Genomic DNA, 57,671 nt, shown 5'->3' on the forward strand with positions numbered 1-57,671 from the left:
GGGCCCAACCGAGAGCAAGCACCCTTGGTTACTTGGGGTGCTTTTCCAAGTAACTCGCCGAAGGCGAAACAGTCTGCCCCCAGGCAGACGCCCTTGATCTTCTCTCAGCCGCACCGCGCACTCCGGGGACAGATTAATTTACGGTGAAGCGCTGTAAATAAATCAGTCCCCTCCAAACCGATGCCGCGCCGGGTTCTTCAGCCACAGTTGCAGTTCGGCCTCGGCCTGTTCCAGCGCGGTGCGGTTGAGCAGGCGGCGGAGCAGGGCGACGTTGACGGCGCGGGCGCGGAGGTTGAAGGCGGTGCTGCGCTCACCCGCCGCATCGGGCTGATAGACGCCGAGCTTTTCGTACAGCTGCTGCAGCCGGTTCTGCACGCTGCGCAGCGACAGGTTGCGGCGGGTGGCGATGGTGCGGTCGGTCAGGCCGAGGGCGATGTCCTGCAGCACCTCGTATTCGCCATCACTCAGCCCGGACAACTGATCGTGGGCCTTGAGCTGCACGCCGCGAATCTCGCGGTCGATCACGCACTGCTGCTCGATGAACAATCCCCGCAACGCCAGACGCAAGCGTTCTTCCGAAGCGGTCTTGAGGATGTAACCGTAGGCCGCCCCCTGGGGCACGATTCGGGCGATCCCGCGCACGTAGGCCTCGTCGGAGTAATTCGACCAGAACAGAATCGACGTGTCCGGCTGCTGCCGCCAAATGGTCTTGGCCGCTTCGACGCCGGTGCGGCAGGGCATCTGCAGGTCCATCACCACCGCGTCCACCGGGCTCTGACTAAACATTTGCTCGCCGATCCGGCCGTCTTCGGCCTCCAGCAAGCGCGTGCATTCCGGCAGGGCCACTTCGATCACTTCGCGCAGGAACGCCCGGTGCACCGGGTCGTCTTCAATCAGCAGGACTTGCATGGCGTCTCCGTTAAAAACGCAGGCGCGCAAACAGCTGCCGCCTCATCAACGATGGCGAGATCAGCCAGCGGCAGGCACACCCTTACCCGGGTGCCTCGCCCGTCGGGCCCGCGTTCGATAAACAACTGCGCCGCCATCAGTTGCGCGCGCACCTGCATGTTCTGAATGCCGCCGCTTTTGAAACCACTGCCCACGTCCAACCCAAGGCCGTCATCGTCAATCGTCAGTTGCAACAGGCTGCCTGTGTGGCTGATGTGGATGACGATACTGCCCGGCATCGCGTGCCTGATCGCGTTATTCACCGCTTCCTGAATGATGCGGAACACCGCGACTTTCACCGACTCCGGCAAGCGGTCGCCCATGCCGTCGGTGCTGTCCTGCAGGCGCGTTTCGATGCTCAGGCCGCTGTCGCGCACGCTGCGCCGCAACAGGTCTTCAACGCCTTCTTCAAAGCCGAACAGCTGCAGCACCGTCGGCTTGACCGCATCAATGAGCTGTCGCAGCTCCTGCATGCTGTCCTTGAGGGCCCGGGCAATCCCGCGCAAGTCCTCGCCCGGCACGCTGGGCAGGGTTTGCAGGCGGGCGATGCGCCGGTGCAGGCGGGTCATGTCGGCGAGGGTCTGGTCATGCAAGTCCATGCCCACCCGCTGCCGTTCGCGCTCCAGCTCTTCGGTCAGACGCAGCGCGCCCTGGCGCAGACCTTCCTCCCGCGCACGCACTTGGGCTTCGGCGATTGCCAGTTGCTTGGCCTGCTCGGTCTGGCGCAGGGCGTACACGTAGGAGGCCAGGAGATCGGCGACGTGCTGGGTGTGGCGCACGTCGTCCAGGGTGTAGAAATGCTCGGTGTGTTTCGAGCAGCTCAGCGCGCCGATGATTTCGCCCCGCGCGCGCAGAGGCACGTGCAAGCGGCTGCGCAGGCGGGCGTCGAAAATCGGGTGGTTGACGGCGCCGGGGAAGGCGAAGCGTGCGTCGTTCATGGCGTCGTGGGTCAACAGAAACGCCTGCTCGCCCAACAGCACGGCGCGGATCGGACTGGTGTGCACGGGCATCGGCTGGGCGACATCGCCCCATAGCGTGTGCACGCCGCTTTCATAGGTGATGTGCTCGCGGCCATTGAGCACGAACAGGCACACGTCGAGGTGGTCGTGGGGCAGAATCGGGCTGATTTCCCGAGAGACGGCGTCGATCATCGACTGGAAATCCAGCTGACCGGCGAGGGCGCGGGAAATACCGAGAAAATGATGCAGCACGTCTTCGGCAAGGGTGTGCGGTCGCTGTGCCATGGGCTCCAACCTGTTTTTATTGTCTGGATAGAACACTTTTTGTAAACGAACAGGGATGCAGTCCGGGCATTATGGCCCCTGTGCAGCAAAAAGAACGCTGGATCCTGCAGGTCGCTTGCGGGATCCCGCATCAGGTCTGCACGATTGACCACTGACGCTCTTCACCGGCCAGTGCAGACTCGCCGCGTACTGTTCGTAATAAGGTGCGACCGACGCCGTCGGCCACCCTGCAGCCCCCATAAAAATAACAAGGGTTCAACTATGAAAAGTCGTCGTCATCCGCTACGCCGTTCATTGCTGTGTGCCGCACTGGCTGTGGCGCCCCTGATGGCTCTGCCCGTCGCCTCCCACGCCGATACGGCCGACAAGAAGATCGCGCTCTCCAACAACTACGCCGGCAACTCCTGGCGCCAACTGATGCTCGCCAGCTGGCAGCAGACCACCGACAAAGCCGTCAAGGATGGCCTGATCGCGTCGGCTGACAGTTTCACCACGGCGGAAAACCAGGCCACCGAGCAGGCCGCGCAAATCCAGAACCTGATCCTTCAGGGTTATGACGCCATCGTCATCAATGCCTCGTCGCCAACGGCCCTCAACGGCGCGGTGAAGCAGGCCTGTGACGCCGGGATCATTGTCGTGTCCTTCGACGGCACCGTTTCCGAACCCTGCGCGTACCGCATCTCCATGGACTTCAAGCAGACCGGCATCGAGCAGATGGACTACCTCGCCGGGCGCTTCCCCCAGGGCGCCAATGTGCTGGAAGTGCGCGGGCTGGCCGGCGTGTCGGTGGACGAGCGCATTCACTCCGGCATCACCGCCGGCGCGCAGAAACACCCGAACCTGAGAGTGGTCGGCGAGGTGAACGGCAACTGGTCACCGACCGTGGCGCAGAAAGCCGTTTCCGGCGTGCTGCCCAGCCTGCCGAAAGTCGACGCCGTGGTGACCCAGGGCGGCGAAGGCGTCGGCATTGCCCAGGCCTTTGTCGCGGCAGGCCGTCCGTTGCCGGCGATCATCTTTGGCAACCGCGAAGAAGAGCTGAGCTGGTGGAAAAAGCAAAGCGACACCCAGGGCTATCAGAGCTTCTCCATCAGCAGCGGACCGAGTATTTCCAGCCTGGCGTTCTATGTCGCGCAGCAGTTGCTCGACGGCAAGCAGATGCCCCATGACCTGTTGTCGCCTGCGGTCACCGTCACCCAGCAGACCCTCGACGCCAGCCTGAAGGACCTGCCCAAGGGCGGGATCGTCAGCGAGACCTACAGCGTCGACGACGTCGCCAGGCTCAAGCCCGCCGCGTCCCAGTGAGCTTTCCCCTGTGAGCCTGTCCATGTAAGCAAAGCAGGCCGCGCTGCCTGCGGCCCGCCAAGGAATTCCGACCATGAACGCAAATGGACCTGTGCGGGTGGCCTTCGCGGGCGCCGGCAAATCGTTCGGCGCCGTGCGCGCCCTGAGTGACGTCGACCTGAGCGTGCGCGCCGGCGAATGCCTGGGCCTGATCGGCCATAACGGCGCGGGCAAGTCGACCCTGATGCAAGTGCTCGCCGGTACCCTGGCCGCCGACTGCGGCCAACTGTTAATCGAAGGCCGCGACCTGCGCGAAGGCTATTCGGTGCAAGTGGCGCGGCAGCACGGCATTCGCTGCGTGTTTCAGGAGCTGTCGCTGTGCCCGAACCTCAACGTGGCTGAGAACACCCGGCTGATGTCACCGGCCCTGCGCGGCTTCGGCTGGCGGCGTCGGGCCGGTGCGCTGATCGAAGCCATGCTGGAGCAGATTTTCCCCGGCCACGGCATCGAAGCCGATGACATCGTCGCTGACCTGTCCATCGGCAAGCGGCAGATGGTGGAGATCGCCCGGGCGTTCATCAATGTCGATGAGCGCCTGGATCTGATCATCCTCGACGAACCCACCTCATCCCTCGACGCCCGTGTCGCCGAGCAGCTGTTGCGCCATGTGCGGCGGTTCGTCGAGGGCGGCGGCAGCATCGTGCTGATCAGTCACATCCTCGGCGAAATGCTCGGCACCTGTGACCGCATCGCGGTGATGCGTGACGGCAGAATCGTCGAAACCCGTGCGGCCCGAGACTTCACCCATGATTCGCTGGTGGAAGTCATGGGCGGCACGGCCCGCGAACAGCAGCAGGCAGTACAAGCTTTCGCCTCCCGACGTGAGCAGGGCATTCCCCGCGTGCAACAGCGCCCGGCGCGTCAGGCCGATGGCCGCTCGGTGCAGGCGTTTGCCGGCGAGATCGTCGGCCTGTCCGGGCTGGCCGGGCATGGCCAGAGCCAGTTACTGACCCAGGTGCTGCGCGACTGCGTCAAGCACGGTACCGGCGCCAGTTTCGTCGCCGGCGACCGCCAGACCGACGGCGTGTTTGCGCTGTGGTCCATCGGCGAAAACATCACCATCGGCTCACTCAACCAGCTCAAGCGCGGCGTGCTGCTGGACCCCGATGCCGAGCAAACCATGGCCGACGACTGGATGAAGCGCATGGGCATCCGCACCCCTGACATGCGCAATCCGATCCTGTCGCTGTCCGGCGGTAACCAGCAAAAAGCGTTGTTTGCCCGGGCCCTGGCGTCCGACAGCCAGATCATCCTGATGGACGACCCCATGCGCGGCGTCGACGTCGGCACCAAGCGCGAGGTGTATTCGATTCTGATGGAGGAGGCGGCCCGCGGCCGTTCGTTCATTTGGTACACCACCGAGCTGGAAGAGCTGACCTATTGCGACCACGTGTATGTCTTCCGCGACGGCCAGGCCGTGCTCGACATGCCGCGCAGTGAATTGAGCGAGGAGCGCATCCTGCGCAGCTCCTTCGCCGAGGAAACCCCATGAATGCCCCATTGAATTCCGTTGCCCGCGCCCCCGTCGCGACGCGCAACAACGCCGCGCGCCGTGCCCGCATGCTCCGCGCCGCCTTGCCGGCGGTGTCGCTGGTGGTGTTGCTGGCGACCATCTTCATCATGCAGCCCCGGGCCATGAGCTACATGGGCCTGAACCTGATGCTCAACCTGGCGGTGCCGATCGCCCTGGCAACCATCGCGCAGATGCTGATCATCAGCGTCAACGACCTCGACCTGTCCATGGGCAGTTTCATCAGCTTCGTCGCCTGCGTGGCGGTGACGCTACTCGATCAGCACCCGTTCCTCGGCTGGCTGGCGCTGGCCGGGTGCGTGGGCGTGTACGCCTTGCTCGGCGCGCTGATCCACAGCCGCAACCTGCCGTCGATTGTCGTCACCCTGGGCATGTCGTTCATCTGGGTCGGCGGCGCGATTCTGCTGCTGCCGTCGCCCGGCGGCACGGCGCCGCAATGGCTGCAGGCGCTGGTGCGGATCAAGCCGCCGCTGATTCCGCTGGCGATCATCGTCTGCATTGTGCTCGGGCTGGCGATGCACTTTTTCCTGATGCGCTCCACGGTCGGCGTGGTGCTGCGCGGCGCCGGCGGCAATCCGCTGGCGATCGCCAAGGCCGGCTGGTCGCTGCTTCGCATCAAAGTGGCGATGTACGCCATGGCCGGTGGCTTCGGCGTGCTCTCGGGGCTGTTTCTGGTGGGGCTGACCACCTCGGCCGACGCCAACGTCGCCCTGCGTTACACCCTGTTGTCCATCGCCGGAGTGATTCTTGGCGGCGGCGAATTCGTTGGCGGGCGCGTGTCACCCATGGGCGCTGTGCTCGGCGCGCTGACCCTGGTGCTGGCCGGTTCGCTGCTGTCGTTCATCCGCATCTCGCCTGACTGGCAGATCGGCGCCCAGGGCGCGATTCTGATTTTCGTGCTGGCGCTGCGTGCGGCGGTCAATCGTCTGGAGGTACGTCCGCTATGAGCACTTCATCCCTTGCAGCGCTGCGCGGCAAGCCGTGGCTCTGGTCATTTCTCGCGGCGTTATTGATCTGGGTGGCGACCCTGGTGTTCACCGGCGGGCAGGGCGCAGGCGCTTTGCTGTCTGGCGCGCTAGCGTTCTCGACGTTCTTCGCAATTGTCGGCATCGGCCAGATGTTCGTCATCAGCACCGGGCCGGGCAACATCGACCTGTCGATCCCGGCCAACATCGCCCTCAGCGGCGCGCTGGGCATGAAACTGATGGACGGCCAGGACGCCAACATCTGGCTGGGCGTGATCGGCGTGCTGGGCATCGGCGTGCTGGTGGGTTGTGGCAATTTCGCGTTGATCCGCCTGCTGCGCATTCCGCCGATCATCGCGACCCTGTCGGCGAGTTTCATCTTGCAGTCCCTGGCCATTGCCTATGGGCGCAGCGTGCGGGTGCCGCCGCCGGAAGGGTTCTACACCTTCGCCACGGGCCGCGTGTTCGGCGTGCCGTATCTCGCCATTGTGGTGATCGCCGTGGCGGTGCTCATGGGGTACGTGCTGACCCGCACCCGTTACGGCCGTTCGGTGCTGGCCATCGGGCAGAACGCCCGCGCCGCTGAACTGGCGGGGATTCGGGTCGGCCGCATGCGCTTCGCCACCTACGTGCTCTGCGCGGTGTTCGGCAGCTTGTGCGGCCTGACCCTGGCCGGGTTTTCCGGGGGCGCGTCGCTGGGCATGGGCGAGGAATACCTGCTGGCGTCCATCGCCGTGGTGGTGATCGGCGGGACCTCGGTGGCCGGCGGGTTTTCCAACGTGCCGGGCATCTGGGGCGCGTCGCTGTTTCTCTACCTGCTGGTGAGCATGCTCAACACCTTCGGCGCCAGTGCCGGGGTGCGGCTGATCCTCACCGGCCTGATCATCATTGCGGTGATTACCGCTGTCAGCGGACGCAAAAATGCCCGCGCCTGAATTAAGGATCGACCCCGTGTCCGACGACCTCTACGAATGCCATGACAAGCGTTTCCATCGCCTGATTCTGCCCAACACCCAGCTCGAACGCCTGTACGAACAATGCCGCTGGGCCGAAGGGCCGGTCTGGTTCAACGACGGCGGGTACTTGCTGTGGAGCGACATCCCCAACCAGCGCATGCTGCGCTGGACCCCGGAGCAGGGGGTGTCGACCTTCCGCACCCCGTCGAACTTTGCCAACGGCAACACCCGCGACCTGCTGGGCCGGCTGATTACCTGCGAGCACGGCACCCGCAGCGTCACCCGCACCGAACCGGACGGGTCGATCACGGTGCTGGCCGAGCGATTCGAAGGTAAGCGTCTGAACTCGCCGAATGACGTGGTGGTGCATCGCGATGGCGCGGTGTGGTTCACCGATCCCAGCTACGGCATCCTCACCGATTACGAGGGCTATCAGGCCGAAGAGGAGCAGCCGGGCCGCCATGTGTATCGCATCGACCCGGACAGCGGCGAGATCGCCTGCATGGCCAATGATTTCGTGCAGCCCAACGGCCTGGCCTTCTCCCCGGATGGGCAGACCCTGTACATCGCCGATTCCGGTCGCTCCCACGACCCCGATGGCCCCCACCACATCCGCGCGTTCGAGGTGATCAATGGGCGCGAGCTGGGGCAGTCGAGGGTTTTTGCGGTGATTGAGCCGGGCGTGCCGGACGGCATGCGCGTGGATGTGCAGGGCAATGTCTGGACCAGTGCCGGCGACGGCGTTCAGTGCTTCGCCGCCGACGGGACATTACTGGGCAAGATCCGCCTGCCGGAGAAGGTCGCCAACCTGACCTTCGGCGGCCCGCGCCGTAACCGCCTGTTCATCACCGCCAATACGTCGTTGTATTCGGTGTACGTAGCGGTGGCGGGGGCCCAGATGCCTTGAGCGATGACAGGGCAAGGCGCGCGGGATTTCCGCCGCGCCCCCAGTTCTCAGAGCTTGAAACGGCCAACCACGGTACGCAGTTCGCCGGCCAGCAGCGACAGTTCGTCCGCCGTTACCGCGTTGTCCTCGATGCCTTCCATCAACACGAAAGTGCCGTTGCGGATCTCGGTGACGTTGCGGTTGATGTCTTCGGACACGGCGTGCTGCTGCACCGCAGCGCTGGCAATCTGGGTGTTCATGCCGACGATCGACTCAACGCCTTCGTTGATCGCGTTCAGGCTTGAGGACGTCTGATCGGCCGAGCTCAGGCAATCCTGCGCCCGGTCCTTGCCCGCTTTCATCTGGTCCACGGCCGCGTTGGTCGCCAGTTGCAGCTGCTGGATGATCCGCTGGATTTCCGCGGTGGAGTTCTGAGTGCGTGAAGCCAGGGTTCTCACTTCATCCGCGACCACGGCAAAGCCACGGCCCTGCTCACCTGCGCGGGCGGCTTCGATGGCGGCGTTGAGGGCAAGCAGGTTGGTCTGGTCGGCAATGTTGCGGATCACTTCAATGACCCCGCCGATCTCCTGGCTGTGCAGCGCGAGGGCCGCGACCTTTTGCGCACTGAGGTCGACTTCGCCGGCCAGTGCTTCGATGGTCTGGCGGGTCTGCTGCATGACGCCCAGGCCTTTGCCGGATGCCTGGCTGGCCTGTTCCGCTGCACGCGCCGCGCCTTCGGTGTTCTGGGCGACGTCGGCGACACTGGCGGTCATTTCGTTGATGGCGGTGGCAACCTGCTCGGTTTCGCCTTGCTGGGCGTTCATCGACACTTTGGCGCGGTCGATGGACGCACTCAGGCGGGTCGCGGCGTCGGATACCGAGCGCGAACTGCGCTCGACCTGGGCGAGGGATTCACCAAACGCCTGGACCATGTGATTCAAGCCGGTGCCGATGTCGGCCATTTCGTCTTTGCCCGCCACGTTGACACGGGCGGTGAGGTCGCCTTGGGCGATACGACGGGTGGCGCTCAACATGGCTTCCATGGCTTGGCGCATCGCGCTATAGATACCGCTGAACGCATAAATCAGCAGCAGACCGGCGATGGCGAACATCGCCAGCATGGCGGTGCGTTCGGCCGACTTGTCGTGAACCCGTTGTTCCAGCACCGCCGACAGCGCTGCCTGCAAGGCGTCCTGCGCCTTATACAGCTCGGCCACCACGGCGTTGCCTTTGGTCGGCAGGCCCTGCATCCCGGTGATGGTGTTCTGTGGTGAGGTGATCAAGGTTTGCAGGTCACTGCGAAAGCTGTCCAGGCTGGACAGCCCGCTGCTGACGGGGGACTGGATGCGATCGGCGAGGGCTGTTTCCTTACGGCGCAGCAGGTTGAGGCTCTGCAGCAGCTCCTGGCGAATCTGGGTTTCTTGCTTGAGCAGCGATTTGATCGTGCCACGGGTGGCGTCGGTCAGCGGTTGCCCTTCATGCAGACCACTGGCCAGACCGCGCAACTGGCCGACGACGTTGATCTGGCGTGGCAGTCGCAGGGTGCTCTGATCGATCAGGAACAGCGAGGCGTAGTCTTCGTCCAGCACCATCCCGGAGGTGGCGGAGATGAAGTAGATGAAGTTCAGCGTCTGGGTCATCTGATCGCTCCATGCATCGAACAGGGTCGCTTGATCGGCACCGGCTTTAGTCTGGCTGATCAGCCCTTCTGCGCCGGAGCGCAGGCGCTGCACGCGGTCGGCTGTTTCCAGCTCGACGGTGAACTGGCGGTCCGTGGCTTCCAGCTTGGTGTAGGCATCCAGGAGTTTGGTCTGATTGGCGGAGAGGTCAGCCTGGGCTGTCTCATCCCCGCTGAGCAGGCGGTTGGTCAATGCCCGCTGCAGCATCGACAGGCGCAGTACGGGGGTGACGTCCATCAGGTAACGCTGGCCGACTTCTTCGGAGTGGATGTTATCAATGCTGGCGTTGAGCTGATGCAGCAGGCGCGCGCCCAACAGCCCCAGGGGGAGCAAAACGATGATGGCGAGCAGCGCGAATTTGGCCGGAAAGCGCAGTCGGTTGGTCAGGTACACGGCAGGGGAAAGAATATTCATACTGTTCTCAAAGCCCCGAAGCGGGGCGATTGGGTTGTTGTCGGTGAGAACGGTCCTTTTTCTCGGGTCGGAGTGCGGTGACGACGTCTCTGGGAGGAGAAGGCGCTATGGTTGATTGCGCCTCGCTCCAGTCCATCTGTCGGCCGGTATCGTATTAACTTTATAAAAACTTATACAACAATATATATTTGTACAGCTTTGGAACTGAACCGATTAAGTGATGTCTTTGTGATATCAGTCTTTCTCAGCTCAGCCGAATTCTGTTCTGCCCCTGATCGTCGGTAATTGACCACCCGTCATGATCCTGAGCGGGCAATGATGGCCATGAGATATCATCTAACCCGTATTTTTAGAACGGAGGGCGCACGCCATGAACTGTTCGCTGGAAATTGAGCAGAAGCGCCTGTCCGCGGTTCACGCTTTGCAATGGCTCGAAACCGCTCACAGCGAGGATTTCGACCGCCTGTGCCGCTTGGCTGCCGCGCACTTTCGCGTGCCGACGGTGCTGGTGTCCCTGGTGGAAAAAGATCGGCAGTGGTTTCCGGGCCGTGTGGGGTTTGACGCGAGTCAGACGCCCATAGAGCAGTCATTCTGCCGCTACACCATCCAGAACGCCGAAGTCATGGTGGTCAATGACGCTCGCCTGGATCCGCGCTTTGTCGACAACGCGCTGGTCACCCAGCCTGATGGCATCCGTTTCTACGCCGGTGCCCCGTTGTGCAATCACCACGGTGATGTGCTCGGCAGCTTTTGCCTGATCGACACTGTCCCTCGCACGCTTCAGCCCGACGAAGTGGCTGTCCTCGAAGATTTTGCGCAGCTGGTCATGGGCCAAGTCGAACAATGCCAGGCGATGCGCTACCGCCACCCGGTCAGCCGCCTGCCGAATTTGCAGCAGTTCTTGCTGGACACCCAGGACGTTGCGGTCACCGGGAGTCAGGTGCGGCTGATGGTGGTGATCCGCACCCAGCCGATGGCGAGCGCTGCGGATGTCAGCGTGAACAGCAATCTGGATGCACAACAGACGCGCCGCGATATGGCCAACTGCCTGCGTCGCCGTCTGGATGGGATTGCTGAGCTGTATCACGTCAGCGACCTGGATTTCTGCCTGCAGATGAGCTGCGAGCGCTCTCGCCGGGATGACCTGGTTCGCATGCTGTTGGCGGTGATCACCGAGCCTTTCACCCATCAGCAGGTGGCCGTGGGGCTGGCGTGCTGTGACGATGGTCAGAACTCCGCCGCTGCGCTCATGGGCAAAGCGACCCACGCGGCGGGCAGGGCCGTCTATCGGCAGGTGCCGTGGGCGGCGTATGACGAGGCGGAGGATTGCGCCCAGCGTCGCGCCTTGACCCTGCTCAATGAACTCGCCGACGCGCTGGTCAGTGGCGACATCTTTCTGGAGTACCAGCCACGTTTCAGCTTGCAGGATGGCCGCCTGCTCAGCGTCGAGGCGCTGATTCGCTGGACCCATCCGATGCTCGGCAAGATCGGGCCGGATGAGTTCATTCCGTTGATCGAGGGCGCCGGCAGGATCAGCACCGTGACCCGCTGGGTCATCGACCGGGCGCTGACCGACCTCAGCGGCTGGATCGACGATGAAGTGCGGCTGTCGCTCAACCTGTCGCCGCTGGACTTCTCCGACCTGGACATCGCCCTAACGTTGCAGAGCGCCTGCGAAAAACACGGCGTTGCACCCGCACGGCTGGAAGTCGAGATCACCGAAGGCGAGTGGATTCGTGCCGACAAACGCGTCATCGCGCAGCTCACCCGCATTCGAGAGCTGGGCGTTGACGTGGCCATCGACGATTTCGGCGCGGGCTACAGCAACTTTGCCTATCTGCACGAGATCCCGGCCAATATCCTCAAGCTGGACAAATCCCTGGTGACGGACCTGGAGAGCAACCCGCGCAACCGCATCATCGCCCGGTCCGTGCTGCACCTGGCCAGTGAACTGGGTTATCGCACCGTCGCGGAAGGCGTCGAAACCTTTCGCTGCATGAGCCTGGTCCGTGATTTCGGCTGCGAAGAAGCCCAGGGCTATTTCCTGAGCCGGCCGCTGAAGCTGCAACAGCTTAAGCAGCAGTGCCAGAACATTGCGCTGACGTTTACCCCTGAACCGTCGAACGCGCAGATTTATGCGGATCTGGGTGATACGGATCAGGTGATAGAAGCGGCGTGACGCTGGCCGGGTTTCCATTGCAGGACCGGTTTTAGCCGGGAAGAGGCCAGCGTGAACACCCACAATTTTGCAGCGTGACGCCTCATGCTTTCCCGGCTAAAGCCGGTCCTACGGTCGAGGTCGCAGCCAGTCTTGCCGGATGCACGCGATGCTTTTAGTGGGACCGGCTTCAGCCGGGAAGAGGCCAGCGTGAACACCCACAATTTTGCGGTGTGACGCCTTACGCCTTCCCGGCTAATGCCGGTCCTACGGTCGGCGTCAACGCCTGTCCCGCGGTCGGGTCAATGCCTGTCCTGTCCCTATCAAGGCCGGTCCCACTGATCGAGCGTGATTACTCGCCCGTTACCGGCGTTGGCTGGATGATTTCGACCCAGTAGCCATCCGGGTCCTTGATGAAGGCCAGGCTTTTCATGCGGCCGTCGGTCAGGCGTTTCTGAAAGTCCACGCCCAGTTCTTCGAAGCGCGCACAGGCGGCGTGTATGTCCGGCACCGAGATGCAGATATGACCGAAGCCGCGCGGGTCGGTGTTGCCGTTGTGATAGGAAAACTCAGGGTCTTTCTCGGTGCCGTGGTTGTGGGTCAGCTCGAGGACACCGGGAATGCCTTTCATCCAGACGTTACGCTCGGCGTCGTCCTGCGGGATCTGTGCTTTGTCGACCAGCGCCAGGAAGTAAAGGCTGAATTCGGCTTCCGCGAAGTGGCGCTTTTCCACCAGGCTGAAGCCCAGCACGCGGGTATAGAAGTCTAGGGAAGCGGTGGCGTCCTTGACCCGCAACATGGTGTGGTTGAACACGAATTGTGCGGTCGAGGCGTCCGGGGTGGCCGTGACGCCGGGGAAAGTGTTCAGGTCGTGCAGACTCATGGTTGTCTCCGGTTAACGCTAAAATGTTGCGTAATGATACGGGCTCATGGCTGACGCGCCAAACCGAAGGCGCATAAAGCGCGGTTTCCGGCTTGTAGACACTGCATGACCGGCTCACACTTTGCGGCTCGACCTTCAGGTACCGCGCATGCATCTCTTATTGCGCCCATGCGCCCGCGTTGCTTTCTGTTTCGTGCTGATGATTCCGGGCGTCGCGTCTTCAGCTGACGCCATGATCATCTGGCCCGAAGGCTGGGACGTTGAAGCCTTGCCCCAGCCGTCGGCGAGCGAAGGCCAGCCCGCCGTGCAACTACGACAGCGTGCGGTCAAAAACGATCAGAACGGTGATCCGGCCATGGTCGTGGAGCTGACCCAGACGCAGCTGCAGCCCGGCCATTCGGTCAACGTGCAGGGCGTGCTGCTGGCCATGCGCAAGGCGGTTCAGGTCAATTTCGCCCGCGGCGGTTTTCAGAGCGTCTGCACGCGGATGAAGGACAGCACGCTGAGCGACATTCCAGCCATGGAAACCACGTGCACCATCACCCAGAACGGCAATCACGTCATGACCCAGACGCTGGTGGCGGCGGCCAATCCCGATTTGGCGTGGTCGTTGTCGTATGCCGGCTCGGCGGAAGGCTACGCGGCCCATAAAGAGGAGGTGTTGCAGATCAGGAATGGTCTGCGCCTGGGAGCGGCGCCGTAGATCAAGGCGGGGTCTGGACAAATCGCAGGCATAAAGAAGCCCGCCGAAGCGGGCATTGGGGCGCTAATCCTTTAGCAGCCTCTATCCTCTACAAACCGGTGTGAAAAAAATGTGAAGCTCACGAGCCATTCAGCTGCAGAGGGAAAATTCATCTGTGGCTGTATGAAGGCTCATGGCCAGCTTTAACACTCACTCAGTGCTGTTTGACGGGATTAATAACGCTTAAGAGACTCAACGGTTGAGCATGCTATAAGCCTGCCGAGTATTGAAAGCGATATATGTCATTAATACGAATCTGTTCAGCTAATTGTCAGGTTCAATATTCAACACCCGTCCCGCACTCGCACGCATTATTTAAAATACGCAGGGCGCGGGTCGCGATCATTTGCGTTTTAAGCACTTGTTTCATGGGCCTGTCTCTGCACTTGCAGAGAAGCCCCGCGAGCAGAGCTTCCTCTCGATGTTGCAGATCAATCTTGCAGGCCAATGTTCTAGGGAGCAGGGGATTAGCGGCCGCGCAACCAGGAGTCAACGGATTCAGCGCCGTATTGTAATTTCCAGTTTTTCAAACCGCGATGGTTGCCGCCCTTGGTCTCGATGACTTCGCCGGTGTGGGGATTCTGATAGACCTTGACCACCCGCGGACGACGGCGTTTCGGGGCCGCTGGCGTGGCATTGGACGCGCCAGTGTGAGGGTCGAGAATGGCGATGATGTCCCGCAAGGTCTTGTCGTACGTGCTCATCAGGGCCTGGAGCTGCTGCTCGAACTCGATTTCCTTCTTCAATCCGACGTCGTTCTTCAGATACTCCAGCTGGGCCAGCTGCTCCTGTAGGGCTTTTTCTGCTGCGCGAAATTCGGCAAGTCTGGACAAAATGATACTCCGGCAATTAATGGCTGTTGTCAGCTCAATGCAAGCAACAATGCAAGCAGCACGACGCGCATCCGGGTCTGCTGCTTTAGTTTTCACCACTTTCTACCGTGTCCCTGGCATCAGGATCAGCCGTCGACATTAACTTCATGGGAATGAACGTTGGTCTCGCGACGGGGTAGTTCAGTTGTGGCGCGAGTAAATAATGCACGTTTTTTACGCGTTGTAAAATAGCGGATGACTGATTGTTAAGTGAAACATCCGGGCGACGATAAGCGGGTCTGACAAAAAAACAATAATGGGCGCTAAACGTTGTAAGTAATTTCTTATACTTTAGCGCCATTGGAAACTGTGCCATCTCAAACGCGGCGGCAAACAGCCGCGTACCTGCACAGAGCAACCCACGTCAGCCAGTGAGGCCTCGGGCTACGCCGGCCCGCCCCAGCGTTGAATGATCTGCTCGGCCAGGCCGCCCAAGTCGGGGGCCATCAGGTCGGGAAGCGGCATTTCGTCTATCAGGAGCGGTGCGTTGTACGGCCGGGTCAGCAGGGCGCCGAGGCAGCCTGCCGCCTGGGCGCCCGCCGTGTCCCAAAAATGACACGCCACCACAAGCAGGTCAGCCAGTTCGACATTCAGCTCCCGGGAAACCATCTGGTAGGTCTGCGCAGCAGGCTTGAATTTTTTAACGGTCTCTACGCTGAAACTGCGCTCGAAGAATGTCGCTAACCCGGCGCGCTCAAGGGCCGAAGGGGATGCACCGCTGGCCGAGTTACTCAGCGTCACCAGCCGAAAGCCGGCGTCACGCAAGCCGTTGAGTGCCGGCAGCACATCAGGGTGTGCAGGCATGTTACCCATCCGTGCCTGCAAGTCATCGATATCACTGGCGGCCAGGGCGACCTGATGGACAGACGCGAGCATGCGCAGCGTGCCTGCGGCCAGTTTGCCAAACGGGGTGTAACGGCCGCACAGGTTCATCGTTTGCGAATAGAGGATCAGGTTGGCGAACCACTCGCGCAACAGGGCTCGATCACCGAACACCCGCTCAAACAGAGGCTCAAGGGTGGTGATGTCGAGTAAGGTTTCGTTCACGTCGAAAACGATGATCGGCGTTGGTTTCTGCACTGCCATGATGGGGATTCTCTTCTGAGTAGTGCACGCGGCTGCAAGCACGCGTTCGTCGCTTGAAGCCCTGACGTGCCGGATCACGGACAAGGTTAACCCGATCAAGCCGGCGCGACGCACTCATCAATATGAATCGTTTCCTGGATGGGATGGACAGCGTACTTCCGCCTGTCGGGGGCGCGTAATGAGGTGCTAAAGCCCCTGCTGCAGGGCAGGATCATCGGCGTTGAGCTGCTCCAGTTCAGCCAGCAGCACCTGCACTTTCTGTAGCTGCCCGGCCTCCGTCCAGTAACGAATCAGCAGAATCCTCGCGCGGCGATCGGCGGGTGCGCGCTGCAGAATGTCTTCCAGCTGCCGCTGCGCCGCTTCGAGCTGATCAAGATCGTGAAGCGCCACGGCGAGGTCATAACGGTAACCGGTGTTGTCCGGTTCCAGCTCAATGGCCCGGGTCAGCGGAAGCAGCGCGTACTCATTCTGTTTATGCCGCAGCAGCCATTGGCCGAGTGCGTGTTGCGCCAGGGCCGACTGGGGCTGTTTTTCCAGCCACTGGGCGAGCAACTGGCGTGAACGATCGGCCTGACCCTGACGGTCGAGCACCTGCACCAGTGCCAGCCCCGCCTCCAGGTTGTCCGGTTCCAGCTTTGCGGCCAGTTCCAGCGCATCGATCGCCTTTTGCGGGGTGCCGTTGTTGAGGTACAGCTGGGCGAGCGCGAGCTGACGTTGCCCGCTTGGCGGTTCGGCGCTCAGTGCCTGCTCATACTGTTGAGCGGCTTCCTGCAGCGCGCCGTAATACAGGCCCAGCTCATCCGGGCTCAGCGGTAGCAAGGCGCGCACCGCGCTGAAGCGCACCTGATCATCGGCATCGTCCAGCAGGGGGCCGATCAGCGTGGTGCGTTGATCTTCCGGCAGCATGGCGGTCACGGTCTGAATGGCCGCCTGTTGAACCAGTGCAGCGGGGCGCTTGAGATCGCCGCGCAGAATTTTCATTGCCTGGGTGCTGGGGTAATTCACCAGTTCGGCGAGCAGGCCGGCGCGGCGAATGTCCGACAGGTCGGTGCGGGTGAATTGCTGATACAGCACGCGCGCGGCGCCGGGCTTGCCGCCGTGGGCCTGCTCCAGTGCTTCGGCGTAGCTGTGATTGACCTGGGGTGCGGCCGGCGGCGCGTGCCAGTTTCGCACCAGCATCGCCATGGCGATGATCAGCAGCAACAGCGCCAGCGCAATTGCCACCTGCCAGCGACGTCGAGCCTTGAGCTGGGCAGGTGTGCGCCGGGAAGACGACTCAGACATATCGGTTTCCGTGTGTGCGTGTGCAGCAGCTTCGGGGAGAGACCGCCGAGTGTCAAACCCTGTAGGGAAGGGTGCCTTCCTCGCGCGCTCGTGCGGTGTTTATCCACGGTCCAGAAAAAAGCCCCGAACCTGGTGGGTCCGGGGCCTTCGAGAGCGGCAGATCAGCGCTGCAGATCTGCTGCCGGTTGAGCGATCCCGCCGTTCATCCCGTGACCTCAGGCGTTCGGCTGCCAGCCACCGCCGAGAGCCTTGTAGATGGCCACGATGCCGCGATACAGATCGATTTCGGCCAGGGCCTGGCTGTCTTCGGCGGCCAGACGCTCGCGTTCGGCGTCCAGCAGGACGAGGAAGTCAGCCGTGCCTTCCCGGTACTGGATGTTCGCCAGATTGGCCGCCGATCGGCTGGCTTCACTCTGCCGCACCAGCGACACCAGACGCTGCTGACGCTTGTCGTAGTCGCTGAACGCGTTTTCGGTTTCTTCCAGGGCCAGCAGCACTTGCTGCTCGTAATTGGCCAGCGCGCCTTCGGCATCGGCATTGGCGCCGCGAATCCGCGCCCTCACGCTGCCCAAGTCAAACGCCGCCCAAGTGATGCTTGGGCCAAGGCCCCACGCTTGTGCTGCGCCGGAACCAATCTGCGAACCGCGGCTGGCCGTGAAGCCGAGGAAACCGCTGAGGCTGACCCGTGGGAACAGGTCGGCGGTCTGTACGCCGATCCGCGCGGTTTGCGCCGCCAGTTGCCGTTCGGCACTGCGCACGTCCGGACGGTTTTCCAGCAGTTTGGTCGGGTCACCGATCGGCAGCGCCTTGGAGATCGCGGGCAGTTTGGCCGGGGCCAGCGTCACGGTCATGGCGTCCGGCCGTTCGCCGAGGAGGGTGGCGATGCGGTTGCGTTCGCGCACCTGTTCCGCCTGAAGCTGCGGAATGGTCGCTTCCACTGCCGCCAGACGCGCGTCGGAACGCACCACGTCGAGCTCGTTGCCCACGCCTTCATCTCGCAGTTGGGCAGTCACCCGGCGGGATTCCTGCTGGTTTTTCAGGTTGTCCCGGGCGATGTTCTCGCGCAATTGCGCGCCACGCAGTTGGCCGTAGGCGTCGACCAGCTCGGCAATCATCGTCACCTGCAGCTGGTAGAGGTTCGCTTCGGCAGCCTGTTGGTCGGCATCGCTGGCTTCCAGTTCGCGCTGGATACGGCCGAACAGGTCCAGTTCCCAGGCCATGTCCAGGCCCAGGTCGTAACGTTCCTGATTGATGCGCTGTTCAGTCTGCCCGGGCACCTGACCGCGGCCGACCTGGCTGCTCGCGCGGCTGGTCACCACCGGCATGGCGTCGTTGCTGATGTCGTCACGAATCGCACGGGACGCCTTCAGACGGGCGAAGGCGACGCGCAACTCGCGGTTGCCCTGCAGCGATTCGGCGACCAGCTTGTTCAGGGTCGGGTCGTCGAACTGCTGCCACCAGATGGTCTCGATGTGGCTGCGGTCATAGGCCCGCTGGGTGGCGGCCTGGATGTTGGCCGCCGCGGTTTCCGGCTTCTTGTAGTCCGGGCCGACGGCGCAGGCCGCCAGCGCCAGCACCAACAGGCTCGGCAGGAAGAGTTTTGCAGCCTTCATCAATGAGCCTCCGGGGCGGTGGTCTGAATGCGTTGTGCCTTGGCCGCCTTGCGCGCCTCTTTGCGTCCAACGTAGTTACGGATCAGTACATAGAAGACCGGCGTCAGCAGCAGACCGAAGAAGGTCACACCGAGCATCCCGGAGAACACCGCCACGCCCATGGCATGACGCATTTCGGCACCGGCGCCGCTGGACAGCACCAGCGGCACCACACCCATGATGAACGCGAAGGAGGTCATCAGGATCGGCCGCAGACGCAGGCGGCAGGCTTCAAGCACAGCCTCCAGCGGGGTCTTGCCCTTGTCCTGCTCATCCTTGGCGAACTCGACGATCAGAATCGCGTTCTTGCACGCCAGGCCCACCAGTACGATCAGGCCGATTTGGGTGAAGATGTTGTTGTCGCTCCCGGCGATGATCACGCCGGCAATGGCCGACAGCAGGGTCATCGGGACGATCAGGATCACCGCCAGCGGCAGGCTCCAGCTTTCATACAGCGCGGCCAGTACCAGGAACGCCAGCAGCACGCAGAGCGGGAAGACCAGCAACGCGGTGTTGCCCGACAGGATCTGTTGGTAGGTCAGGTCGGTCCACTCGTAGGTCATGCCGTTGGGCAGTTCTTCCTTGAGCAGTTTTTCCATCGCCACCTGCGCCTGACCCGAGCTGAAACCCGGACCGGCTGCGCCGTTGATCTCGGCGGTGATGAAGCCGTTGTAGTGCATGACGCGGTCCGGGCCCGAGGTGTTGGTGACTTTCAGCAGTGTCGCCAACGGGATCATTTCGCCACGGTTGTTGCGCACTTTCAGTTGACCGATCTGTTCAGCGTCCTGACGGAACTGCTGCTCAGCCTGCACGTTGACCTGATAGGTCCGGCCGAAACGGTTGAAGTCGTTGGCGTACAGCGAGCCCAGGTAGACCTGCAGGGTGTCGAAGATGTCGCTGATCGGCACGCCGAGGGTCTTGGCCTTCTCGCGGTCGATGGCGGCATCGACCTGGGGCACGTTCACCGTGTAGCTGGTGAACAGCGCCGCCAGTTCCGGCACGCTGCGGCTCTTGCCGATGATGTTCATCGTCTCTTTGTACAGCTCGTCGTAACCCAGGTTGCCACGGTCTTCGATCTGCAGGCGGAAACCGCCGATCGTGCCCAGGCCTTGTACCGGCGGCGGCGGGAAGATCGCCATGTAGGCTTCCTGAATCCCCGCATATTTGCCGTTGAGGGCGCCCGCGATGGCACCGGCCGACTGGTCGGCTGCCGTGCGATCTTCGAACGGTTTGAGCGTGACGAACACGATGCCGGAGTTCGGGCTGTTGGTGAAACCGTTGATGGACAAGCCCGGGAAGGCCACGGCGCTTTCAACGCCCGGTTGCTTCAGCGCGATGTCGGACATGCGCTTGATCACGTCTTCGGTGCGGTCCAGGCTCGCGGCGTCCGGCAATTGCGCGAACGCCACCAGGTACTGTTTATCCTGCGCCGGCACGAAACCGGTTGGCGTGGTGGAGAAACCCAGCCAGGTCATGACGATCAGGCCGGCGTACACCACCAGCGCCACACCGCTGACGCGGATCACCCGACCCACCGTGCTCACATAACCGTTACTGGCCTTGACGAAGAATCGGTTGAATGGCCGGAACAGCCAGGCGCCGAACAGCTTGTCGAGGAAGCGCGAGAAGCCATCCTTCGGTGCATCGTGAGCGCGCAGCAGCACGGCCGCCAGGGCAGGTGACAGAGTCAGGGAGTTGAAGGCCGAGATCACCGTCGAGATGGCAATCGTCAGCGCAAACTGTTTATAGAATTGCCCGGTCAGCCCGGAGATGAACGCCGCCGGAATGAACACCGCACACAGCACCAGGGCCGTGGCGATGATCGGGCCGGTCACTTCACGCATGGCGATCTGTGTGGCCTCCATCGGTTCATGACCCAGCTCGATGTTCCGCTCGACGTTCTCCACCACCACGATGGCGTCGTCCACGACGATACCGATCGCCAGTACCAGCCCGAACAGCGACAGCGCGTTGAGGGAGAAGCCGAACAGGTGCATGACCGCGAAGGTACCGATCAGCGACACCGGTACGGCGGCCAGCGGGATGATCGAAGCGCGCCAGGTCTGCAGGAACAGAATCACCACGAGTACGACGAGGATCAGCGCTTCGAAGAGCGTGTGAACCACCGCCTCGATGGAGCCGCGCACGAAGATCGTAGGGTCATAGACGATGCTGTAGTCCATGCCTTCCGGGAAGTTTTTCTTCAGCTGTTCCATCTCGCCGCGCACTTCGTTGGAAATGTCGATAGCGTTGGAGCCCGGGCGCTGGAAGATCGGGATCGCCACCGCCGGCTGGTTGTTCAGCAACGAGCGCAAGGCGTACTGGCTGGAGCCCAGCTCGACGCGAGCGATGTCTTTGACCCGGGTGATTTCGCCGTTGTCGCCGGCGCGCACGATGATGTTCTCGAACTCTTCCTCAGAGACCAGACGGCCCTGGGTGTTGATCGACATCTGGAAGCTGGTGGCGCTCGGGGAGGGCGGTGCGCCCAGTTGACCGGCGGCCACCTGGCGGTTCTGCTCGCGGATGGCGTTAACCACATCGGTCGCGGTGATATTGCGCGAAGCGGTTTTGTTCGGGTCGAGCCAGACACGCAGCGAGTAGTCGCCCATGCCGAACAGCTGCACGTCGCCGACACCGTTCAGGCGCGCCAGCTCGTCCTTGATGTTGAGGACCGCGTAGTTGGACAGGTACAGCATGTCGTAACGCTGATCCGGCGAGGTCAAGTGGACCACCATCGTCAGGTCAGGCGAGGCCTTGTCGACCGTAATACCGATGCGTGTCACTTCTTCCGGCAGCTTCGGCTCGGTCCGGGTGACCCGGTTCTGCACCTGCACTTGCGCGGTGTCGAGGTTGGTCCCCAGCGCAAAGGTGATGGTCAGGGTCAGCTTGCCGTCGGCCGTGGCCTGGGAGGACATGTAAAGCATGTTCTCGACGCCGGTGATCGCCTGTTCCAGTGGCGCGGCGACGGTTTCGCCGATCACTTTCGGGTTGGCGCCGGGGAAGTTGGCGCGCACGACAACGGTCGGCGGCACGACTTCCGGGTATTCACTGATCGGCAGCTGGAACAGCGAGATCGCGCCGGCGATCAGGATCAGCAGCGAGAGCACCGCTGCGAAGATCGGCCGCGTGATAAAGAACTTGGAGAAATTCATCGTGTGTGTTCCTTAACCGCGTGGCGTGGCGGAAGCAGCCACCTTGGCGTCCAGCTTGGGCTGGGCCTTGGGTGCGTTGCTGGCTTCGAGCGCCTGGCGTTGTTGTTGCAGTGCAGTGAGTGTTTCGTCGCTGGCCATCGGCGTGTCCTGGGGGTCAACCGGTGAACCCGGACGCACGCGCTGCAGGCCGGTGACGACGATGCGGTCGTCTTTGCTCAGACCGCTGCGCACGATGCGCAAGCCTTCAAGCTTCGGCCCCAGATCAACGCTGCGGTAGATCGCCTTGTTGTCCTTGTCGACCACCAGCACGAATTTCTTGCCCAGGTCGGTGCCGACCGCTTCGTCCTTGATCAGCATGGCCGAATAGGTGCCGCTGCCGACCAGCTTCAGGCGTGCGTAAAGCCCCGGGGTGTATTCGCCCTTGCTGTTGTCGAACACGGCCCGGCCACGGATGGTGCCGGTGCGCGGATTGACCTGGTTGTCGACGAAGTTCATCTGACCCAGGTGCGGGTTTTCCGCTTCGTTGGACAGGCCCATGTACACCGGCGTCGTTGCGCCGCGCTTGCCGTCGCGGGCCAGCTGGTTGTATTTGAGGAACACGCGCTCGTCGGCGTCGAAGTAGGCGTAGACCTTGTCGGTCGAGACCAGGCTGGTGAGGATGGTCTGATCGGCGGTCACGATGTTGCCGGCGGTGATTTCCGCACGGCTGACGCGGCCGGTGATGGGTGCCGTAACGCGGGTGAAACTCAGGTTCAGGCGCGCCAGATCAAGCTGTGCCTGGATGGCGGCAACGGCGGCTTTGGATTCCTGGGCGGTGGTGGTGCGTGAGTCGGCGAGTTCGGCGGAGATCGCATTGTTGGTGCGCAGACGTTCGCCACGCTGGGCTTCATTGGTACTGCGCTGGGCAGCGGCCTTGGACTGCTGCAGTTGCGCTTCCAGACGATGCACTTCCGCTTCGAACGGGCGGGGGTCGATCTGGAACAGCAGGTCGCCTTTCTTCACCAACGCGCCATCAGTGAAGGCAACCGAATCGATCTGGCCGGAAACACGCGGACGAACCTGAACGGTCTCCGGCGATTCCAGGCGGGCGGTGACTTCGTCCCACTCGTTGACCGGTTGCTCGATCACCTTGGCCACGTTGACTTTCGCCGCCGCCGGCGCAACCGTCGCTTCAGGCGTCCGGCCGCACGCGCTGATGACCACAAGGGTCAACGCGGCGAGGGGATAGCGCAAAGGAGTTAAAGACTGAAGCATGGGAGAATCCGCCGATGTTATTGAGATGGGCGGATAATGTTCTCGGGGGTGTTATTGCACGAATCGAATGACACGAAGGTAACTATCAGTGGTAATGATGTTCGGCGTCATAAAAGGTCTGCAATTGATAGGCTGCACCGCCCTGCAGCGTCTTTCTATACCTCCATTATTTGAGGGCTTATTGCGTTGATCCACCCTAAGCCCCAATGAAATTCCAAGCCGGTCGTACCGGGATGCCACGGTGCCTTTAGTGGGATCGGCTTCAGCCGGGAAGAGGCCGGCATCAACACCACACATTTGCAGCGTGACCACTGATGCATTCCCGGCTAAAGCCGGTCCTACTGAATGCACGCGGGATCTGAGCGGGACCGAGTTTGCTATCGCTGCTCACATGAGGCCTGGCAACGTTGCAAAAACCGCAATGGTGAGTTGAGTTTTCTGGTGATTCACGACGGTCACTGCCGGCAATAGGCTTCAGCATGAATCCACTCATGCAGGTCTCCCAATGACTACCATCGATCCGGCCACCTCGTCGAACATCAAGCCTGGCATCAGTCGCCGCGGCATCTTGCAAGAGTCCGCGATGGGAGCAGCGTCCGCGGCCGCTGCTTCATTCGTGGGCGCTGCATCCGCCAGCTCACTCCCATCCGCTCAGCAGGGCAGCATTGAGGTCGATGATGCATTCGATGTCAGGTTCCACACGCAAAAGGTCGGCGACGTCGAGGTGTTCTACCGCGAAGTCGGTGCCAAAGACGCTCCTGTGCTTTTGCTGCTCCACGGCTTCCCGAGCGCAAGCCACATGTTCCGCACCTTGATGCCATTGCTGGCCAGCCAGTACCGCCTGATCGCGCCGGATTTGCCCGGTTTCGGCAACACCCAAGCCCCGCCGCGGGGCCAGTTCGATTACACCTTCGACAACCTCTACAAGGTGGTCGAAGGGTTCACCGAGGCGCTGGGGCTGACTCAATACGCGCTGTATCTGTTCGACTACGGGGCGCCCACCGGCCTGCGCCTCGCCGCCGCCAACCCGGAAAAGGTGACGGCCATCATCAGCCAGAACGGTAACGCCTACCTTGAAGGCTTCAGCGATCAGTGGGATCCGTGGCAAGCCTATTGGCGTGATCCTTCGGCGGCCAACCGCGAAGCCTGTCGCCCGTCGCTGTCGCCGAAGACCATTCGTGATTGGCAATACGGCACCGGTGCCGATCCCGAGAAGCTCTCGCCCGACGGCTACAACCTGGACATTTTTTACATGGCCCGGCCCGGCGCGGAGGACATCCAGCTGGACCTGATTCTCGACTACCGCACCAACGTCGCCGCCTATCCCGCGTTCCAGGCGTATCTGCGCACGCACCAACCGCCGTTGCTCGCCGTATGGGGCGAGCACGACCCGGCCTTCATCCCGCCGGGTGCGCTGGCGTTTCGCAAGGACATCCCGAACGCCGAGGTCCATCTTCTGGACGCCGGACACTTTGCGCTGGAGACCCATGCGCCCGAGATAGCGCAGTACATTCGGGATTTCCTGGCGCGCAAGCTGAAGGCGTGAGAACGCCTGTGTCTCCGCGTCATCTAGCGGTGATGCGCTGAGGCGCTTGCTCGGGCCTTTTAATAAAAGAGCATGGACTCGGCATAGCGCACTGATTAGAATCATTCGCATTTGGCGCATCCATCGCTCAAGGCTCCTGTCATGATTGACACAGCGACGCTCCCTCCGCAGACCTTGCATTCCCTGTACCGCGACCATCACGGCTGGCTTGAAAACTGGCTGCGCAAGCGAATGGGCAATGCCTGGGATGCGGCGGACCTGAGTCAGGACACCTTTTTACGGGTGCTGTCCAGCTCGCAACAGATCGCCGATATGCGGGAACCACGGGCATTTTTGCTGACCGTGGGCAAGCGCCTGCTCAGCAATTTCTACACGCGGCGCAGTCTTGAGCAGGCCTATCTGGAGGCGTTGGCCCGGTTGCCTGAGGACAGCGTGCCGTCCCCCGAACAGCGTTGGCTGCTGCTGGAAACCCTGCAAGCACTCGACGAGTTGCTGGACGGTCTGCCGGCGGCGGTACGTCGGACATTTCTCTGGAGTCAGCTCGAAGGCCTGGGCTACCGCGACATTGCGCAGCGCCTTGAAGTGTCGGAGCGCACCGTCAAACGCTACATGGCGCAAGCCTATGAGCACTGCCTGCTGGTGGATTGGTGATTCGGTCGTCACCTTCGAACGAAGAGCGCGAGGTGATTCGCAGCGCTGCACGATGGCTGGCGCTGCTCGAATCCGGCAGTGCCAGTGAGGAAGACCACGCCATGCTGCAGCACTGGCGCGACAGTGCGGTCGACAACGAGCGCGCCTGGCAAAAGGCTCAGCAACTGCGCCAGCGTTTTTCGGCCTTGCCGGCCAATCTGGCAATGGCGACGCTGGACCGTCCCGACCCGGCTCGACGTGCCGCGCTGAAAAGGGCATTGGGGGTTGTCGCACTGGCTCCGGCGGTATGGCTGCTGGCACGTCAGTTACCGCTGGAGGTCTGGCGCGCCGACCTGCACACCGCTATTGGAGAACACCAGCGACTGACACTGGCCGATGGCAGTGTCCTGCAGCTGAACACCGACAGCGCCGTCAACGTCGATCTCGGTGCCCGGCAGATCACGCTGATACGCGGAGAAATCGCACTCAACGTGCCGGGTAGCGCGCCGTTGTCCATCGACGGTCCCTACGGTCGTGTCAGGGTCAGTCAGGGTGAGGTCTGCGTGCGTCTTGACCCGAACCACTGCCGGGTTTCGGTGGTCCGCGGTTCGGTGCAGGTCCATCCGTTGCAAGGCCCTGCGCTGGTTTTGCAGGCGCAACAGCAGATCAGCCTGCGCGCAGACGGCGCAGGGCCGGTCACCGCGTTCGACGCCATGCTGCCCGGCTGGCGCGACGGCGTGCTGACTGCGCAGAATCAGCCGTTGGGCGATTTTCTGCGAGAGCTCGGTCGATACCGCCCCGGCCTGCTGCGTTGGGAGCCCGAGCTTGAAGCATTACGGGTCACCGGCAGTTTCAAGCTCGATAACACCGACCGGGTTCTGTCGCTGCTGGCAGCCAGTCTGCCGGTAGACATTCATATGCGTACCCGCTACTGGGTCACCCTGGCGCCCCGAAAAAACACACCCGCAAAAAATAGTGCGTGAAGCCTGTCCCTTTTTTTCGTCCCGCCGGTCATTCCAGGTAGTGAAAAAAAATGACGAGAGCTTTCCTTTATGTCCGCAGTGTCTCCCCACCGTTTGCGCCCGCTGTTGCATTTCAGTCTGTTGCTGACCCTGAATTCCAGTCCTCTGTTCATCTCGACCAGCTGGGCCGACACCGCGAACAGGCGCGCGTACGAAGTGCCTGCTGGCACGCTGAGTGCCGCGCTCACCCGGTTTGCCGGACAGGCCGGCGTCAACCTGTCGGTAGACCCTGCGCTGGTGAACGGACGTAACAGCTCCGGGCTGTCGGGCGACTTCGCAGTCGAAGAAGGCTTTGCGCGACTGTTGCAGGGCACTGGCCTGCAACTGGTGTCCGTCGGCGATCAGGCGTACACGCTGATTCCTGCCGTTCAAAGCACGAGCCTGCAACTGGCGCCGACGTCGATTGTCGGCGACGTAGGCTCCACAGACGGTCAGGAATATGCAGGCGGTCAGGTGGCGCGCAAAGGCTCGCAAGGCATGCTCGGCTCGCGGGATTTCATGGAAACGCCGTTCAGCATGACCACCTACACCCAGGAGGCGGTGAAAAACCAACAGGCCCGCACGTTGGGCGACCTGATTGCCAGTGACCCGTCGGTGCGCTCCACCAACCCGGCGGGCGGACGGTACGAACAGTTCACCATTCGTGGTCTCAGCCTGTTCAACAGTGACGTTTCCTACAACGGTCTTTACGGCATCCTGCCCACCTACACCATCGACATGGAGATGGCCGAGCGGGTCGACATCCTTAAAGGCCCCAGCCAGATGATCAACGGCATCTCGCCCCGTGGCAGCGTCGGCGGGGGCATCAACGTGGTGCCGAAACGGGCAACCGACAAACCTATCACCGAATTCACTACCCGCTATGCCTCCAAGGGACAAGTCGGCACCGCTGTGGACGTGGCTCGCCGGTTCGGTGAGGACGACAGGTTCGGCATCCGCTTCAACGGCGTGAAGCAATCTGGCGATACCGAGTGGGACCACCAGAGCGTCGACCGCGAGATGGCGGTGCTGGGGCTGGACTTCCGGGGCGAGCGCTTGCGCCTGTCGACCGATATCGGTCACACCGAACGTGACACCGACGCACCCCAGGAGCGCGTGCAGGTCGGTGCCAACGCCAAAGTGCCCAACGCCGGCGATGTGCGCGACAACTATGCGCAGGCCTGGAGCAAGGCGCGCACCCGTGACACCTTCGGGGCGGTGAATGCCGAGTACGACGTCAATGATTCGGTCATGCTCTACGGCGGCGTCGGCGCGCGCAAAAGCAACCATGAGTTCCTGCGCCACGCGGTGTCGGTGACCAACAATGCGGGTGACTTCAGCGTGCAGCCCCGCGACTTTACCCGTGACGAAAATGTCCGGACGGCCAACGCCGGGGTGCGCAACTGGTTCCACACCGGTCCGGTCAGCCACGAGGTCAATCTGGCTGCCAGCTATTTCTACATGGACTTCGAGAACGGCGGCGCGCGCTATGCGTCCTCGCCCAGCAACCTGTACGACCCGGTCGAGACGCCGACTCCCGTCAACCCGACTCGATCCGACGCCAAGGTCTATACCGAAAACCGTTTCAGCGGCCTGGCCTTGACCGACACACTGGGTTTTTTCGATGACCGCCTGCTGCTGACACTCGGTGCCCGCTGGCAGCGGGTCAAGGTTGATGACTGGACTGACAACGTCAAGGGTGACACCGCCTACGACGAGGAGAAGGTCTCGCCTTCAGGTGGCATTCTGTACAAGGTGACTGATGACTTTTCGGTGTACGCCAACTACATGGAAGGCCTGAGCCAGGGCAAAATCGCGCCGTCTACCTCGATTAATGAGGACGAGATATTCCCGCCGTTCGTCAGTCGTCAGGTCGAAGTCGGTGCCAAGTATGACCTGGGATCGTATGCGTTCACCGCCAGTGTGTTCCGTATCAAGCAGCCGGCTTACGAGACCAACGCCACGTCGCGGGTCTTCGGCCCCAATGGCAAACGTCAGAATGACGGTGTCGAGCTGACGATGTTCGGCGAACCCCTCAAGGGCTTCCGCCTGCTGGGCGGGGTGATGTACATCGACAGCGAACTCACCCACACCGTCAACGGTCAGTTCGACGGCAACCGGGCACCTGCCACGCCCGAATACAACGTCAACCTGAGTGCCGAGTGGGACGTGCCGCAGGTCAAGGGCCTGACCCTGACCGGACGGGGCATCTACACCAGTTCGCAGTACCTGGACCAGGCCAACAGCAAAAGCATCGATTCGTCCGAGCGGTTCGATGTAGGTGCGCGTTATGCCTTCAAGGTCGACCAGAAGGACATCACGCTGCGCGCCAATGTCGAAAACGTCATGGACAAGCGTTACTGGGCCTCCGCCGGCGCCTCGGATGACAGCGAGCCCGGCTTGACGCTGGCGACCCCCAGGACCTACCTGCTGTCCGCGACCATCGGTTTTTGAATGCAGTTGACTGCCCCGACTACCGGGATACGCGGTGCTGTGAGTGGGACCGGCTTCAGCCGGGAAGAGGCCGGCATGAACACCCGTGCATTTGCATCCTGACGCCCGATGTCTTCCGGGCTAATGCCGGTCCCGCATCCGAATTCAGCATTCACATACTGGAGCACACATGTCGCCACCTCGCCATCTGCGTCTTCCATCACCAAGGCAGGATTCTCGTCAACGCGTTCCCTGATCCAGTGAAGCAGCAAACGCTGTTTCGTCCTCTGGGCGGCGGCATCGAATTCGGTGAGCGGAGTGCCGACACCATCGTCGTTCAGCCCTCACCCAACTCGCGCATCACGGCGTACAAGGCGGACTTCGCTTCAAAGCCAACGCCAGGAATATCCGGTAGGCCGACGTAGCTGTTTTCCACCTTGATCCCGTCGGCGAAACCGCCGAAGGGCTGGAAGACGTCCGGGTACGACTCATTCCCGCCCAAGTGCAGGCCGGCGGCGATGTTCAGCGACATCTGGTGACCACCGTGGGGCACCACTCGGCGTGACGACCAGCCCATGTCTTCCATCACTTTCAGGGTGCGCATGTATTCCACCAGTCCGTAGGACAACGCGCAGTCGAACTGCAGAAAGTCGCGATCAGGGCGCATGCCGCCGTGGCGCAGCAGGTTGCGCGCGTCCTGATGGGAGAAGAGGTTTTCACCGGTGGCCATGGGCAGTTCGTAATGATTGGCGAGCTCGGCCTGGAGGGCGTAGTCCAGCGGGTCACCGACTTCTTCGTACCAGAAGAGGTTGTACGGCTTGATGGCTTCGGCATACGCAATGCCGGTTTCCAGATCAAAACGGCCGTTGGCATCGACCGCCAGACGACGCCCGTCACCCACCACCTCAAGCACCGCTTCGATGCGACGGATGTCATCGTCCAGCGGCACGGCACCGATCTTCATTTTGACCACGTCGTAACCGCGATTCAGGTAGCTCTGCATCTCTGCTTTGAGTTTGGTCTGGTCTTTGCCGGGGTAGTAATAACCGCCCGCGGCATAGACCCAGACTTTGTCATCGGCCACGCCGTTACGGTAACGGTCAGCCAGCAGGCGATACAGGGGTTTGCCTTCGATCTTGGCGACCGCATCCCACACGGCCATGTCGATGGTGCCCACCGCGACCGAGCGCTCACCGTGGCCGCCCGGCTTTTCGTTGGTCATCAGGGCTTTCCAGATGGCGAACGGGTCCAGGTTATTGTTCTCGTGATCGACAAGGGTCTCGGGATCCGCTTCGGTGATGCGCGCCAGAAAGCGGTCACGCATCAGCGCGCCCTGGCCGTAGCGACCGTTGGAATTGAAGCCGTAGCCGATGACAGGTTTACCGTCGCGAATCACATCAGTGATCACTGCAACGACCGAGCAGGTCATCTTGGAGAAATCGATGTAGGCGTTGGCGATGGGCGAGGCGATGGAGACGGTTTTCTCACGAATGTCGATGATGCGCATGGCGGGTTACTCTTGTTGTTCGTGGCCCCACGTTAGACTTTGCGAGGTCGCCCGCCCAATGCTATTAATGCCGCACCCTATGCACAGGAGGCATGGCCCCTTGGAACTCGTCTGGCTCGAAGACCTTTCAGCGCTGGCGGAGTACGGCAGCTTTGTCCGTGCCGCTGAAGCACGGCACGTCACCCAGCCGGCCTTCAGCCGCAGGGTTCGCTCGCTGGAGAACTGGATGGGGGTGGAGTTGTTCGTGCGCACACCCCAGGGCGCAACGCTGACGGAAGCCGGCCGGCAGATTTTGCCCAGCGCGCAGGAGGCCGCCCGGCACCTGTACCGGATGCGCAACGAGGCCCAGGAAGTGGCCGGGATGGCAGCGCGGTCCCTGAAATTCGCGGCGACTCATTCCCTGTCGTTCACCTTCTTCCCCAAGTGGCTGCGAAGCTCGGAAAATGGCGCGCTCATTGAGGCCGTGCAGCTGCACTCCGACAGCATGGCCGTCTGCGAGCAGATGCTGATCCACGGTCAGGTGCAGTTCATGCTCTGCCATCGCCACCCCGACGTGCCGCCGCTGCTGGCGCCTGATCAGTTCATCAGCAAGAAGGTGGGCGAGGACGTGCTGGTGCCTTTGGCGAGCACATCGACCCGATTCGGTACCGCGCCGGCGGCGTTGCCGTATCTGGCGTACACCCACGAATCCGGGCTGGGACGCATCGTTGCCCACAGACTGCGGGGCAAAGAAGATTACCTTCACCTCAAACCCCTGTTCAGCAGCCACCTTGCGGCGGTGCTGATGTCTATGGCGCTGGAGAGCAAAGGCGTGGCGTGGCTGCCGAAGAGCCTGACTGAGCAGGAAGTGCTGGAAGGGCGACTGGTTAGAGCGTTGGACGAGAGCTGGGACATTCCGCTGGAGATTCACCTGACCCGGCCGAAGGCGCAACTGAGTCAGGCGGCGGAGGCGTTTTGGGGCGAAGCGGGGAGCGGCGTTGAGTTGCCGTTGGGAGGATGGACTGGCTGATGCGACCTGCAGTCGAAACCCTTAACCTGACCTCGAAAATGTTAACGAGGCCGGGCTTGCAACCCAAACCGATAATACGTCTGGGCGAAATTGATGACGCTTGCTAATCTTCATATCAATTCAGCTGCTCTCGACGAAATCGATACATTTCAAAGGCTGTCCGGATCCCCAAAAAACATCTGAATCCGCGACCGCAACCATCTCTCCCCCGGATCATTGTCCTGCGACCCGCGCCAGGCCATGTGCAGCTCGAACGTACGCGATTCGATCGGCAACTCTTCCGAGCGCACACCCCCTGCAGCCGTCAACACGGCGGCGGCGTAGTCCGGCACAGTCGCTACAATGTCGGTCCCGGCAATCAGCGTCGCCAGCCCGTTGAACTGCGGAACCGCCAGCACGACGTGGCGTTTGCGGCCGATTTTTTCCAGGTGTTCGTCGATGAAACCGCCCAGGTCGCCGGCAAACGACACCAGTGCGTGGGGGCGGGCGCAGAAGTCGTCCAGGGTGATCGGCCCCGGCATGGTGTCGGCGCGCAGCAGTTTGGGTTTGCTGCGGCGCAGCACTTTGCGCTTGGCGTTGGCGGGGAGGTCGTCGGTGTAGCTGACGCCGATGGAGATTTCGCCGGAGGACAGCAGTGCGGGCATCAGGATGTAGTTGGTGCGACGCACCACCAGCACGATGCCCGGGGCCTCCGAGCGCAGGCGCTTGAGCAGTGAGGGGAGCAGGGCGAACTCGACTTCATCGGACAGGCCGATGCGGAACACGGCGGTGCTGGTGGCCGGGTCGAAGTCGGCGGCGCGGCTGACGGCGGTGGAAATGGAGTCCAGGGCAGGGGACAGCAGACCAAAGATCTCGATGGCCCGCGCGGTGGGTTCCATGCTGCGGCCGGTGCGCACGAACAGCGGATCGTCGAACAGCCCGCGCAACCGCGACAACGCCGCACTGATCGCCGGCTGACCGAGGAACAGCTTCTCGGCCGCGCGGGTGACGCTGCGCTCATGCATCAGTGTTTCGAAAACGATGAGCAGATTGAGGTCGACGCGACGCAGGTCGTTGCGATTCATGACGGGGGTCTCGGGGACATGGGTCGATACAGGTTCAAAACAGCAGCGGCGGCCCAAACGCACACCACGTGTTCAACTCAGGCAGGGATATTACGGGTAAATACCGGTTGTCTGCATCGTTGAATTTTCCGGCGTGTCTGGAAATGCGCTTCGTACGCTGCCGCCGATAGGCGCCGCTGAAACCTTGACGGGCAGAAACACACCAATCCATATGTACTGGCCCTTTGTAATCTGCGTCGATGCAGCCAGCGTGGCGCCCGGGATTCATCGATATTGGGCCACCGGGTTGCAATGTCGCCGTGAGCACCCAACAATGTGCGCCCTGCAGGCCCTGGACGGCTGCTACAGATTCGGCGACCGCTTGCCCCATCAGAATCGACAGCAGGCATGTTGACTATTAATAGCCACTGATAGTGTTACCGGCGGCGTCCGGATAGAGTTCAGGGCATCAAGGTTCATAAGGCGAGGTTCGAAATGTCCCGCACGATCCGTTTTCATCAGTTCGGTCCGGCCGAGGTGCTCAAAGTAGAAGAGCTGCCGGTCGCGTTGCCTGCACCCGGTGAGGTGCAAGTGCGCGTCCAGGCGATCGGCGTCACCTGGTACGACGTGCTGTGGCGACAAAATCTGGCTTCATCCCAGGCTCGCCTGCCGGCCGGTCTGGGTTCCGAAATGGCGGGCGTCATTACTGCCATCGGCGATGGCGTGACCGACCTGAAAGTGGGCGACAAGGTGGCCAGCTTCCCTTCGGCTGACGTCAATGTGTACCCGGTCTATGGCGAGCTGATCCTGTTGCCGCGCACTTCCGTGACCCATTACCCGGACGTGCTGACGCCCAATCAGGCGGCCGTCCACTACACGCCGATGCTGGTGGCGTACTTTGCGTTCGTTGAACTGGCACGGTCCAAACCCGGGCAAACGGCGCTGGTCACCGATGCCAGCCATTGCGCGGGGCCTGCGTTCCTGCAGCTGGGCAAGGCGCTCGGCGTCAAGGTGATCGCGGCGACCAAGACCGACGCGTGCCGCGAATACCTGCTGAAAATGGGCGCGGACAAGGTGATCGTCACCGAAGAAGAGGATTTGCTTCTGACGATCAACCGCTACACCGACAACCGCGGCGTGGACATTGTCCTCGACGGTCTGGGTGGTCCGCAGATGTCGATCCTGGGTGATGTGCTGGCGCCACGTGGCAGTCTGATTCTCTATGGCCTGCAAGGCGGCAACCAGACGCCGTTCCCGGCGTGTGCAGCGTTTCAGAAGAACATTCAGTTCTTCGTGCACTGTGTGGGCAACTTCACCGGCAAGCCGGAGTTGGGCATCAAGCAGGACGAAGAGGCGATCAAGCGGGCGTTGCGCGACATCAACCAGATGACAGCGGATGGCATGCTGGTGCCGCAGATCACCAAAGTGTTTCCCTTCGATCAACTGGTCGAGGCCCACCGTTTGATGGACGGTTGCCCGGTAGGCGGTCGTGTGGTGGTTGAGGTCGATCCATCCTGAGTGCAGACCATCGCGCTCATTGAATGCTCGACGCTTTTGATCCGGCGTCGGGATTGAGGTGTCGGAGACCGATTTGAAGGTATCCGCCCTGTCAGTCACGGGTCATGTTGTATCACTCAAGCCTTCCCGAATCTTCTGGAAGGCTTTTTGTTTATGGAGTGTTTAATATATTGATCAACGCGCGTCATGCGTGGCGTTGACAAGTATTTTAAATGCAGTCGAATCAATACATTGCCCGTTTTACTAAACACAGTTTTAAACAGCCCTGTTTAATTCCGATTCGGATTTGCCGAAAGGAGAACATTCACGTGTCGGTAGTGACTGGCTTGTAATTGTTCTGTAGGCGTCGATAATAGTTTCAATAATTAAATGCTCAAGGAACGAGTCGATGCCTATTGACCTGCCGCCCTCTGCTTTGCCTGGTAATCGGTCCGCCGCGGCCATAACGGTTGGGCCAGCCTCCTGCAGGAGTATCAAGCTTCTTATGGCCAACAGTGTCGCCAGGCAGATCAGTCGGGTAGTGAAGCCATGAGTTCAATGCACGAACAAGCCATGAACTATGTCTATCAGCAAGTCCTGCAGCGGCTGTCGGGTTATTTGAATCGCAACGAACGAACAGCGCTGCAGTTGTTGATCCAGCGTTTGATTGTCGCCGCAGGCGGAATTGACAGGATTGGCGGCTATAAAGTGTTGGTGGCATTTAGCGGCGGCAAAGACAGCGCCTATACCGTGGCCATGTTGCGTGCTGCGCAACTGACCATCGCCGCACGCGGGCCGGCAACGTTCAGGCTGCGGGTGGCCAACATGCGCCATGCGGGCATTACCTCGGCGGTAATGGGCAACATCGACCGCTGCTATTCGGCGCTGTTTCTGCACGACGACCCGAGGGTCGAGCTGCTGGTGATCGATCATCAGTACGTGCAGATCTTCGAGCCCGATTTGCCCTTTTCCACGGCGGGTCGTGAACAGAATCGCTCCGACCTGCTGCTGGGCGGCCACCTGACCGCTGGCGATGCGCGAACCACCTTCTGCAACAGCTGTTATCTGGGCATGGCGGATTTCATGGTCCGCGCTGCCAGTTGGGGTGACGGCGTCCACGCGGTAATCAGCGGCGACTCGCTCAAGGAGCAGAAACAGTACGCGACCTGGATCATGCGTCTGGCGCGCCATGGCGGTCGAAAAGTCGACCCCTGGCACACCTTGGGTTTTAGCGGAGCATTGAGCGTCATCGACAGGGTCGGGCGCGCCTATTACGAGGAGCTGTATGGCGAGTCGGCAGACGGGACGGGCTACGGCCGGCCACCGGTATACCCGCACCGCAACATCGCCCCGACGTTGCTGACTGCCGCGGACCTCATCGGCTTTCGCACGGAGGAACACTGGGGGCTGCTCACTGACTTTCTGGGTTTCCGCTTTGATGACCTGGCGTTCAGCTTCAGCGAATCGGACTGCGCCAACCCGCTGCTGATGGCCCACCTGCGCGGGCTAAAGGCCGAATTCATTGAGGGGAGGGCGTACAGCGAGGGCATCGCCGAGTACCTGCAGCTGGCGGGTGCCATGATGCGCCGCAAACGCATGCCCGCTCGATTGATCGCCCAGGCGCTGGCCGCCTACGACAGCCCGGAAAAAATCGACGACCGCCGTCAGCTGGCCGAAGGCTACGGTCAGGAGGCATTTGGCCTGGGCGAGACGCAATGGGTGTGCCTGCTGTTCTCGCCCTTCGTCGACGCCGGCGCCCGGCTCGAGGATTTCCTGCGTCGCTATCACCCCGGCATGTTGGTGGGGCTCAGCGATCTGCACAAAACCCTCGCCGGTGAGATCGTCCCGGACCTGGTGCCGCACTGGCTGGTGGAAGTCAGCGGCCTCAGTCTGAAGGGGCTGCAATCGCTGTACGCCAAGCGCCACGTGGACTTCAACGACGACCACTCGATCATCGCCCGGGTACGCGCCAGCGACCCTGACAAACGCCGGGTGGCGACGGTCGATCCGCACACCGGCGCCCGGACCACGGAACTGATTTCGGGGCGCTGAAGGCTGCTCCGTGAACTGATGCGAAGTGATGCGACGAGCCTCGGGCGGTCGACGGGGTTCTTTCTCAATGACCCTGCGCCTGGCGCATGGATGGGGTGTTCGATGAATCACAACAAGACCGACTTTGCCTACCAGAGGGTGTACCGCTACCTGCTCAGGCTGACCAACGAAATGTCGTCCGGGCCGGCTGTACGTCTGCCTTCGTTGCGGCTGCTGGCGCGAAGGCTGCGCGTTTCGATTTCCACGGTGCAGAACGCCTACAGCCTTCTCGAAAAGGAAGGACGAATCTGTTCCGTGCCTAAGTCCGGCTATTTCGCGCTGCCCAATCCCTGTAACGATATGCCGCTGGAAGGCGATGACGTGTTCACGCGTTTCCATGCCAGCGCCCGGCGCCCGGACATGTTCGTCTTCGGCGCCGATGAGCCGACGCTGTTGGTGTCGCTTCACGGCGCGCTGCTGAGCGTTGAGCGCGACCTCATGCGTCACTACCCTTGCCAGCCCGACCCGCGTTTTCAGCCCTTCGGCGATGTCGAGCTGCGCACGGCCCTGGCGGGCCACTACACCTCTTCCACCGAGCATTGCTGGCACCCGGACAACGTGTTCATCGGGCCGGACAAGACCGGGGTGCTGAAGACGGTCATTGAAGCGTTGCAACTGCGTGATTGTGCCGTGCTGGTGGAGTCGCCGTGCGGCTGGAGCATTCTGCGCACACTGCAGGCCTACGGGATTCGGGTGATTGAAGTCTGCACCGACGCGCAAGGGGGCATCGACGTCGATGAACTGGGTGCGCTGATCCAGCAGGAAGGCGTGAAGATGGCGATTGTGTCGTCGCGGATGGACCCGGTTCGCGGGCAATTGATGCCTTTCGCCCAGCGTGCGCGGATGGCGGAGGTGTTGAACCTGCAGGGATTGTGGGTGCTGGAGAACGATACCCATGGCGGCTTGTGTTTCGAGGAGGGCCGTTCGCCGTTTCGGGATTTGATTGATCCGCAGCGGCTGCTGGTGCTGGGGGCGTTCGACAAGATGATCGGACTCGAGGCGCCGTTCGGGTATCTGTTGAGTCGGCATTCGCGGGCGCTGTTGCATCAGCAGTGGGTGTTGCGTTCGTTCCGCTTGCCGCCGGTTCGGCAGAAGGCGATTGCGCGGTTGTACGCGTCGGGACAGTTGGACCGGCACATGGGTGAGTTGCGGGGTTGTCTTGAGCGGCGGGTCGGTGAGTTGGCGAGCGGGGTGGAGCAGTATCTGGGGGATGAAGTGGCGTTTGTGCGTCCTCTGGGTGGGGCGTCGATCTGGCTGGAGAGTGTGCATCGGGTGGATACGGCGCGGGTGTTCAATCGGTTGCTGGAGCAGCGGATCGTGGTAGCGCCGGGGGAGTTGTTCAGTGTGCGGGGGTTGCATCAGCAGTGTGTGCGGGTCAGCGCGACGGTGGATTGGGATCAGAATATTGAGTCGATGCTGGTGATTATTCGTAATGCGCTGGTGCAAGAGCGGATGGGATAGGTCCCTTTCAGGGACTGTCAGATCAAGATCAAGGGCGTCGGCCTAACGGCCTCGGGTTTCGCCTTCGGCGAGTTACTTGGAAAAGTCGAGAGTCGCACCATCCCCAAGTAACCAAGGGTGCTTGCTCTCGGTTGGGTTCCTCCTTCGTCGGAATACCCTCACTCCGACGACGCTCCGTGGGCCCGCGCCGAACGGACATCCATGTCCTGACGGCGCTCTCGCCGCATCCATGCGGCTCGGCCCACTGCGCGTCGTCTACGTTCGGCCTGCACCAAAGTCGCGTTTGGTGTCGTTAGGGCGTTTTGCGTAGGAAGATCAAGATCAAAAGCGCTGCGCAGATCAAGAGCTTCCCGGGTGAAGCCGGTCCTACGGTCGAGGTCACCGCAAATCCCACTGTACGCATGCGATGCCTTGGTAGGACTGGCTTTAGCCGGGAAGAGGCCAGTTCATACAGCATCGATTTTGATCCTGAAACCGGCTTGGTTGATCGTTCCCACGCTCTGCGTGGGAATGTATCCCCTGGCGCTCTGCGCTGAAATCTGTCCGCCAATCCATTTCCGTTTGCCTCGACCGCATTGAGCTGTTATCTGTACGTCCGTCCAGTGTTCCGATCGACGGCCAGCGTTCTCAGTGACTTCCATTTCCAGCATTTGCCCCGATACCCGCGCAGTTTCTGTCGAGCCTGTGGCGGTGGCGGCTGTCGATCCGGAATCGGGGTATCGGGTCGCGGTGCGGGAGTTGTGTGAGTTTACGGCGAAGGCGGGGGATCTGGATTTACGGTTTACGCCGTCGCCCACGGCGCAGGAGGGGATTGCCGGGCATCGGACGGTGGCGGCGCGGCGTGGGCCGCAGTATCAGACCGAAGTGGCGTTGAGCGGGGTGTTTCATGAGCTGAAGATTCGGGGCAGGGCGGATGGTTACGACGCTGCGCTGAACCAGCTTGAGGAGATCAAGACCTATCGCGGCGACCTGAGCAGCATGCCCGCGAATCATCGGCAGCTGCACTGGGCCCAGGCGAAGGTGTACGGCTGGCTGCTTTGCCAGCAACTGCAGTTGGCCGAGGTCAATCTGGCGCTGGTGTACTTCAACATCATCAGTGAGCAGGAAACCCTCATTCAGCAGCGTTTCACGGCGGCCGAGTTGCAGGCATTTTTCGAAGCTCAGGCAGGCATCTTTCTGCAGTGGGCGCGGCAGGAGCTGGCCCACCGCGATGCCCGCGACCATGGGCTCAGCGCTCTGAAGTTTCCCCACGCAGATTTCCGTACCGGGCAGCGGGCGTTGGCCGAGTCGGTGTACAAGGCGGTGAGCACCGGGCGCTGTTTGATGGCCCAGGCGCCCACCGGCATCGGCAAGACCATCGGCACGGTGTTTCCGATGCTCAAGGCCGCGCCGACGCGCAAGCTGGACAAGGTGTTTTTCCTGACCGCCAAGACCCCGGGCCGCAAGCTGGCGCTGGATGCGCTGAGCGTGATTGGGCGAAGTGCGCCGGAGCTGAACCTGCGGGTGCTGGAAATGGTCGCGCGGGACAAGGCCTGCGAATACCCGGACAAGGCGTGCAACGGGGATTCATGCCCTCTCGCCAAAGGTTTTTACGACCGACTGCCGGCGGCGCGGAGCGAGGCGATGATCAAGCCGTGGCTCGATCAGGCAGGCGTGCGTGAGGTTGCGCTGGGCCATCAGGTTTGCCCGTATTACCTGAGCCAGGAGCTGGCGCGCTGGTCGGACGTGGTGATCGCCGACTACAACTACTATTTCGACCTCAGCGGCATGCTGTTCGGGCTCAGTCAGTTCAATCAGTGGCGGGTCGCGGTGCTGGTGGACGAGGCCCACAACATGGTCGAGCGGACGCGGTCGATGTACAGCGCGACCCTGGATCAGCACAGCATGAATCAGGTGCGGCAGAGCGCGCCGGAGCCGGTGAAAAAAGCCCTGCAGCGGCTCAATCGTGACTGGAACGCCCTGCACAAGGAGCAAGTCGCGCCGTATCAGGCCTACGCCGCCACGCCCGCCAAGTTTCTGAACAGCCTCAATCTGTGCATCACAGCGTTCGGCGACTACTTCAATGAGCACCCCCACGCGGCCAACGGCGAGCTGCAGAGCTTCTATTTCGAGGCGATCCAGTTCGGTCGTATTGCCGAGCTGTTTGACGAACACTTCCTGTTCGACATCAGCAAGCGTGAGCTGGGCAGCAAGTCGCTGTCGCGCCTGTGCCTGCGCAACGTTGTGCCGGCCGGTTTCGTGCGTCCGCGCCTGACCGCTGCGATCAGTGCGGTGCTGTTCTCCGCGACCCTCAATCCACGGCATTTCTACCGTGACTTGCTGGGCCTGCCCGACACCACGGCGTGGGTCGACGTCGAGTCGCCGTTTCAGCGCTCGCAGCTGGACGTGGAAATCGTCAGCCGCATTTCCACCCGCTACACCCATCGGCAGGCCTCGCTGGCGCCCATCGTCGAGCTGATGGCGCGGCAGTTCGAGGCGCGGCCCGGCAATTATCTGGCGTTTTTCAGCAGCTTCGATTACCTCCAGCAAGTCGCCGAGCTGATGGAACGCAGCCACCCTGATGTGCCGGTGTGGAAACAGTCCCGGGGTATGGCCGAGGCGGAACGGCAGGCGTTTCTCGAGCGCTTTACGCCGGCCAGTCAGGGCATCGGTTTTGCGGTGCTGGGCGGCGCGTTCGGCGAGGGCATCGACCTGCCGGGCGCGCGGTTGATCGGCGCGTTCATTGCCACCTTGGGCCTGGCGCAGATCAACCCGGTCAACGAGCAACTCAAGCAGCGAATGAGTCTGTTGTTTGGCGCCGGTTACGACTACACCTATCTCTACCCCGGCATGCAGAAAGTGGTACAGGCCGCCGGCCGGGTGATTCGGGGTCTGGACGATCGCGGCGTGGTGGTGCTGATCGACGATCGCTTCGCCGAGCGCAAGATTCAGCAGCTGTTGCCGGCGTGGTGGCAACTCTGATCAGCCTCTGTTAATTGTCTCAGGACGTTACGGATCAATAGCCGAGCGCCACGGTCCAACTGCCAGTAAACTGCCGCGCTAATGGCGTTTCAGGCGGCGGTTAAGGTTGTTTCCCGCCTCGTCGGGACCTTTTCTTTTTGTCATTTCCCTATTTTTCATCCACGGAGGTTTCGCATGAGTATCAGTCCATTCGCGGGCAAATTGGCGCCTGCAGAATTGCTGGTCGATCTTCCCCGTCTGGTGACGGCCTATTACACCGGCCAGCCCGATGCGTCGGTGGCGACCCAGCGTGTTGCCTTCGGTACCTCCGGGCACCGCGGCAGCTCTTTCGAATTGAGCTTCAACGAGTGGCACGTGCTGGCCATCAGTCAGGCGATCTGCCTGTACCGCCAGGCCAACGGCATCGACGGCCCGCTGTTCCTCGGCGCCGACACCCATGCCCTGTCGACCCCGGCGGCCGCTTCGGCGTTGGAAGTGCTGGCGGCCAACGGCGTCAACGTGATGATTTCCGAGGGCGACGAATACACCCCGACGCCGGCGATTTCCCACGCCATCATCTGCTACAACCGCGGGCGCACGACCGGTCTGGCCGACGGCATCGTCATCACCCCTTCGCACAACCCGCCGGAAAGCGGCGGCTTCAAGTACAACCCCACCAACGGCGGCCCGGCTGACTCGCACATCACCAAGTGGATCGAGAACAAAGCCAACGAATTGCTGGCCGAGCGCATCGTCAACGTCCAGCGCATCACCCACGAAAAAGCCCTGCGCGCCGACACCACCCATCGCCACGACTACATCAACACCTACGTGGCTGACCTGAAAAACGTCATCGACATGGACGCCATTCGTGGCGCCAACCTGCACTTGGGCGTTGATCCCCTGGGTGGCGCGGGCGTGCGTTACTGGTCGGCGATCGGTGAGCATTACGGCCTGAATCTGGACGTGGTGAACAAATTCGTTGATCCGACCTTCCGCTTCATGAGCGTGGACTGGGACGGCAAGATCCGCATGGACCCGTCGTCCAATTTCGCCATGCAGAGCCTGATCGGCCTGAAAGATCGCTTCCAGGTGGCTTTCGCCTGCGACCCGGACCATGACCGCCACGGCATCGTGACGCCAACCGGTGGCTTGCTGGCGCCGAACAATTACCTGGCGGTGTCCATCGATTACCTGTTCCAGAACCGTCCCGATTGGCGCGCAGACGCGGCCGTCGGCAAGACCGTGGTCAGCAGCGGGATGATTGATCGCGTGACCCAGCGTCTGGGCCGCCGCCTGTATGAAGTGCCGGTGGGCTTCAAGTTCTTCGCCGAAGGTTTGTACGAGGGTTCGCTGGGCTTTGGCGGTGAAGAAAGCGCCGGTGCGTCGTTCCTGCGCCGCGACGGGACGGTCTGGACGACGGACAAGGATGGTTTGATTCCGGCATTGCTGGCCGCGGAAATCCGCGCGCGCAAAGGGCGCGATCCGAGCGAGATGTACAAGGCGTTGACCGATGAGTTGGGCGAGCCGGTCTCGACCCGCTTTGAGGCGAAGGCGAACTTCGAGCAGAAGGCGCTGTTGAGCAAGCTGTCGCCGGAGCAGGTGACATCGACGGAGCTGGCGGGGGAGAAGATCGAAAGCATCCTGAGCAAGGCGCCGGGCAATGATCAGGCGATCGGTGGCCTGAAGGTCATTACCGAGAATGGCTGGTTTGCTGCGCGGCCGTCGGGGACTGAGGATATTTACAAGATCTATGCCGAGAGCTTCAAGGGCGAGGATCACCTCAAGCGTCTGGTGGCTGAGGCGCAAGTGCTGGTCGACGGCGCGATAGCGCCTTGAAAGTGTGTAGGGGACTGATTTATTTACAGCGCTCCACCGTAAATAAATCTGTCCCCGGTTAAACCTCGACGACGCTCCGTGGGCCCGCGCCGAACGGACATCCATGTCCTAGCGGCGCTCTCGCGGCATCCATGCCGCTCGGCCCACTGCGCGCCGTCTGCGTTCGGCCTGCACCCAAGTCGCGATTTGTGGTGTTTGAGCCATCGCGGAAGAAGATCAAAATCAAGATCTAGAGCAGATCAACGGCTTCCCGGCTAAAGCCGGTCCTACAGTCCGCGCCAATTCCATCGATTGCACGCGTTGCTTTGTTGATCGTGCCCACGCTCCGCGTTGGCATGGATCTCGGGACGCTCCGCGTCCATTCCCGGCTAAAGCCGGTCCCACTGAATACACGCGGTGTCCTGTAGGACCGGCTTCAGCCGGGAAGCTGTTGATCTGCTTTTGATCCTGATCTTCAAACACATAACGCCCAGACGACACCAATCGCGACTTGGGTGCAGGCTGAACGCAGGTTTCGCGGAGTGGGTCGAGCCGCATGGATGCGGCGAGAGCGCCGTCAGGACAGGGATGTCCGTTCGGCGCGTGCCCACGGAGCGAGACCGGAGTGAAGGAACCCCGAGGAACGAGGGGCCCAACCAGGAGCAAGCACCCTTGGTTACTTGGGGTGCTTTTCCAAGTAACTCGCCGAAGGCGAAACGTCTGCCCCTAGGCAGACGCCCTTGATCTTAAAGACCTTGATCTTGATCTACCGCTTTTCAAGCCACATCCACGAGGACGATTTCGCTGTCTTCGAGGGCCGTCACCCGCAACACACGCTCATCCTCAACCGCCACACCATCTCGCGCTTCGGCACGGAGACCATTGACCTCAATAATACCCGTCGCAGGCACCAGATACGCCCGGCGGCCAGCATCCAGCACATACTCAGCCGACTCCCCGGCCTTCAAATTCGCCGCCACCAACCGGGCATTGGCCCGAATCCGCAGCTCGATATCATCATCCGCCTTGCCGCTCGCCAGCGTTACAAAACCTTCGCGATCGCCTTTCGGGAATGGCTTGGCGCCCCAGGACGGCGGAGCACCGACCTCGTCCGGCATGATCCAGATCTGGAAAATCCGCGTCTCCTTCGACTCCAGATTGTATTCACTGTGCGCCACACCCGTGCCAGCACTCATCACCTGCACATCACCCGCCTCGGTACGGCCACGGTTGCCCAGGCTGTCCTCGTGAGTAATGGCGCCCTCACGCACATACGTGATGATCTCCATGTCTCGGTGCGGGTGACGCGGGAAGCCCGTCCCGGCTTCGATCACATCATCGTTCCACACCCGCAGCTGGCCCCAGTTCATGCGGCTCTCGTCGTAGTAACTGGCGAACGAAAAATGGTGATGGGCGTTCAGCCAGCCGTGGTCGGCGCCGCCAAGGGATTTGAAAGGTCGAAGTTGCAGCATGATCACTTCCTCCGTAGCAGGGCCGGGCCTGTGGCAGGGCGCCGCTGGTGATGACTTGTCAGTCGATGGGGACATGATCTATCAGCTAATTATCGATAAAAAGCGTAAGCCCTGCATGAATGCAATCGGTTAATTAGATATTTAGCCGTTCTTGCACGCTATAAACCCGTTGCCCTTTATCGGCTAACTCCCTGACGGCAAAGCATTTCACTGGTTCTGAAAGACGAATGGGGCGACCATAGGCGCCCTGTCGATAACCCGATACCCGGAGCCCGCGTGCCGCACGATTTTTCCGCCGAGCTACCCAACGAGCCCAACTCACTGCCGCCTGACCTCAACACCCCCGAACGCCTGCCGTTCTTCAAACGGCTCATGGCCCGCATGATGGGCGGCGGTCTGTCGCGCATGCAGGCGCAGCACGTGCCGTCGTGGCACCAGGGCCACGCCGATGGCTACCTCAACGGCCATGCCGAGGGCATGAACGAGGGTTACGCCGAGGGGCATCTGGATGGCATCGAAGAAGGCCGGCAGGTGCTGGTGATTCGCGACACCCGGCCCCTTGAGCACCGCGGTCCGCGGGTTGACGATCACCTGTTCGACGACTGGCGCCTGCCACTGACCAACGAGTTGAAAAAGCGCATCAAGGCTGACGTCGCCGAGAAGCTGCCCGCTCACGCGCAACCGACCGCCGCCCAGTGGAAGATGATTTTCAGCGACACGCCGTCGACCTACGTGATTGCCGGTGCCGGGGCAGGCAAATCGACCTCGCTGGTGTTGCGCGTGCTGCTGCTCAATCACTACCTGGGCTTCGAGCTGGACGCCATGACCGTGGTCACCTTCACCCGCGAGTCGCGCAAGGATTTCATCCACAAACTCATCGAGATCATGGCGCTGTGGGGCCATGACCTGACCCTGCGTCAGGCCCGCGAGGTGGTGCGCACGTTCCATTCGCGCATCCTGCCGCTGGTGCGCAGCCTGCCGGGTTTCGAGCAGTTGCAGGCCTTCGAGAACCTCAGCAGCCAGTCCGGCCAGCTCTTCGACGACAGCGCCGACAGCAACCCATTCGACCTGCGTATTAATGACGCCCAGCGCCAGCAGTTGAACCTGTGTTACCGCGATCTGTACGCCGCCAATTCACGCTTTCGTGACGTCATGGCGCCCCTGTACCGGCAGTCCCTGCAACTCAAGGAGCTGGACCGCGATCACCCGGACGTGCAGAAGCGCATCACCGTGATGGGCCTGTCGTCCAAGCGCGACGAGGAACTGTGCGACGTCATTGAAGACCTGTGGATTCGCGCTGGCGCCTGGCCGATCCAGGGCGTCGAGCCGATGCGCCAGACCGTCGAAGTCAGCGGCCTGACCTTCCACGTCCACGGGTATGCCGCCGAGCTGGATGCCTGGATCGTCCTTGGCTTCGACCCCAGCGAAGATCAGCACCTGCGCCGCCCGGACGCCAAGCTGCCGGTGTGGGCCGAGTGGGTGATCAAGCGCACGCTGTTTCAGGCGTTTTGCCGCAAGCCGGTCATCTGGCTGGAAAACTACCAGGCCTCGCGGGGCATGATGCAGTCGTTGTCCGGCGCGGCCGTGGCGGGGCCGGGCTTCGATTACAAGGTCAAAGGCGAGCTGAGCGCGGCGCCGCTGCTGGACTGTTTTGTCGCCGCTGCCAGCTTCATCGAGAACCTCGGGCTGGACGTGCCGGACGCCGTGGCGCAGATGAGCTTCTCGGATCAGGACCCCGACCGGTTTTTCTTCGAGGCGCTCAGCCTGTTCTGGAAGGCCTTCGAGAATCACCTGCTGGATCAATCGCCGCCGGTAATGACCTACAACCGGATGTTCTCGCTGTTCGGTGAAAACTCGCCCGAAAACCTCAAGCTGGTCAGCGACGCGGGGCTGCGACCGCTGTCGCATTTGATGATCGATGAGTTCCAGGACGTCTCGCCGCAGATCGTCTCGTGGATCCGCGCCAGCCTGCGCGAGATCCGCAGTCGTGGCCCGGCGCTGCATGTCGGGCGTGGCGCCCAGCGTTCATCGCTGCTGTGCGTGGGCGATGACTGGCAATCGATCTACGGCTGGCGCGGCAGTTCGCCGAAATTCTTCATGGAGTTTGCCAAGGAGTTTTCCTCGCCGGCGACCACCAAGGTCATGCTCAGCGACAACTTTCGCAGCCACCAGCACATCATCGACGCCGCCGAACACATCGTACGCGCCGCACCGGCCATCAGCGGCAAGAAGGCCCGCGCCAGCGGCGCCGAGCAGGCGCTGCTGCCGGTGACCGTACTGGACCGCGACGATGACCGGCTGCTCGCCAGCCTGACGGAACATTACAATGCCGGCGACTCGGTGCTGCTGCTGTACCGCAAAGGCAGTGAACGCAGCCGCTTGCCGGAAGCCTTGCAGGCCCTCGCCGATGCCGATTACCGGTTGCCGCCCCAGGAACGTCGCCTCAAGCAACTGACCTACCACAGCGCCAAGGGCCTGCAGGCCGACGCCGTGTTTCTGCTCGGCGATTGTCAGCATCTGACGCAGTCGCCGTACAAGAATCAGGTCTATCAGCTGGCGGGTCTGGGCCGGGAAGGGGATCTGGAAGCGTTCGACAACGCGCAGAAAGATGAAGTGTTGCGTCTGGCCTATGTCGCCATCACCCGCGCGGTTCGTCACTGCTACTGGTTTATCGACGCCGCAGGTAACGACGATGCAAACATCCCGCGCGCGTCGGCGAGGGTTGCAGGGGACAAGCCGTTTTTCGATGATCGCCGAGGCGCTGCTTCACTCAGCACGTCGTTGAGCACGTCACTCGGCACTTCAGTCGAATAGAGCATGACGCCGAGGCCTTCAGGCCCGATTGAGGTACACCGAGCGTCTCGGAATGAAGGTTTCGATCTCCAGTTCGATGGCCTCGATGATGCGCTCGACATCCGTCGCATTCATCACGGTGGCGCAGGGGATGGCGGCGATGGCGATCACCGTCTCGCCGCTGGCCCTGTCGAACAGGCGGGCCACCATACTGCCGGGTGCATCCATGTTGGCTTCGAAGCCCACCGGATGAAAATGCCAGCGCATCAGCTGGCAGGCGTTCGGGAACGTGACTTTGTTCATGGACCCACCTCGTTCAATCGAGCACTTCACAAGCTCCGCAGGGTAGGAAAACGGCAGGTCTGTCCAGGCTTCGGTAGCGATCGACACGTCGCTTGGCCAAGCCCGGCACCCAGACCAAGGGTCAGGTAAAGGTAGCACCGCGTTTAGACCGTGTCGGTAAATAAATCCCGGCCGATGGGGAATTTCATCTTTAGTTGATCTTTGTCATGTGACGCTTATATCCAGGCGCATGTTTAAACAAAGGCTGAATCGTTATAGCTATCTAAAAGCTCTCGTACGAAGTTGGCGCGCATAAATATATCTCTTTAAACGTTTAAAGCGTTCGCATGAAAGTTAAGGCGCTGCCGATAACAGGACGAGTGACAATAAAAAGACGCCATGCAGTATCAGCCTTCCAGAGAGATCATCCATGTCGATAAGAAACATGAACATTGCGCCTCGCGCATTCCTGGGATTCGCTTTCATTGCCGCGCTGGTCATTGGCTTGAGCGTTTTCTCGGTCCACCGGATGGCGCAGATTCGCCAGGCCACCATTGACATGGAGTCCAACCAACTGCCGAGTATCGGCCATTTAACCGGGATGCTGGAGAACAGCCTGCGCTTGCGCATCACCTCGTTTCGCACGCTGGTCAACCGGGAACCGGCGTCGCTGCGTGAAACCGATGCACGGATCGCTGAACTGATCGGTAAGTTGCAGGCTGCCAAAAAAGCCTACGCCGCATTGCCGGCCGAGGCGGATGAACTGGCGCTTTACAACCAGTTTGAAGCGACGCTGGCGACGTTCCTTGGCATTCAGGCCAACGTGCTGGATTTGTCCCATCAAGACAAGGTTGATGACATGCGCGCGTTGATCAACACCCGCATGAAGGAAGCCACTGATCTCATGGGTGCGCAGATCAATCAGTTGATCGCCATCAACACGAAGAGCGCCACGGAAGCGGGAGAGATTTCCAGACAGGAATATGAAAGCGCCAACCTGAGCATGATTGCGGTGTCAACGGTCGCCGTCCTGCTCACCATCCTGTTGGCGTGGGTGCTCACCCGAAGTATCGTCAACCCGATGAGCCGAGCGGTTCGTGCCGCAGAAGAAATTTCATCGGGCGATCTGACCCGGTCCATCGAAGTCGACGGCAAGGACGAAGCGACCCTGCTGTTGCGCGCCCTGGCAACAATGCAGCGCAATCTGCGCCAGACCATCGAGCTGATTTCCGGCTCGTCCACGCAACTGGCCTCGGCGGCCGAGGAACTGAGCGCGGTGACAGAAGAGTCCTCGCGCGGTTTGCAACAGCAGAACAACGAGATCGAGCAGGCGGCAACGGCGGTCAACGAGATGACGGCCGCCGTCGAGGAGGTCGCGCGCAACGCGGTGTCGACGTCCGAAGCGTCACAGCAGTCCAACCAGACTGCGCGTCAGGGCCGTGAACGGGTCATCGAGACGGTTAGGTCGATTCAGGACATGGCCCAGCAGATTCAGGCCACTTCCGGGCTGGTCGAAGGCCTGGCTGCCCAGGGGCGTGACATCGGCAAGGTGCTGGACGTGATTCGCTCGATTGCCGAGCAGACCAACCTGCTGGCCCTCAACGCGGCCATCGAGGCCGCGCGTGCGGGGGAGGCGGGTCGCGGGTTTGCCGTGGTCGCCGACGAAGTCCGCGCGCTGGCCCACCGCACCGCGCAATCGACCACGGAAATCGAACAGATGGTCGCCGGCATTCAGACCCGCACCGGCGACGCCGTGCAATCCATGTCGCGCAACACCGAGAGCACCCGCACCACGCTCAGCCTGGCCAGTTCGGCGGGTGATGCACTGGAGATGATCACCGAAGCCATCGCGCAGATAAACGAACGCAACCTGGTGATCGCCAGCGCATCGGAAGAACAGGCGCAGGTGTCGAGGGAAGTCGACCGCAATCTGGTCAACATCCGCGACCTCGCCGCGCAGACGGCGGCCGGCGCGAACCAGACCAGCGCGGCCAGCCATGAACTGTCACGACTGGCGGTGGACCTGAAAGCAATGGTGGCGAAGTTTGTGGTCTAAGCGGCTGATTTGGTGAGGGTCACAGGTCTCAAGGGCTGGTGGAATCGTGTGGGAGCGAGCTTGCTCGCGAATAGGGTCGCAGAGCCGCGTTTCTGCGCACGGGCTGAGTTCGCGAGCATTACCTGATCCCACCGGGTAGATGTCAGCCATGCCACGCAGCAGGAATGACCAGATCCTTCGGTCGCTCGCCTGCCAGGGCCGCCAGCAGGTTGTCCACGGCACAGCGGGCCATGGCCTCGCGGGTCTCGTGGGTCGCCGAGCCCATGTGGGGGGTTGCCACCACGTTGTCCATCCTCAGTAGCGGCGAGTCCGGGCTCACGGGTTCCTGTTCAAAGACGTCCAGACCTGCCGCGCGGATCTGCCCGTTCTGCAGCGCAGCAATCAGCGCCGGCTCGTCCACCACTTTGCCCCGGGCGATGTTGATGAAGATCGTCTCCGGGCGCATCTGCGCAAATTGTTCCGTGCCAATCAGTCCCTCGGTTTCAGCGGTCAGCGGCACGGTCAGGCAGACAAAATCAGCTTCGCGCAACAGGTCCTCCAGACTGCGATAGCGGGCCTCAAAGCGCGCTTCCACCGCCGGCTTCGGTGAGTGGCTGTGATAGATCACCGGCATCCCGAAACCGAAATGGCCCCGTTGCGCGACCGCTTCGCCAATCCGGCCCATGCCGATGATGCCCAGCGTCTTGCCGTGCACATCGGAACCAAAATGCTTCGGCCCGATGTTCTGCTTCCACTGGCCATCGCGAACCATATTCGCCAGCTCCACCACCCGACGGGCCGTGGCCATGATCAGCGCGAAACCGGTGTCAGCGGTGGTTTCAGTCAGCACGTCCGGGGTGTTGGTGAGCAGAATACCGCGCCGGGTCAGGTACTCGATATCGTAGTTGTCGACGCCCACCGAGACGCTGGACACCGCCTTGAGCTTCGGCGCCAGGTCCAGCAGCTCGGCATCCAGCTTCACGCTCGCGCCGAGCAGGGCATCGGCGTGGGGCAGGGCGTCGCGCAGGCGGGCCAGGCCGTCGCTGGATTTCGGATCGTCGATCAGCGTGACCTCGGCCTGGGCTTGCAGGCGCTCCATCAAAGGCGCCGAGAGTTTTTTGTACAGCACAACATGGTGAGTCATCGAAGGGCTCCGGATCAGGAATGGGCAGGCGCGGGACCAACGCCAGGCTTGTCGCTCAGCGGGCGGGGCTTGCTGTCCGGCTTGAGCAGCAGCGTCAGCACCACCGACACCAGCAACGCGCCGCTCATGAACAGGTACGACGCGCTCAAGGTGCCGGTGACGCCGTTGAGGTAGCCGACGAGGTAGGAACCGGCGAAGGAACCCAGCGCGCCGAGGCTGTTGATCAAGGCCATGGCGCCGCCCGCGACGTTGGCCGGGAGGATTTCCGGGACGATGGCGAAGAACGGACCGTAGGGCGCGTACATGCAGGCACCGGCAATGACCAGCAGCGAGTACGACCACCAGAAATGCTCGGTGCCCAGCGCATACGAGCCGTAGAACGCAACGGCGGCCAGCAGCAGCGGCGGCCAGACAAACGCTTTGCGCTTCTGGGTTTTATCCGATGCCCACGACACCAGCACCATGCCGATCACCGCCGCCAGGTACGGCAGGGCCGAGAGCCAGCCGGCTTCGACCATGTCCATCTGCATGCCTTTCTTGATGATCGTCGGCAGCCACAGCACGAAGCCATAAACGCCGATGCTCCAGCAGAAATACTGCGCGGCCAGCAGCAGCACGCGTGGCGAGCGGAAGGCTTCGGCGTAGTTTTTCACTGGCTTGATGCCGACCTGTTCGGCGTCGAGGCGCGCTTGCAGTTCGGTCTTTTCCTCAGCGGTCAGCCACTTGGCCTGGGCCGGACGCTCGTCCACCAGACGCCACCAGATAAACGCCCAGATCACCGCCGGCAGGCCTTCGACGATGAACATCCAGCGCCAGCTGAAGTGCGCCACCAGATAGCCGGACACCACCGACATCCACAGCATCGTCACCGGGTTGCCGAGGATCAGCACGGTGTTGGCCCGCGAGCGTTCGGCCTTGGTGAACCAGTAGCAGAGGTAGACCAGCATCGCCGGCATGACGGCCGCTTCGACCACACCGAGCATGAAGCGGATGCCGATCAGCATGTAGGCGTTGGAGACGATGCCGGTCAGGGTGGCCAGGCCGCCCCACAGAATCAGGCTGACGAAGATGAGTTTCTTGACGCTTTTCTTCTGCGCATAGATGGCGCCGGGCACCTGGAAGAAGAAGTAACCGAGGAAGAACAACGCCCCCAGCAGGGACGACATGCCCGGGGTGATATTCAGGTCTTCGGCCATCCCCGAAGCAGCGGCAAAGCCATAGTTGGCGCGGTCCAGGTACGCCAGGCTGTAGGTGATGAAGACGATGGGCATGATCAATAGCCAGCGACGTTTGAGGCCGGCGTGTTTCACGGATTCGAGCAGCTTGTCCATTTCAGGCTCCCTGAGCATGTTGTTTTTGTCGCAGCAGGTGATGGAGATTCGGTGTGTGTAAAGGCGAGGTTCAGGCGCTCTGTCGTCGCGTGCCTGCCGAGACGTTGGCCGCATCGAGGGCGGCGCGGCAGGGCAGGCCTTCCATGTCGCCACGGCTTTGCACGGCTTGGCTGCCGACCCAGTTGCCCCGGGCAGTGGCCTGTTCGAAGCCGAGGTTTTCCAGCAGCGCGCTGATCACGCCGACGGCAAAACCGTCGCCTGCGCCCACGGTGTCGACCACCTTTGGCACCGGCACGCCGGGCAGGAACGCCTCATTGAGTTGGGTTCGGTAATACGCACCCTTGGCGCCGAGTTTGATGATCACCGCCTCGACGCCCATGTCCAGGTAGAAACGGGCGATGTCCGCCGGGGTGTCGAAACCGGTGAGCAATTCACCCTCGGCCAGCCCCGGCATGACCCAGTGGGCGTGGCTGGCAAGGTGGTTGACTTCGCGGATCATCGTCGCCTGGCTCGACCACAGCGAAGGCCGCAGATTGGGGTCGAACGACACGCTGCGGCCGGCCTCGCGCATTTGCGTCATCAGCACGTGGGAAAGCTCCCGACAGGTGTCGGACAGCGCCGCCGGGATGCCCGTGGCGTGCAGATGCCGGGCCTTGAGCAGCTCGGGGACGATGTCGTTGACTGACAGATGGCTGGCCGCCGAGCCGCGACGGAAGTACTCGACCACAGGGTCCGCGCCTTCCAGCTCCAGGGATTTGAACTGAAAGCCGGTGGGGTGCGCGGCGTCCACGGTGACGTGGCAGCAATCAACGCCTTCCTGTTGCAGGCTGTCGGTGACGAAGCGGCCCATGGAATCGTTGCCGACCCGGCTTAGCCACGCGACCTTGAAGCCCAGCCGGGACAGACCGATCGCCACGTTACTGTCAGCGCCGGCGATGCGTTTCTCGAAGTGGCGAACCTGCGCCAGGTCACCGGTTTGCGCGGCCACCAGCATGGTCATGGTCTCACCGAACGAGAGAATATCGATCTCAGACATGGCTCAGCGCCTCCGTTTCCTTCGGGTTGGAGTGAGTGGGCTGCGACTGGCCAAGGCGGGCGAGCAGGGCAACCTGTTCGCGGGTCACTTGCAGCAGGTCATCGCCTTGCAGCGGGTATTCAACGGCGCGGGGCAGGTTTACCGGCATGTGCTGGATGAGCTGTTCCCACGCTTGCAGATCGGCCGGCGCTGGCGGTACGGCGATGAGCTTGCCTGCCCCGTTCCGGGTGATTGCCTTGCAGTGCAGGTACTCGACGTAACGCCCCAGCTGCTGTGCGGCGTCGCGGGCGGACTGTTCCTGCCAGCGCCAGTTGCCGATGTCGAAGGTCATGCCGATGGGCATTTGCAGCGCGGTGATCTGCGCGAAGAACCGAACGAAGGGCTCGATGCGGCCGCCTTGCTCGGTCTGATCGTTTTCCACCAGCAAGTGAACGTCAAAGGGTGCAAGACGATCGGCCAGCGCCGCCACGTCGCAGTGCTCGCCAAAATGCCCCAGCGATACTTTGAGCCAGAACGCACCGCACGCCGTGGCGCGTTCGAGGGTCGGGATGAGTCCGGGGTTCGGCTGACTGTCGCCTTCGAGCCACAACTCAAGGGGAGCGGAGTACAGGCATTCCAGGCCGTGAGCCGCAATGGCGCGGGCGAGGGCAGGGAGGTCTTGGTCGTCGACGCTGGGGCTGAACAGCTCTTCCCGCAGCTCGATGCGCGTGACGCCAACGTTGACCAGCAACGGGATGAAACTGGCCTGGCCTTGGCCGCGTACATGATCGGCACCGAAGGCGCCGAGGCTGATGGCAACGGATGGTAGGGTCATTATTATTGTCCTCTGAAACCGGTTACATTTTTGTTCGAACGAGCGAACCGAGTAAAAGTTCGCGTCGGCGTGCAGGGGTTGACCTGCGGTATCTGTTTGGGTCGGTCAGGTCTGTCGTCGGGTCGAGCCGCGGGCGATCAACTGTGCAGGGAAGTCGTACAGCCGCACCGGCTCCTGGTCGCCACGCAGTCGGTTCAGCAGGCACTCGAAGGCGGTAATGCCCATTTCGTGGGTGGGCTGCGCCAGGGAGGTGATGCCGCTGCCGACGAGTGGGTACCAGTCCAGCTCGTCGAGGGCGATCAGGCCGATGTCGTTGAACAGGTGGCAGCCCAGCTCATGCAGTTGACGGGTGGTGATCAGGGTAGCGACGCCGTTGGCAGTGAACAGGGCCTTGGGGCCGGGGCCTTGCTGCGCGAGGAAGTCGCGCAACCGGTCGCGCAGTGGTTCGCCGGTTTCGCAGACCTGGCCACGCATGCCGGCGCGCTGAGTGATTTGGTGTTTGAAGGCGTCGACCCGCTCGATCCGCGAACTGGTGCCGTCCTGGGGTTCGGTGACCATGAGTACGTCGCGGTATCCGGCTTCATGCAGATGATCCAGCGCTTGCCGGACTGCCGCGACGTTGTCGAGGCCGACGAGATCGCTGTGCAGTTCATCGACTTTGCGGTCCACCAGCACCATCGGCAGTTCGCGGTGCAGTTCGCGCAGTTCGTCGAGGTGATGGCCGAGGGTGTTCACGATCAGGCCTTCGATGTTGTAGGAGCGCAGTGCCGCGAGGTGCAGGCGTTCCTGTTCGTCGTCGCGGTCGGTGTTGCAGACGACGAGGCTGTAACCGTGTTTGCGGCAGGCGGTCTCGACGCCGTGCATGACGGCGATGGAGTAGGGGTTGCGGATGTCGGCGACGAGCATGCCGATCAGGCGGGTGCGGCCGCGTTTGAGGCCGCGGGCCATTTGGTTGGGGCGATAGCCGAGGGTGTCGATGGCCTGTTCGATGCGTTTGGCGATGGCGTCGGACAGCAGTTGGCGGTCATCGCCGATGAAGCGCGAGACGCTGGCCTTGGAGACGCCGGCGAGGTCGGCGACGTCGTTCATGGTGACGCGGGTGCGCGTCGGGGTGGAAATGATGTTCACGGCCTGGACCTTATTGGATTTATCAGCAGGCTTATGGGGAGAGCTCTTTCGCTCTGAAACCGGTTTCAGGAGACACCAGATTCGGGGTTGGCGTCAATACGCTGTTAAAGGCATCTGCCTAACGGCAGATCGTTTGCCTTCGGCGACTTACTTTTGAAAAGCACCAAAAGTAAGCAAAAGTGCATGCTCTCGGTTGGGCCCGACTTCGTCGGGTTCCTTCACTCCGGTCTCGCTCCGTGGGCCCGCGCCAAACGGACATCCATGTCCTGACGGCGCTCTCGCCGCATCCCTGCGGCTCGGCCCACTGCGCGAGACCTCCGTTCAGCCTGCACCCAAGTCGCGATTGGCGGTGTCTGGGCATTTTGTGTACGAAGATCAAAAGCACATCAAAAGCAGATCAAGGGCTTCCCGGCTGAAGCCGGTCCTACAGTTGGAGGCGATTCCACAGGTTGTATGCGGTGCCTTTAGTGGGACCGGCTTTAGCCGGGAATGGACGCAGAGCGTCCTGGGATGCATACCCACGCGGAGCGTGGGCACGTTCATTGCGCGAGAGTATGCGGTCCAAACGTAGGACCGGCTTCAGCCGGGAAGCTGTTGATCTTGATCTTCAACCGAGATAGTTCAGGCACCGCATAACGCGACTTTGGTGCAGGCTGAACGGAGGTCTCGTGGAGTGGGCCGAGCCGCATGGATGCGGCGAGAGCTGCCCCCCGCCATGGATGGCGGATGGCAGCGGGCCCACGGAGCGAGACCGGAGTGAAGGAACCCTGAGGAACGAAGGGCCCAACCGAGAGCAAGCACCCTTGGTTACTTGGGGTGCTTTTCCAAGTAACTCGCCGAAGGCGAAACCGAGGCCGTTAGGCCGACGCTTTAGATTTTGATCTTGATCTCAGCCTGTAAAAGCATCCCGCCAGGCCAGGAACCGCCGTTCCAGCATCGCCAACACCCCATCGGTCAGCTTGCCCAACACCGCCAACACAATGATCGCCGCCAGCACAATATCGGGCCGTGACGTCTCGCGCCCGTCACTCAGCAAATAACCCAACCCTTTCGTCGCGGCGATCAATTCCGCCGCCACCAGAAACATCCACGCCAGACTCAACCCCGAACGCAAACCAGTAAACAACCCGGGCAGCGCGGCGGGCAAAAATACGTGCACGATCATTTGCCGCCGACTGAAGCGATACATCCTCCCCACCTCCACCAGCTTGCGATCAATATTGCGAATGGCCGCAACGCCGTTCAGGTACACCGGGAAAAACGCCCCAATGGCAATCAACACAATCTTGGAGGTCTCACCAATCCCCAGCCACAACAGCAACAGTGGCACCCAGGCCAGGCTCGGGATAGAGCGCAGGCCGGCGAACGTCGGCTCCAGATACGCTTCCGCCTCGCGGCTGAGCCCGACCCACGCCGCAAACACCAGCCCCAGCCCCGCGCCGATCGCGAACCCCGACAGCACCCGCGTCAGGCTGGCGCCGATGTGTTTCCACAGCGCGCCGTCGGCCAGATCAGTCAGGGTCGTTGCAATCTCGCTGGGGGCCGGCATCTGGTAGGACTGCACCCAGCCCACCCGTACGGCGACTTCCAGCAAGAGCAAAATAGCCACCGGCACGGCAAGACCCTTCAAGCGGGTCCGCCAGTTCCCACGGGCTTGCCGCACAACCGGTGGCGCGTCAGATGCCTCGTCCTTCAACGCCTGAGCCCTGGGGCTGACGCTGTTTCCGATACTGCTGCCACTGGCTTGGCTGCCCCGCGCATTGCTCATGGCTGGACGTCGATCGCGTTGCCGAAACTAGGGTCGATCAATTGGTCGATGATCTGGTCGACGTTCGTGCCTTTGCGCACCAACGCTTCGGACACCAGAATCGGCGCGGCGGCCTTCGACGCGGTGACGTCCTTGTCGGTCAGCAGGGGGCTGCCGAGGTCAGTGCGGGTCAATTGCAGTTTGGCGACATCCAGCGGCAGGCCTGACTCAGTGGCGAGCAATTGCGCCAGCTCGTCCGGATGTTTCAGCGACCACTCCCGGGCTTTTTCGTACGCGCCAAGGACGGTTTTGATCGCTTCCGGGTGCTCCTTCGCATAGCGCTCGGTCACGCTGACGACGCCAAAGCTGTTGAAGTCCTTGTTGCGGTACAGCAAGCGCGAGCCGGCCTGAATTTCGCTTGCCGCCATGTGCGGATCGAGCCCCGCCCAGGCATCGACGTCGCCTTTCTCCAGCGCAATGCGGCCATCCGGGTGCTGCAGATGCAAGAGTTCGACGTCGTCCTTGGTCAGCTTCGCCTGCTGCAAGGCGCGCAGGGTGAACAGGTAAGGGTCGGTGCCTTTGGTGGCGGCAATTTTCTTGCCTTTCAGGTCTGCAATGCTCTGCAGCGTCGAGTCCTTGCGCACCACCAGGGCGGTCCATTCGGCGCGGCTGTAGACATAAACCGATTTGATCGGGCTGCCATTGGCCCGCGCCAGTACCGCTGAAAGACTGGCGGAGGAAGCGAAGTCGACGCCACCGCTGTTGAGGTACTCCAGCGAGCGGTTGCTGCCCTGGCTGAACACCCAGCTGACGTTGCTCTGTGGCAGCGCCTTTTCCAGCCAGCCAAAATGCTTGAGCACCAGACTGACCGGCGAGTAGTAGGCGTAGTCGAGATGCACCTCGGCAGGTGGCGCCTCGGCAGCCTGGGCGTGCGGCAGTAGCGTCAGGGCAAGAGCAACGGCGAGCAGTTTGAAAGAAGTCGGCAGACGGGAAAATGGGGTCATGGGTAAGTGTCCAATCAAGGGGCGGAAGCTGCGCACGGCTGCTTATGACGACATCAGCAGTCGGAGCGAATCGGTCTGCTTGATTGGAATATTGCAGGCTTTGTGCCATTGGCCAGAGGCCGCCGTTTTGCCGTATTTGCGGGGCAGAACAGGGGCAGCGGGGTATCTGAAACAACAGTCTGTTGATCGACTGTTGCTGGGCGAACAAAGGTAATTGGCACCTCCGCGGAGGTCGCTGTACTGCTCAGCGCGGTGGTCCGCAGCGGCTACACACCGTTGACTCAAAACAACGCCATTTGACCGTTCGGCGATTAATCCGGGAAATCAGGTGGTTGCGTGCAACCTCTTGAGCATTTTCTGATCTGATGGGCATTCGTTATACGGAAACATTCGCTCGCCATACTGCGCCGAGCCACACGCTGACAAGGACGTTGCATCGGGCGTCACGCCCATCACGAACCATCAGAATTCCATGCCGATATGAGCCTTTCAACGCCTCCTCTGTTGTCCCGCGCAATGCAGCGCATGACCTATTTTCTGTTGCCGACCCTGCTGATCGCGTCCGCCATTTTCTGGTTCGCCGCCGGTAAAGGCGTGCACGCCGAGTCCAAGAACGGCACTCAGACGCTGGTGTTTCTACGCCACGCCGAGAAGCCCGAAACCGGCCTGGGTCAGCTCAATTGTCAGGGTCTTAATCGCGCTATCGACCTGTCCACAGTGCTGCCGAACACCTTCGGCAAGGCCGACTTCATCTTCGCGGCGAACCCCAGCCGCCATGTGGAAGAGGGCGAACATGATCATTCCTACAGTTACCTTCGCCCGCTCATGACCGTTGGTCCCAGCGCGATCAAGCTGGGCCTGC

41 protein-coding genes and 2 pseudogenes (1 of these 43 running past the window's edge) are annotated in these 57,671 nt (G+C 61.9%); 22 read left to right on the plus strand and 21 right to left on the minus strand.

The window, feature by feature from the left end:
• Nucleotides 1-162 precede the first annotated feature (162 nt).
• Entirely contained in the window at nucleotides 163-909 is a 747-nt protein-coding gene (locus BBI10_RS16815; RefSeq protein ID WP_065990278.1) for a response regulator transcription factor, read from the minus strand.
• Nucleotides 894-2,192: a GAF domain-containing sensor histidine kinase gene (locus BBI10_RS16820; protein WP_065990280.1), complete on the minus strand. Its 1,299-nt coding sequence runs from the start codon at nucleotides 2,190-2,192 to the stop codon at nucleotides 894-896. Before BBI10_RS16820 ends, BBI10_RS16815 begins: the two co-directional genes overlap by 16 nt.
• A 327-nt stretch (nucleotides 2,193-2,519) precedes the next feature.
• Here BBI10_RS16820 and BBI10_RS16825 point away from each other — a divergent pair, with 327 nt between their 5' ends.
• The 5 genes from BBI10_RS16825 (at nucleotide 2,520) to BBI10_RS16845 (ending at nucleotide 7,892) form a co-directional block, all read left to right on the plus strand.
• The gene (locus BBI10_RS16825) at nucleotides 2,520-3,494 is read left to right on the plus strand and encodes an ABC transporter substrate-binding protein (protein WP_244160383.1); all 975 of its coding nucleotides are present in this window, start codon (nucleotides 2,520-2,522) and stop codon (nucleotides 3,492-3,494) included.
• Nucleotides 3,495-3,567: 73 nt separating this feature from the next.
• A complete protein-coding gene (locus tag BBI10_RS16830) occupies nucleotides 3,568-5,025 on the plus strand; it encodes a sugar ABC transporter ATP-binding protein (RefSeq protein WP_065990287.1) in 1,458 nt (485 codons plus the stop codon).
• The gene (locus tag BBI10_RS16835; protein ID WP_083233150.1) at nucleotides 5,022-6,011 is read left to right on the plus strand and encodes an ABC transporter permease; all 990 of its coding nucleotides are present in this window, start codon (nucleotides 5,022-5,024) and stop codon (nucleotides 6,009-6,011) included. The genes BBI10_RS16830 and BBI10_RS16835 overlap by 4 nt, the downstream gene beginning before the upstream one ends.
• Nucleotides 6,008-6,964 carry an ABC transporter permease gene (locus BBI10_RS16840; protein WP_065990289.1) on the plus strand — a complete coding sequence of 319 codons (957 nt, stop codon included), beginning with the start codon at nucleotides 6,008-6,010 and terminating at the stop codon, nucleotides 6,962-6,964. Before BBI10_RS16835 ends, BBI10_RS16840 begins: the two co-directional genes overlap by 4 nt.
• A gap of 16 nt (nucleotides 6,965-6,980) precedes the next feature.
• Complete coding sequence (locus BBI10_RS16845; protein ID WP_065990291.1) at nucleotides 6,981-7,892, plus strand: SMP-30/gluconolactonase/LRE family protein; 912 nt, start codon at nucleotides 6,981-6,983, stop codon at nucleotides 7,890-7,892.
• A 47-nt stretch (nucleotides 7,893-7,939) separates the two neighbouring features.
• On the opposite strand, the gene BBI10_RS16850 is transcribed toward BBI10_RS16845, so the two are convergent.
• Nucleotides 7,940-9,964, minus strand: a complete 2,025-nt coding sequence (locus BBI10_RS16850; RefSeq protein WP_065990293.1) for a methyl-accepting chemotaxis protein — start codon at nucleotides 9,962-9,964, stop codon at nucleotides 7,940-7,942.
• Between the two features lie 370 nt (nucleotides 9,965-10,334).
• Here BBI10_RS16850 and BBI10_RS16855 point away from each other — a divergent pair, with 370 nt between their 5' ends.
• On the plus strand, nucleotides 10,335-12,143 hold the full coding sequence (locus BBI10_RS16855; protein ID WP_065990295.1) for a sensor domain-containing diguanylate cyclase: 1,809 nt from the start codon (nucleotides 10,335-10,337) through the stop codon (nucleotides 12,141-12,143).
• 331 nt (nucleotides 12,144-12,474) lie between these two features.
• Here the strand turns inward: BBI10_RS16855 and gloA are convergent, their stop codons facing one another.
• A complete protein-coding gene (gloA, locus tag BBI10_RS16860; RefSeq protein ID WP_065990298.1) occupies nucleotides 12,475-13,005 on the minus strand; it encodes a lactoylglutathione lyase in 531 nt (176 codons plus the stop codon).
• Between the two features lie 199 nt (nucleotides 13,006-13,204).
• Between gloA and BBI10_RS16865 the strand changes: the two genes are divergently transcribed.
• Nucleotides 13,205-13,708 carry a DUF4946 domain-containing protein gene (locus BBI10_RS16865; protein ID WP_065990854.1) on the plus strand — a complete coding sequence of 168 codons (504 nt, stop codon included), beginning with the start codon at nucleotides 13,205-13,207 and terminating at the stop codon, nucleotides 13,706-13,708.
• A gap of 506 nt (nucleotides 13,709-14,214) precedes the next feature.
• Here the strand turns inward: BBI10_RS16865 and BBI10_RS16870 are convergent.
• The 6 genes from BBI10_RS16870 to mexE form a co-directional block, all read right to left on the minus strand.
• Complete coding sequence (locus BBI10_RS16870) at nucleotides 14,215-14,580, minus strand: histone-like nucleoid-structuring protein, MvaT/MvaU family (RefSeq protein ID WP_065990300.1); 366 nt, start codon at nucleotides 14,578-14,580, stop codon at nucleotides 14,215-14,217.
• A 423-nt stretch (nucleotides 14,581-15,003) separates the two neighbouring features.
• Entirely contained in the window at nucleotides 15,004-15,705 is a 702-nt protein-coding gene (locus tag BBI10_RS16875; RefSeq protein WP_065990302.1) for a haloacid dehalogenase type II, read from the minus strand.
• A gap of 186 nt (nucleotides 15,706-15,891) precedes the next feature.
• Complete coding sequence (locus BBI10_RS16880) at nucleotides 15,892-16,989, minus strand: tetratricopeptide repeat protein (RefSeq protein WP_065990304.1); 1,098 nt, start codon at nucleotides 16,987-16,989, stop codon at nucleotides 15,892-15,894.
• A 215-nt stretch (nucleotides 16,990-17,204) separates the two neighbouring features.
• Nucleotides 17,205-18,602 (minus strand): efflux transporter outer membrane subunit, encoded by a 1,398-nt coding sequence (locus BBI10_RS16885; protein ID WP_065990306.1) that lies wholly within the window; start codon nucleotides 18,600-18,602, stop codon nucleotides 17,205-17,207.
• Nucleotides 18,602-21,793, minus strand: a complete 3,192-nt coding sequence (locus tag BBI10_RS16890; protein ID WP_065990308.1) for an efflux RND transporter permease subunit — start codon at nucleotides 21,791-21,793, stop codon at nucleotides 18,602-18,604. The genes BBI10_RS16885 and BBI10_RS16890 overlap by 1 nt, the downstream gene beginning before the upstream one ends.
• 12 nt (nucleotides 21,794-21,805) lie before the next feature.
• Complete coding sequence (mexE, locus tag BBI10_RS16895) at nucleotides 21,806-23,047, minus strand: multidrug efflux RND transporter periplasmic adaptor subunit MexE (protein ID WP_065990310.1); 1,242 nt, start codon at nucleotides 23,045-23,047, stop codon at nucleotides 21,806-21,808.
• A gap of 664 nt (nucleotides 23,048-23,711) precedes the next feature.
• Here mexE and BBI10_RS16900 point away from each other — a divergent pair.
• From BBI10_RS16900 to BBI10_RS28030, 5 genes and pseudogenes are all read left to right on the plus strand, one after another.
• Entirely contained in the window at nucleotides 23,712-24,593 is an 882-nt protein-coding gene (locus tag BBI10_RS16900; RefSeq protein ID WP_141695216.1) for an alpha/beta fold hydrolase, read from the plus strand.
• 141 nt (nucleotides 24,594-24,734) lie between these two features.
• Nucleotides 24,735-25,244, plus strand: a complete 510-nt coding sequence (locus BBI10_RS16905; RefSeq protein ID WP_065990314.1) for a sigma-70 family RNA polymerase sigma factor — start codon at nucleotides 24,735-24,737, stop codon at nucleotides 25,242-25,244.
• Nucleotides 25,241-26,206 (plus strand): FecR domain-containing protein, encoded by a 966-nt coding sequence (locus BBI10_RS16910; RefSeq protein ID WP_065990316.1) that lies wholly within the window; start codon nucleotides 25,241-25,243, stop codon nucleotides 26,204-26,206. Before BBI10_RS16905 ends, BBI10_RS16910 begins: the two co-directional genes overlap by 4 nt.
• Nucleotides 26,207-26,275: 69 nt before the next feature.
• The gene (locus BBI10_RS16915; protein ID WP_065990318.1) at nucleotides 26,276-28,678 is read left to right on the plus strand and encodes a TonB-dependent receptor; all 2,403 of its coding nucleotides are present in this window, start codon (nucleotides 26,276-26,278) and stop codon (nucleotides 28,676-28,678) included.
• A gap of 155 nt (nucleotides 28,679-28,833) precedes the next feature.
• Nucleotides 28,834-28,992, plus strand: a pseudogene (locus BBI10_RS28030) (NUDIX hydrolase); the annotation flags it as partial.
• A 2-nt stretch (nucleotides 28,993-28,994) separates the two neighbouring features.
• Here BBI10_RS28030 and BBI10_RS16920 read toward each other — a convergent pair.
• Nucleotides 28,995-30,164 carry a mandelate racemase/muconate lactonizing enzyme family protein gene (locus tag BBI10_RS16920; protein WP_065990320.1) on the minus strand — a complete coding sequence of 390 codons (1,170 nt, stop codon included), beginning with the start codon at nucleotides 30,162-30,164 and terminating at the stop codon, nucleotides 28,995-28,997.
• Nucleotides 30,165-30,264: 100 nt separating this feature from the next.
• Between BBI10_RS16920 and BBI10_RS16925 the strand changes: the two genes are divergently transcribed.
• A complete protein-coding gene (locus BBI10_RS16925) occupies nucleotides 30,265-31,173 on the plus strand; it encodes a LysR family transcriptional regulator (RefSeq protein WP_065990322.1) in 909 nt (302 codons plus the stop codon).
• A gap of 149 nt (nucleotides 31,174-31,322) precedes the next feature.
• On the opposite strand, the gene BBI10_RS16930 is transcribed toward BBI10_RS16925, so the two are convergent.
• Nucleotides 31,323-32,237 (minus strand): LysR family transcriptional regulator, encoded by a 915-nt coding sequence (locus tag BBI10_RS16930; RefSeq protein WP_065990323.1) that lies wholly within the window; start codon nucleotides 32,235-32,237, stop codon nucleotides 31,323-31,325.
• Nucleotides 32,238-32,711: 474 nt separating this feature from the next.
• On the opposite strand from BBI10_RS16930, the gene BBI10_RS16935 reads away from it, so the two are divergent.
• The 5 genes from BBI10_RS16935 (at nucleotide 32,712) to pgm (ending at nucleotide 42,044) form a co-directional block, all read left to right on the plus strand.
• Nucleotides 32,712-33,734 (plus strand): zinc-dependent alcohol dehydrogenase family protein, encoded by a 1,023-nt coding sequence (locus tag BBI10_RS16935; protein ID WP_065990325.1) that lies wholly within the window; start codon nucleotides 32,712-32,714, stop codon nucleotides 33,732-33,734.
• 528 nt (nucleotides 33,735-34,262) lie between these two features.
• Nucleotides 34,263-35,765 (plus strand): hypothetical protein, encoded by a 1,503-nt coding sequence (locus BBI10_RS16940; protein WP_065990327.1) that lies wholly within the window; start codon nucleotides 34,263-34,265, stop codon nucleotides 35,763-35,765.
• A gap of 102 nt (nucleotides 35,766-35,867) precedes the next feature.
• Complete coding sequence (locus BBI10_RS16945) at nucleotides 35,868-37,265, plus strand: aminotransferase class I/II-fold pyridoxal phosphate-dependent enzyme (protein ID WP_065990329.1); 1,398 nt, start codon at nucleotides 35,868-35,870, stop codon at nucleotides 37,263-37,265.
• Nucleotides 37,266-37,955: 690 nt separating this feature from the next.
• Nucleotides 37,956-40,226: an ATP-dependent DNA helicase gene (locus tag BBI10_RS16950; RefSeq protein ID WP_065990331.1), complete on the plus strand. Its 2,271-nt coding sequence runs from the start codon at nucleotides 37,956-37,958 to the stop codon at nucleotides 40,224-40,226.
• A gap of 174 nt (nucleotides 40,227-40,400) precedes the next feature.
• A complete protein-coding gene (pgm, locus tag BBI10_RS16955) occupies nucleotides 40,401-42,044 on the plus strand; it encodes a phosphoglucomutase (alpha-D-glucose-1,6-bisphosphate-dependent) (RefSeq protein WP_065990334.1) in 1,644 nt (547 codons plus the stop codon).
• Nucleotides 42,045-42,799: 755 nt separating this feature from the next.
• Here the strand turns inward: pgm and BBI10_RS16960 are convergent.
• Nucleotides 42,800-43,495 carry a pirin family protein gene (locus tag BBI10_RS16960; protein WP_065990336.1) on the minus strand — a complete coding sequence of 232 codons (696 nt, stop codon included), beginning with the start codon at nucleotides 43,493-43,495 and terminating at the stop codon, nucleotides 42,800-42,802.
• 372 nt (nucleotides 43,496-43,867) lie between these two features.
• On the opposite strand from BBI10_RS16960, the gene BBI10_RS16965 reads away from it, so the two are divergent.
• Nucleotides 43,868-46,309: a UvrD-helicase domain-containing protein gene (locus BBI10_RS16965; RefSeq protein ID WP_432213756.1), complete on the plus strand. Its 2,442-nt coding sequence runs from the start codon at nucleotides 43,868-43,870 to the stop codon at nucleotides 46,307-46,309.
• 18 nt (nucleotides 46,310-46,327) lie between these two features.
• Here BBI10_RS16965 and BBI10_RS16970 read toward each other — a convergent pair whose 3' ends face one another.
• Nucleotides 46,328-46,591 carry a DUF1652 domain-containing protein gene (locus BBI10_RS16970; RefSeq protein WP_432213754.1) on the minus strand — a complete coding sequence of 88 codons (264 nt, stop codon included), beginning with the start codon at nucleotides 46,589-46,591 and terminating at the stop codon, nucleotides 46,328-46,330.
• 424 nt (nucleotides 46,592-47,015) lie between these two features.
• Here BBI10_RS16970 and BBI10_RS28640 point away from each other — a divergent pair.
• Both BBI10_RS28640 and BBI10_RS28645 read left to right on the plus strand, forming a co-directional pair.
• Nucleotides 47,016-47,771: pseudogene (locus BBI10_RS28640) on the plus strand (MCP four helix bundle domain-containing protein); the annotation flags it as partial.
• Complete coding sequence (locus BBI10_RS28645) at nucleotides 47,763-48,626, plus strand: methyl-accepting chemotaxis protein (protein WP_432213757.1); 864 nt, start codon at nucleotides 47,763-47,765, stop codon at nucleotides 48,624-48,626. The pseudogene BBI10_RS28640 and the gene BBI10_RS28645, both read left to right, overlap by 9 nt.
• A gap of 142 nt (nucleotides 48,627-48,768) precedes the next feature.
• On the opposite strand, the gene BBI10_RS16980 is transcribed toward BBI10_RS28645, so the two are convergent.
• From BBI10_RS16980 to BBI10_RS17010, 7 genes are all read right to left on the minus strand, one after another.
• Nucleotides 48,769-49,749: a 2-hydroxyacid dehydrogenase gene (locus BBI10_RS16980; RefSeq protein WP_065990343.1), complete on the minus strand. Its 981-nt coding sequence runs from the start codon at nucleotides 49,747-49,749 to the stop codon at nucleotides 48,769-48,771.
• Nucleotides 49,750-49,763: 14 nt separating this feature from the next.
• Nucleotides 49,764-51,080: an MFS transporter gene (locus BBI10_RS16985; protein ID WP_065990347.1), complete on the minus strand. Its 1,317-nt coding sequence runs from the start codon at nucleotides 51,078-51,080 to the stop codon at nucleotides 49,764-49,766.
• A 70-nt stretch (nucleotides 51,081-51,150) separates the two neighbouring features.
• A complete protein-coding gene (locus BBI10_RS16990) occupies nucleotides 51,151-52,116 on the minus strand; it encodes a sugar kinase (RefSeq protein ID WP_065990349.1) in 966 nt (321 codons plus the stop codon).
• Nucleotides 52,109-52,930: a sugar phosphate isomerase/epimerase family protein gene (locus tag BBI10_RS16995; RefSeq protein ID WP_065990351.1), complete on the minus strand. Its 822-nt coding sequence runs from the start codon at nucleotides 52,928-52,930 to the stop codon at nucleotides 52,109-52,111. The genes BBI10_RS16990 and BBI10_RS16995 overlap by 8 nt, the downstream gene beginning before the upstream one ends.
• A gap of 105 nt (nucleotides 52,931-53,035) precedes the next feature.
• A complete protein-coding gene (locus tag BBI10_RS17000) occupies nucleotides 53,036-54,019 on the minus strand; it encodes a LacI family DNA-binding transcriptional regulator (RefSeq protein ID WP_065990858.1) in 984 nt (327 codons plus the stop codon).
• A 928-nt stretch (nucleotides 54,020-54,947) separates the two neighbouring features.
• A complete protein-coding gene (locus BBI10_RS17005) occupies nucleotides 54,948-55,826 on the minus strand; it encodes an ABC transporter permease (protein WP_083233152.1) in 879 nt (292 codons plus the stop codon).
• A complete protein-coding gene (locus BBI10_RS17010; RefSeq protein ID WP_065990355.1) occupies nucleotides 55,823-56,809 on the minus strand; it encodes an aliphatic sulfonate ABC transporter substrate-binding protein in 987 nt (328 codons plus the stop codon). Before BBI10_RS17010 ends, BBI10_RS17005 begins: the two co-directional genes overlap by 4 nt.
• Before the next feature lie 516 nt (nucleotides 56,810-57,325).
• Here BBI10_RS17010 and BBI10_RS17015 point away from each other — a divergent pair.
• On the plus strand, nucleotides 57,326-57,671 hold the 5' portion of the coding sequence (locus tag BBI10_RS17015) for a hypothetical protein (RefSeq protein WP_432213758.1). The gene runs 299 nt beyond the window's last position; only the first 346 of its 645 coding nucleotides appear in the window; the start codon lies at nucleotides 57,326-57,328; its stop codon lies beyond the right edge, outside the window.

The sequence above is a fragment of the Pseudomonas graminis genome (assembly GCF_001705435.1).
Lineage (GTDB): Bacteria > Pseudomonadota > Gammaproteobacteria > Pseudomonadales > Pseudomonadaceae > Aquipseudomonas > Aquipseudomonas graminis_B.

Excerpts from the sequence above, each read along its gene's own strand:
- BBI10_RS16815 (WP_065990278.1), bottom strand. The coding sequence starts at position 909 with ATGCAAGTCCTGCTGATTGAAGACGACCCGGTGCACCGGGCGTTCCTG.
- BBI10_RS16820 (WP_065990280.1), bottom strand. The coding sequence starts at position 2,192 with ATGGCACAGCGACCGCACACCCTTGCCGAAGACGTGCTGCATCATTTT.
- BBI10_RS16825 (WP_244160383.1), top strand. The coding sequence starts at position 2,520 with ATGGCTCTGCCCGTCGCCTCCCACGCCGATACGGCCGACAAGAAGATC.
- BBI10_RS16830 (WP_065990287.1), top strand. The coding sequence starts at position 3,568 with ATGAACGCAAATGGACCTGTGCGGGTGGCCTTCGCGGGCGCCGGCAAA.
- BBI10_RS16835 (WP_083233150.1), top strand. The coding sequence starts at position 5,022 with ATGAATGCCCCATTGAATTCCGTTGCCCGCGCCCCCGTCGCGACGCGC.
- BBI10_RS16840 (WP_065990289.1), top strand. The coding sequence starts at position 6,008 with ATGAGCACTTCATCCCTTGCAGCGCTGCGCGGCAAGCCGTGGCTCTGG.
- BBI10_RS16850 (WP_065990293.1), bottom strand. The coding sequence starts at position 9,964 with ATGAATATTCTTTCCCCTGCCGTGTACCTGACCAACCGACTGCGCTTT.
- BBI10_RS16855 (WP_065990295.1), top strand. The coding sequence starts at position 10,335 with ATGAACTGTTCGCTGGAAATTGAGCAGAAGCGCCTGTCCGCGGTTCAC.
- gloA (WP_065990298.1), bottom strand. The coding sequence starts at position 13,005 with ATGAGTCTGCACGACCTGAACACTTTCCCCGGCGTCACGGCCACCCCG.
- BBI10_RS16865 (WP_065990854.1), top strand. The coding sequence starts at position 13,205 with ATGATTCCGGGCGTCGCGTCTTCAGCTGACGCCATGATCATCTGGCCC.
- BBI10_RS16875 (WP_065990302.1), bottom strand. The coding sequence starts at position 15,705 with ATGGCAGTGCAGAAACCAACGCCGATCATCGTTTTCGACGTGAACGAA.
- BBI10_RS16880 (WP_065990304.1), bottom strand. The coding sequence starts at position 16,989 with ATGTCTGAGTCGTCTTCCCGGCGCACACCTGCCCAGCTCAAGGCTCGA.
- BBI10_RS16885 (WP_065990306.1), bottom strand. The coding sequence starts at position 18,602 with ATGAAGGCTGCAAAACTCTTCCTGCCGAGCCTGTTGGTGCTGGCGCTG.
- BBI10_RS16890 (WP_065990308.1), bottom strand. The coding sequence starts at position 21,793 with ATGAATTTCTCCAAGTTCTTTATCACGCGGCCGATCTTCGCAGCGGTG.
- mexE (WP_065990310.1), bottom strand. The coding sequence starts at position 23,047 with ATGCTTCAGTCTTTAACTCCTTTGCGCTATCCCCTCGCCGCGTTGACC.
- BBI10_RS16905 (WP_065990314.1), top strand. The coding sequence starts at position 24,735 with ATGATTGACACAGCGACGCTCCCTCCGCAGACCTTGCATTCCCTGTAC.
- BBI10_RS16915 (WP_065990318.1), top strand. The coding sequence starts at position 26,276 with ATGTCCGCAGTGTCTCCCCACCGTTTGCGCCCGCTGTTGCATTTCAGT.
- BBI10_RS16920 (WP_065990320.1), bottom strand. The coding sequence starts at position 30,164 with ATGCGCATCATCGACATTCGTGAGAAAACCGTCTCCATCGCCTCGCCC.
- BBI10_RS16930 (WP_065990323.1), bottom strand. The coding sequence starts at position 32,237 with ATGAATCGCAACGACCTGCGTCGCGTCGACCTCAATCTGCTCATCGTT.
- BBI10_RS16935 (WP_065990325.1), top strand. The coding sequence starts at position 32,712 with ATGTCCCGCACGATCCGTTTTCATCAGTTCGGTCCGGCCGAGGTGCTC.
- BBI10_RS16940 (WP_065990327.1), top strand. The coding sequence starts at position 34,263 with ATGAGTTCAATGCACGAACAAGCCATGAACTATGTCTATCAGCAAGTC.
- BBI10_RS16945 (WP_065990329.1), top strand. The coding sequence starts at position 35,868 with ATGAATCACAACAAGACCGACTTTGCCTACCAGAGGGTGTACCGCTAC.
- pgm (WP_065990334.1), top strand. The coding sequence starts at position 40,401 with ATGAGTATCAGTCCATTCGCGGGCAAATTGGCGCCTGCAGAATTGCTG.
- BBI10_RS16960 (WP_065990336.1), bottom strand. The coding sequence starts at position 43,495 with ATGCTGCAACTTCGACCTTTCAAATCCCTTGGCGGCGCCGACCACGGC.
- BBI10_RS16965 (WP_432213756.1), top strand. The coding sequence starts at position 43,868 with ATGGCCCGCATGATGGGCGGCGGTCTGTCGCGCATGCAGGCGCAGCAC.
- BBI10_RS16970 (WP_432213754.1), bottom strand. The coding sequence starts at position 46,591 with ATGAACAAAGTCACGTTCCCGAACGCCTGCCAGCTGATGCGCTGGCAT.
- BBI10_RS28645 (WP_432213757.1), top strand. The coding sequence starts at position 47,763 with ATGCAGCGCAATCTGCGCCAGACCATCGAGCTGATTTCCGGCTCGTCC.
- BBI10_RS16980 (WP_065990343.1), bottom strand. The coding sequence starts at position 49,749 with ATGACTCACCATGTTGTGCTGTACAAAAAACTCTCGGCGCCTTTGATG.
- BBI10_RS16985 (WP_065990347.1), bottom strand. The coding sequence starts at position 51,080 with ATGGACAAGCTGCTCGAATCCGTGAAACACGCCGGCCTCAAACGTCGC.
- BBI10_RS16990 (WP_065990349.1), bottom strand. The coding sequence starts at position 52,116 with ATGTCTGAGATCGATATTCTCTCGTTCGGTGAGACCATGACCATGCTG.
- BBI10_RS16995 (WP_065990351.1), bottom strand. The coding sequence starts at position 52,930 with ATGACCCTACCATCCGTTGCCATCAGCCTCGGCGCCTTCGGTGCCGAT.
- BBI10_RS17000 (WP_065990858.1), bottom strand. The coding sequence starts at position 54,019 with ATGAACGACGTCGCCGACCTCGCCGGCGTCTCCAAGGCCAGCGTCTCG.
- BBI10_RS17005 (WP_083233152.1), bottom strand. The coding sequence starts at position 55,826 with ATGAGCAATGCGCGGGGCAGCCAAGCCAGTGGCAGCAGTATCGGAAAC.
- BBI10_RS17010 (WP_065990355.1), bottom strand. The coding sequence starts at position 56,809 with ATGACCCCATTTTCCCGTCTGCCGACTTCTTTCAAACTGCTCGCCGTT.